Source organism: Polaribacter sp. Z022, assembly GCF_023555495.1.
In the GTDB taxonomy this organism is placed as follows: Bacteria; Bacteroidota; Bacteroidia; order Flavobacteriales; family Flavobacteriaceae; genus Polaribacter.
Window position 1 is genome coordinate 1 of the sequence record NZ_JALCZO010000008.1, and the last position, 57,671, is coordinate 57,671.

The 57,671-nt window shown below is 27.9% G+C and carries 52 protein-coding genes, 1 tRNA gene and 1 pseudogene (1 of these 54 running past the window's edge); 31 read left to right on the top strand and 23 right to left on the bottom strand.

Features of this window, described 5'->3' with window-relative positions; genetic code table 11:
- Nucleotides 1–73 precede the first annotated feature (73 nt).
- Nucleotides 74–214 (top strand): annotated as a pseudogene (locus MPF13_RS15720) (hypothetical protein); the annotation flags it as partial.
- Between the two features lie 565 nt (nt 215–779).
- On the opposite strand, the gene MPF13_RS14595 reads toward MPF13_RS15720, so the two are convergent.
- Nucleotides 780–1,514, bottom strand: coding sequence for a hypothetical protein (locus MPF13_RS14595; RefSeq protein WP_249983501.1), 735 nt, complete (start codon nt 1,512–1,514; stop codon nt 780–782).
- 403 nt (nt 1,515–1,917) lie between these two features.
- Here MPF13_RS14595 and MPF13_RS14600 point away from each other — a divergent pair, with 403 nt between their 5' ends.
- The 14 genes from MPF13_RS14600 (at nt 1,918) to MPF13_RS14665 (ending at nt 16,104) form a co-directional block, all read left to right on the top strand.
- A complete protein-coding gene (locus tag MPF13_RS14600) occupies nt 1,918–2,079 on the top strand; it encodes a hypothetical protein (RefSeq protein WP_249983502.1) in 162 nt (53 codons plus the stop codon).
- 38 nt (nt 2,080–2,117) lie between these two features.
- Nucleotides 2,118–3,794 (top strand): tetratricopeptide repeat-containing sensor histidine kinase, encoded by a 1,677-nt coding sequence (locus MPF13_RS14605; RefSeq protein WP_249983503.1) that lies wholly within the window; start codon nt 2,118–2,120, stop codon nt 3,792–3,794.
- Between the two features lie 3 nt (nt 3,795–3,797).
- Nucleotides 3,798–4,463, top strand: a complete 666-nt coding sequence (locus MPF13_RS14610) for a DNA-binding response regulator (protein WP_249983504.1) — start codon at nt 3,798–3,800, stop codon at nt 4,461–4,463.
- Nucleotides 4,464–5,025: 562 nt separating this feature from the next.
- The gene (locus tag MPF13_RS14615) at nt 5,026–5,823 is read left to right on the top strand and encodes a hypothetical protein (protein WP_249983505.1); all 798 of its coding nucleotides are present in this window, start codon (nt 5,026–5,028) and stop codon (nt 5,821–5,823) included.
- A 180-nt stretch (nt 5,824–6,003) separates the two neighbouring features.
- The gene (locus MPF13_RS14620; protein ID WP_249983506.1) at nt 6,004–6,309 is read left to right on the top strand and encodes a hypothetical protein; all 306 of its coding nucleotides are present in this window, start codon (nt 6,004–6,006) and stop codon (nt 6,307–6,309) included.
- Nucleotides 6,310–6,314: 5 nt separating this feature from the next.
- Nucleotides 6,315–8,234, top strand: a complete 1,920-nt coding sequence (locus MPF13_RS14625; protein ID WP_249983507.1) for a KAP family P-loop NTPase fold protein — start codon at nt 6,315–6,317, stop codon at nt 8,232–8,234.
- On the top strand, nt 8,231–8,731 hold the full coding sequence (locus MPF13_RS14630; RefSeq protein WP_249983508.1) for a 3'-5' exonuclease: 501 nt from the start codon (nt 8,231–8,233) through the stop codon (nt 8,729–8,731). Before MPF13_RS14625 ends, MPF13_RS14630 begins: the two co-directional genes overlap by 4 nt.
- A 3-nt stretch (nt 8,732–8,734) precedes the next feature.
- The gene (locus tag MPF13_RS14635) at nt 8,735–10,534 is read left to right on the top strand and encodes a DUF262 domain-containing protein (RefSeq protein ID WP_249983509.1); all 1,800 of its coding nucleotides are present in this window, start codon (nt 8,735–8,737) and stop codon (nt 10,532–10,534) included.
- Between the two features lie 158 nt (nt 10,535–10,692).
- A complete protein-coding gene (locus MPF13_RS14640; RefSeq protein ID WP_249983510.1) occupies nt 10,693–11,250 on the top strand; it encodes a TIR domain-containing protein in 558 nt (185 codons plus the stop codon).
- Nucleotides 11,251–11,254: 4 nt separating this feature from the next.
- On the top strand, nt 11,255–11,671 hold the full coding sequence (locus MPF13_RS14645) for a TIR domain-containing protein (protein ID WP_249983511.1): 417 nt from the start codon (nt 11,255–11,257) through the stop codon (nt 11,669–11,671).
- Between the two features lie 6 nt (nt 11,672–11,677).
- Nucleotides 11,678–12,172, top strand: a complete 495-nt coding sequence (locus MPF13_RS14650) for a RipA family octameric membrane protein (RefSeq protein WP_249983512.1) — start codon at nt 11,678–11,680, stop codon at nt 12,170–12,172.
- Nucleotides 12,173–12,363: 191 nt separating this feature from the next.
- Complete coding sequence (locus MPF13_RS14655; RefSeq protein WP_249983513.1) at nt 12,364–13,143, top strand: ion transporter; 780 nt, start codon at nt 12,364–12,366, stop codon at nt 13,141–13,143.
- Nucleotides 13,140–14,993, top strand: coding sequence for a hypothetical protein (locus tag MPF13_RS14660; protein ID WP_249983514.1), 1,854 nt, complete (start codon nt 13,140–13,142; stop codon nt 14,991–14,993). The genes MPF13_RS14655 and MPF13_RS14660 overlap by 4 nt, the downstream gene beginning before the upstream one ends.
- 136 nt (nt 14,994–15,129) lie before the next feature.
- Nucleotides 15,130–16,104 carry a hypothetical protein gene (locus MPF13_RS14665; RefSeq protein ID WP_249983515.1) on the top strand — a complete coding sequence of 325 codons (975 nt, stop codon included), beginning with the start codon at nt 15,130–15,132 and terminating at the stop codon, nt 16,102–16,104.
- A 24-nt stretch (nt 16,105–16,128) separates the two neighbouring features.
- On the opposite strand, the gene MPF13_RS14670 is transcribed toward MPF13_RS14665, so the two are convergent.
- The 14 genes from MPF13_RS14670 to MPF13_RS14735 form a co-directional block, all read right to left on the bottom strand.
- Nucleotides 16,129–17,061 carry an endonuclease/exonuclease/phosphatase family protein gene (locus MPF13_RS14670; protein ID WP_249983516.1) on the bottom strand — a complete coding sequence of 311 codons (933 nt, stop codon included), beginning with the start codon at nt 17,059–17,061 and terminating at the stop codon, nt 16,129–16,131.
- Nucleotides 17,062–17,193: 132 nt separating this feature from the next.
- A complete protein-coding gene (locus tag MPF13_RS14675) occupies nt 17,194–17,832 on the bottom strand; it encodes a transglutaminase-like domain-containing protein (protein WP_249983517.1) in 639 nt (212 codons plus the stop codon).
- A gap of 104 nt (nt 17,833–17,936) precedes the next feature.
- The gene (locus tag MPF13_RS14680; protein ID WP_249983518.1) at nt 17,937–18,644 is read right to left on the bottom strand and encodes a hypothetical protein; all 708 of its coding nucleotides are present in this window, start codon (nt 18,642–18,644) and stop codon (nt 17,937–17,939) included.
- Complete coding sequence (locus MPF13_RS14685) at nt 18,644–20,263, bottom strand: hypothetical protein (RefSeq protein WP_249983519.1); 1,620 nt, start codon at nt 20,261–20,263, stop codon at nt 18,644–18,646. Before MPF13_RS14685 ends, MPF13_RS14680 begins: the two co-directional genes overlap by 1 nt.
- A gap of 3 nt (nt 20,264–20,266) precedes the next feature.
- A complete protein-coding gene (locus MPF13_RS14690; protein WP_249983520.1) occupies nt 20,267–21,532 on the bottom strand; it encodes a hypothetical protein in 1,266 nt (421 codons plus the stop codon).
- 11 nt (nt 21,533–21,543) lie between these two features.
- Entirely contained in the window at nt 21,544–21,933 is a 390-nt protein-coding gene (locus MPF13_RS14695) for a hypothetical protein (RefSeq protein WP_249983521.1), read from the bottom strand.
- Nucleotides 21,934–22,001: 68 nt separating this feature from the next.
- Nucleotides 22,002–24,914, bottom strand: a complete 2,913-nt coding sequence (locus MPF13_RS14700; protein WP_249983522.1) for an acetate and sugar kinases/Hsc70/actin family protein — start codon at nt 24,912–24,914, stop codon at nt 22,002–22,004.
- Between the two features lie 6 nt (nt 24,915–24,920).
- Nucleotides 24,921–26,390, bottom strand: coding sequence for a hypothetical protein (locus tag MPF13_RS14705; protein WP_249983523.1), 1,470 nt, complete (start codon nt 26,388–26,390; stop codon nt 24,921–24,923).
- Between the two features lie 3 nt (nt 26,391–26,393).
- Nucleotides 26,394–26,822 carry a hypothetical protein gene (locus MPF13_RS14710; RefSeq protein ID WP_249983524.1) on the bottom strand — a complete coding sequence of 143 codons (429 nt, stop codon included), beginning with the start codon at nt 26,820–26,822 and terminating at the stop codon, nt 26,394–26,396.
- A 1-nt stretch (nt 26,823) separates the two neighbouring features.
- Nucleotides 26,824–27,954, bottom strand: coding sequence for a hypothetical protein (locus MPF13_RS14715; RefSeq protein ID WP_249983525.1), 1,131 nt, complete (start codon nt 27,952–27,954; stop codon nt 26,824–26,826).
- A 492-nt stretch (nt 27,955–28,446) separates the two neighbouring features.
- Nucleotides 28,447–28,707, bottom strand: coding sequence for a hypothetical protein (locus tag MPF13_RS14720; protein ID WP_249983526.1), 261 nt, complete (start codon nt 28,705–28,707; stop codon nt 28,447–28,449).
- Between the two features lie 262 nt (nt 28,708–28,969).
- The gene (locus tag MPF13_RS14725) at nt 28,970–29,638 is read right to left on the bottom strand and encodes a hypothetical protein (RefSeq protein WP_249983527.1); all 669 of its coding nucleotides are present in this window, start codon (nt 29,636–29,638) and stop codon (nt 28,970–28,972) included.
- Between the two features lie 3 nt (nt 29,639–29,641).
- Nucleotides 29,642–31,150, bottom strand: a complete 1,509-nt coding sequence (locus MPF13_RS14730) for a tyrosine-type recombinase/integrase (protein WP_249983528.1) — start codon at nt 31,148–31,150, stop codon at nt 29,642–29,644.
- A 51-nt stretch (nt 31,151–31,201) separates the two neighbouring features.
- A tRNA-Met gene (locus MPF13_RS14735) sits at nt 31,202–31,274 on the bottom strand.
- Between the two features lie 182 nt (nt 31,275–31,456).
- On the opposite strand from MPF13_RS14735, the gene era reads away from it, so the two are divergent.
- Nucleotides 31,457–32,341 carry a GTPase Era gene (gene era, locus MPF13_RS14740; RefSeq protein WP_249983529.1) on the top strand — a complete coding sequence of 295 codons (885 nt, stop codon included), beginning with the start codon at nt 31,457–31,459 and terminating at the stop codon, nt 32,339–32,341.
- Here the strand turns inward: era and MPF13_RS14745 are convergent.
- The gene (locus MPF13_RS14745; protein ID WP_249983530.1) at nt 32,338–32,847 is read right to left on the bottom strand and encodes a GTP-binding protein; all 510 of its coding nucleotides are present in this window, start codon (nt 32,845–32,847) and stop codon (nt 32,338–32,340) included. The genes era and MPF13_RS14745 overlap by 4 nt on opposite strands.
- 195 nt (nt 32,848–33,042) lie before the next feature.
- Here MPF13_RS14745 and der point away from each other — a divergent pair, with 195 nt between their 5' ends.
- Nucleotides 33,043–34,353, top strand: a complete 1,311-nt coding sequence (der, locus tag MPF13_RS14750; RefSeq protein ID WP_249983531.1) for a ribosome biogenesis GTPase Der — start codon at nt 33,043–33,045, stop codon at nt 34,351–34,353.
- A 79-nt stretch (nt 34,354–34,432) separates the two neighbouring features.
- Complete coding sequence (locus MPF13_RS14755) at nt 34,433–36,820, top strand: GAF domain-containing protein (protein WP_249983532.1); 2,388 nt, start codon at nt 34,433–34,435, stop codon at nt 36,818–36,820.
- Nucleotides 36,821–36,823: 3 nt separating this feature from the next.
- On the opposite strand, the gene MPF13_RS14760 is transcribed toward MPF13_RS14755, so the two are convergent.
- Complete coding sequence (locus tag MPF13_RS14760) at nt 36,824–38,032, bottom strand: Pycsar system effector family protein (RefSeq protein WP_249983533.1); 1,209 nt, start codon at nt 38,030–38,032, stop codon at nt 36,824–36,826.
- Between the two features lie 192 nt (nt 38,033–38,224).
- On the opposite strand from MPF13_RS14760, the gene msrB reads away from it, so the two are divergent.
- The 10 genes from msrB to MPF13_RS14810 all read left to right on the top strand — a co-directional run bounded on the left by msrB (nt 38,225) and on the right by MPF13_RS14810 (nt 48,600).
- Nucleotides 38,225–38,677 (top strand): peptide-methionine (R)-S-oxide reductase MsrB, encoded by a 453-nt coding sequence (msrB, locus tag MPF13_RS14765; protein ID WP_249983534.1) that lies wholly within the window; start codon nt 38,225–38,227, stop codon nt 38,675–38,677.
- Nucleotide 38,678: 1 nt separating this feature from the next.
- The gene (gene msrA, locus MPF13_RS14770) at nt 38,679–39,215 is read left to right on the top strand and encodes a peptide-methionine (S)-S-oxide reductase MsrA (protein WP_249983535.1); all 537 of its coding nucleotides are present in this window, start codon (nt 38,679–38,681) and stop codon (nt 39,213–39,215) included.
- A gap of 67 nt (nt 39,216–39,282) precedes the next feature.
- Nucleotides 39,283–39,531: a glutaredoxin family protein gene (locus MPF13_RS14775; RefSeq protein WP_249983536.1), complete on the top strand. Its 249-nt coding sequence runs from the start codon at nt 39,283–39,285 to the stop codon at nt 39,529–39,531.
- A complete protein-coding gene (locus tag MPF13_RS14780) occupies nt 39,528–41,084 on the top strand; it encodes a protein adenylyltransferase SelO (RefSeq protein WP_249983537.1) in 1,557 nt (518 codons plus the stop codon). Before MPF13_RS14775 ends, MPF13_RS14780 begins: the two co-directional genes overlap by 4 nt.
- Nucleotides 41,085–41,249: 165 nt before the next feature.
- Nucleotides 41,250–42,194, top strand: a complete 945-nt coding sequence (locus MPF13_RS14785; RefSeq protein ID WP_249983604.1) for an aldo/keto reductase — start codon at nt 41,250–41,252, stop codon at nt 42,192–42,194.
- Complete coding sequence (locus MPF13_RS14790; protein WP_249983538.1) at nt 42,185–42,685, top strand: peptide-methionine (S)-S-oxide reductase; 501 nt, start codon at nt 42,185–42,187, stop codon at nt 42,683–42,685. Before MPF13_RS14785 ends, MPF13_RS14790 begins: the two co-directional genes overlap by 10 nt.
- Before the next feature lie 50 nt (nt 42,686–42,735).
- Nucleotides 42,736–43,752: an XdhC family protein gene (locus MPF13_RS14795; protein ID WP_249983539.1), complete on the top strand. Its 1,017-nt coding sequence runs from the start codon at nt 42,736–42,738 to the stop codon at nt 43,750–43,752.
- Complete coding sequence (locus MPF13_RS14800) at nt 43,745–44,338, top strand: nucleotidyltransferase family protein (protein WP_249983540.1); 594 nt, start codon at nt 43,745–43,747, stop codon at nt 44,336–44,338. Before MPF13_RS14795 ends, MPF13_RS14800 begins: the two co-directional genes overlap by 8 nt.
- Nucleotides 44,339–44,534: 196 nt before the next feature.
- The gene (locus MPF13_RS14805; protein ID WP_249983541.1) at nt 44,535–48,221 is read left to right on the top strand and encodes a metallophosphoesterase; all 3,687 of its coding nucleotides are present in this window, start codon (nt 44,535–44,537) and stop codon (nt 48,219–48,221) included.
- Nucleotides 48,222–48,225: 4 nt separating this feature from the next.
- Entirely contained in the window at nt 48,226–48,600 is a 375-nt protein-coding gene (locus MPF13_RS14810; protein WP_249983542.1) for a DUF423 domain-containing protein, read from the top strand.
- Here the strand turns inward: MPF13_RS14810 and MPF13_RS14815 are convergent.
- The 6 genes from MPF13_RS14815 to MPF13_RS14840 form a co-directional block, all read right to left on the bottom strand.
- Complete coding sequence (locus MPF13_RS14815; RefSeq protein WP_249983543.1) at nt 48,597–49,442, bottom strand: hypothetical protein; 846 nt, start codon at nt 49,440–49,442, stop codon at nt 48,597–48,599. The two genes, MPF13_RS14810 and MPF13_RS14815, sit on opposite strands and share 4 nt — an antisense overlap.
- Before the next feature lie 10 nt (nt 49,443–49,452).
- Nucleotides 49,453–50,289: a TPM domain-containing protein gene (locus MPF13_RS14820; protein ID WP_249983544.1), complete on the bottom strand. Its 837-nt coding sequence runs from the start codon at nt 50,287–50,289 to the stop codon at nt 49,453–49,455.
- Nucleotides 50,286–50,723: a TPM domain-containing protein gene (locus MPF13_RS14825; RefSeq protein WP_249983545.1), complete on the bottom strand. Its 438-nt coding sequence runs from the start codon at nt 50,721–50,723 to the stop codon at nt 50,286–50,288. The genes MPF13_RS14820 and MPF13_RS14825 overlap by 4 nt, the downstream gene beginning before the upstream one ends.
- Before the next feature lies 1 nt (nt 50,724).
- Nucleotides 50,725–51,336, bottom strand: coding sequence for a LemA family protein (locus tag MPF13_RS14830; RefSeq protein WP_249983546.1), 612 nt, complete (start codon nt 51,334–51,336; stop codon nt 50,725–50,727).
- 115 nt (nt 51,337–51,451) lie between these two features.
- Complete coding sequence (locus MPF13_RS14835) at nt 51,452–51,781, bottom strand: MerR family transcriptional regulator (RefSeq protein WP_249983547.1); 330 nt, start codon at nt 51,779–51,781, stop codon at nt 51,452–51,454.
- A gap of 12 nt (nt 51,782–51,793) precedes the next feature.
- Nucleotides 51,794–52,762, bottom strand: a complete 969-nt coding sequence (locus tag MPF13_RS14840) for a M23 family metallopeptidase (RefSeq protein ID WP_249983548.1) — start codon at nt 52,760–52,762, stop codon at nt 51,794–51,796.
- 161 nt (nt 52,763–52,923) lie between these two features.
- On the opposite strand from MPF13_RS14840, the gene alaS reads away from it, so the two are divergent.
- The 3 genes from alaS to MPF13_RS14855 form a co-directional block, all read left to right on the top strand.
- On the top strand, nt 52,924–55,542 hold the full coding sequence (gene alaS / locus MPF13_RS14845) for an alanine--tRNA ligase (protein WP_249983549.1): 2,619 nt from the start codon (nt 52,924–52,926) through the stop codon (nt 55,540–55,542).
- A 105-nt stretch (nt 55,543–55,647) separates the two neighbouring features.
- Complete coding sequence (locus MPF13_RS14850) at nt 55,648–57,270, top strand: DUF1800 domain-containing protein (protein ID WP_249983550.1); 1,623 nt, start codon at nt 55,648–55,650, stop codon at nt 57,268–57,270.
- A gap of 2 nt (nt 57,271–57,272) precedes the next feature.
- On the top strand, nt 57,273–57,671 hold the 5' end (the start) of the coding sequence (locus MPF13_RS14855; RefSeq protein WP_249983551.1) for a T9SS type A sorting domain-containing protein. 1,179 nt of this gene lie beyond the right edge of the window; the window shows 399 of its 1,578 coding nt (coding positions 1–399); it begins with the start codon at nt 57,273–57,275; its stop codon lies off the right edge, out of view.

Genomic DNA, 57,671 nt, shown 5'->3' on the forward strand with positions numbered 1-57,671 from the left:
TTTTTCCTTCGGAAAAATACGCAGGTACAAAGTTGTTTAATAAATTGCTTACTTTTAGCATAACAAAACCGCAACAAACCATATACAAACACGTTCAGCAGGAATTTATTTTATAAAACTAACATATAAAAACAATAAAATTCAGAATTTCAAAATTATAAAAAAATGGGAAATAAAAATAAAAAGTCAATGCTCTCAAGCACAAACACGTTAACCCTTATTAAAAAAAGTCTATAAATGTAATATTCGTTCAGCTTCGCTGGATTTTTGTAGATGTTTAAAAAAATGATTTTGATAGTAGATACTTTAGTCAACTATCTATTCTGTAGGAAATTATTTTTATAATATTCATACTAATTTCTTATTCTCTAATACTTTTTTTTTAAAATAAACTTCACTTTATAAACATTGTGCAGTAATATCTTCTGTTAAACTTGTTCAAACTAATTCTGATAGAAAACGAAGTCTCATTCTATTTTTGCAATAAATCCGTGAATTGATTGCATAAAAAAACAGTTTAGAGACCTAAACTGTTTTAAAGTAGTAGCGGGAACTGGACTCGAACCAGTGACCTTCGGGTTATGAGTTCTTGTAAATTGTTAGTTTACAGAATTTTAACCTTTTTATTATTTAAATCGTGTTCTAAAACGTGTTCAATTTAGATCGGATTATTAATATAATTTTCTTATTGTAAGGTAGTGATTTCATTAATAAATTACAAATTTAAATTTCCAAGAAAATTCAAACAACAACAGAATTACTTTAATTAACTTCAATCCTTATTTTACACAGAAATATTTATCGATCATATATTTAGAAATGGGTTTTAATGTTTTACCAGTTTGAGGGTGCAATCCTAAAGATGTAAATATTTCAAATTTACCATTTGGATTTTTTCCGTACCAAAATCTCGCTTGACCATTTTCTTCAAAATATTTTACATCGCAATTAGGCTCAATTTTTTTAAAAAATTTGATCCTTTCTTCTTTATAAATTTTTAGCTGCCCTACCTTGTATTTCTCTGTATCAAATTTAACCTCAACATATTTATTATTTTCCCAAACCATCCATCTTTGTTTATTAAAAGAAAAGACAATTACAAGAGTAATAAGGGTAATTCCTAAAATAATTGCAATTTTATTGTTTTTTACAACGTTTAAAATTCCATTAAGCCACCCTAATTTTTTGTTTTTTTGTTTTTCCTGAGGTAGCACATTATTTTTTTTTAGATCTACATTATTTTCAACAAAATCTATATAATTATCATAACCTAAATATTTACATAAGGAGTTTATTACAATTTGCTGTTTAATTATAACCTTCTTTTCATTATTATCTCTTGCTTCATTAAATAAGATGCGCAAACTTTTATCTCCAAACGTACATTTATAATCATTGAATAAAATATCAGAAATTCGTTCTGATACTTTATGATTTGACACAGAGATTCCCGTCTCCATTTCTTCATCTTTTCTAGCTTTTTCAAAGGCTTCTAATATCAATTTCTGATGCATATCTATTACTTTTTTCTGAATGTTAAAATACTAAAACTTAATGGAAAATAAATAGAAATTCAATTCCAAAAAATTTCCAAACATCTTCCACCATCTTTCCATTAATTACACTCCTTTCTTTTTTCATTTGTACCAGAATTGATTATTGAATTACACGCAAAAAAGCTTGTACAAAAGCATCAATTAAAATTGGAGCAACGAAGTAGAGTTGTTTAGCTAAACTGGGAAGTATCTAAACTTCTTTACTTCTGCACTCCAAACTTCCCACAAAAAAAGAGACGTCTTTTTTTAACAATTAGCGTGTTGCTAGTTATCTAAAAAACTGAGTATACATACTCGGACTACAGCACTATTGTCCAATTTTAAATATAACAAAATGAAAAAAATAATTTTAATTACACTTATGGTTTTCCTTAATCTATCTTTATTATCATGTTCTGAAAGTGATGATTTTGACATTGAAAATAATGCAGGTACAGAAGTTTTAAATAGTTCTGCAGAATGCTGTGATGGAAACGGAGAAATATTACCACCTCCTCCTCCACCTGAGGAAGATGGCAATTAAAAATATTATAATTAGATTATAGTTAGTATTTTTGAGGAATGAAAAAGATCAAACTTTCATTCCTCTTTTTTTGCATACTATTCTGTTTTTTATACTCTAAACAAGTTAGAGCGCAACAAGCAACAGATAGTTTACGATATTATTACCACTTATATACAAAAGCTAAAGGAGGAAGTGATATCTATAAAATTTATAATTTCTACCATAAACACAAAGAAAAGAGTCTTCAAAAAAAAGACACCTTTGCCGCAGTTTATGATTTACGATTTATAGCAAGTATTCAATATCGATTAGGAAGACATCATGAGAGTGATGCCACAGCCGTAACAGCTTTAAAGTTATTACAGCCTATGAAAACTACCCCACAAATATTAGAAGCAAAAATTGGATTATTAAATCACTTAGGAATTGTTTCTTATGAATTAAAAAATTATGACAGAGCTTTAGAACTTTATGACAGAGTCTTAAAAATTACTACCTCAACTCAACACATACTTACAGTTTATAATAACAAAGCCAATGTGTACAAAAAGAAAAATGATTATGCTTTGGCTTACTCAGAATTTAACAAAGTACATCAAAATCAATTAAAATCTGGAAATCATATTGAGATAGCTAGATCTCTAGACAATTTGGGATTGGTAAAATCTAAATTGAATTATGACGATGCCTTGACTAATATGTTAGATGCCTTAAAAATTCGACAACAAGAAAATAATACCGATGAAATATTTGTTAGCTATAAACATTTGGCAGAATATTACATGGATAGAAATCAGGTTCAAAAAGTAAAATACTACGCAAATAAAGCCTATAATTTGGCTGAAAAGGTAAAAAACACCTCTTATAAATTAGAAGCATTATCACTTTTACTCAAAGTAAATAAAAATGCAAAAGTAATCGCATACAAAAAACTAAGTGATAGCGTTGCATTGGCGAAACAGCTTACTAAAAACAAGTTTGCTTCTATGAAATACGACTTCTCAAAAGAGAAGAAAAAAGCAGATGACGCGAAACTTCGATTAGTTGAAAGTGAACTGCAAGAAGAAAAAGAAAAAAAGTCAAAAATAATATATCAAGCCATTGCTGGTTTTATTTTACTCATACTGCTCTCTTCTTATTTTATCTTTCGGGTAAAATATAAAAAAGGAAAATTAGAAGAAGTATACAAAACAGAAACTCGTATTTCTAGAAAAGTACATGATGAAGTTGCCAATGATGTTTACCATGTAATTACTCAATTACAAAGTGATACACATGTTAATGAAGATGTTTTAGATGAGTTAGAAGGGATTTATAATAAAACTAGGGATATTTCTAAGGAGCATAGCGACATTAATATGGATAGCCATTTTAATGAGCTCTTAACCGATTTACTGATAAGTTATAAAAACAATTCTACCAATGTAATTACCAAAAACATTTCTAAGATGAACTGGAACAAGGTTTCAAAAGAGAAAAAAACGGCTATTTACAGAACCTTGCAAGAATTGATGACCAACATGAAAAAACATAGTAAAGCAACGCTTGTTGTTTTAGTTTTTAACCAACATCGCAATAAAATTATTATAGATTTTAAAGATAATGGTATCGGATGTGATCTAAAAAAACATACTGGATTGCAGAATGTGGAAAACCGTATTCAAACTGCCAATGGAACTATTATTTTTGACACAGAGATTGATAAAGGTTTCAAAGCAAAAATTACCATTTAACGTATGTTTAAAAAAGTTTTAATTTCAGACGACTTAGGGAGTATTAATAAAGGAATTTTAACCGTACTTAAAGGATTAGAAATAAATAATGTACAACAAGTACAATATTGTGACGATGCCTATCTTAAAATTAAAAAAGCAGTTTTAGACGATGCGCCATATGATTTATTAATTACAGACCTATCTTTTATAAAAGACCATAGAGCACAAACATATGCATCGGGAGAAGCTTTAATTATTGCTTTGAAAAAAGAATACCCTGGGCTTCCTATTATTGTGTATTCGGTGGAAGATCGTTTGCAAAAAGTACGCTTTTTAATGAACACGCATCAAACAAATGGATATGTCTGTAAAGGTAGAAGAGGCTTATTTGAATTAGAAAAAGCAATACATGCTATATATCATAATCAGACATACCTATCTCCACATGTTCAGCAAGCCCTTAATCCTAAATCGGACCTTGAAATAGATGATTATGATATTGAATTGGTACATCTATTATCTCAAGGTTTATCTCAAGAAGACATTAGTAATTCTCTTAAAAAAAGGAACATTACACCGAGTAGTTTGAGTTCTATTGAAAAAAAATTGAATAAACTAAGAATTCAATTTAAAGCCAACAATGCCATTCACTTAGTGGCTATTGTTAAAGATTTAGGTCTTATTTAATTTTATTTTACAAACTGCGGGTTCCCGTAAAAACATTTTTTAGAAGCACATTACCTTTGAGGTATAATTTCTTTTTTAGGAGGTTTTAGGGGAACTAAAATAAAACGGAAATTGTTATGAAAAGTAAAACCTTACGGATACCCGTAAGGTTTTGTTGTTTATAGGAGGTACATTTGAATGAACAAACCTCTAAACAAAGAAATCATTGGGGCTAGTTCAAAAAGGAAACAATAATAAGGTTTGCAGTAATAGAATTTACTGTTAATTAATATGAATCATTTGGAGAGCATTAAAAAACAATACCACCCTTTGCGTTTTTTATCATTATAACTGGCTTTTGTTATAGATAGCTTATTACATCTATAAAGCATTATAAAAGTGCTAAACAGCTGACATAAATCATATTATAAATTTGTATTATTTTTTATTTTTGAATATAAAAAATTGCAAATCGTAACCGTTTATATGAACTATAACAACTTCTCTCATCAGGGAATTTAACCCATAAAAAGGAGTATTGAGTACCATATAACTATTTGTAAACTTTTAAAAAAAAGATTCTATGAAAAATTACAAACCAATTTTACTAATTTTATTTTCATTGTTTATTAGTTGTTCTGATAAAAATCAAGAACATCTTGAAAAAGTGAAACAGAGAGTAAAAGAAGATGCTCTTGGAGTTGATATGAAATATAAAAATATTGAATTTCAATGGATAGATACATTATTTGTAAAAGAGAAATTAACTAGTTTAAAGAAAATAAATAATACGGAGATTCAAAGTATTTTAGATACTGAATATTTTGTTAAAGATAATTTCAAAACAGGTAAATTATTTACAAAAGAATATTTAACGAAAGAAAGAATAATAGAATTACGAAACTGGGAAACTAAAGTTGCTCATTCTGATAATTCCGGATATTATAAGAAACAAGGTTACAAAGATTATCTTGATTTTGCATTTAAAAATAGAAATGCATCTAAATCGATTTCAGAATTATGTAACCAAATCGAAAAAACTGACAAATTATTAGAGAAATACAATAAAATTGAAAACGGAGATTTAGAATTAATTGAAAATTCTCTGTGGTACTATAAAAGAATTGATGATTTTGAGAGCAATAATAAACCTGAAAAATTATGGAGTAATTTATATTCAAAATTAGAAACTATAAAATCCAATCAGATATTAATTGACAGTTTATCAAAGTTAAATCCTGATCAAATTATTCAATATAAAAGTTTAAATAAATTCACTATTAATAATCCAATTTTAAACGGAGCTGAACAAGAATTGAAAGAATATTTCATATTTGATAAAGATTTTAATATTACCGAAAGAATAGATTTCAAAAAATAACAGTTTACAACAATGTATAAAATTTATGCTTGCATATAAACTAAATATTAACGACAAACATTCTAACAATCCGATTTGCTACAACCGAAAAATCTCCGATTTTCCAGTCGCACAAATCTTATACTAGCCCGTTGGCAACAATTAACCACGCAACGAACACACGAACTAAAAAATAAAAATATGGCAATATCAGACGTACAAGAAAAAGGAAGTTGGATTTACATTTATGATGGAAACGGAACAAAATCAGCAACACTTTCGGATTCAATTGGAGATTTAATGGGAATCGGAAGTGACTTTATAGTTTTACTAAAAGGAAGTTGGTACTATGTTTATGATGAAGATGGAAAAAAGATAGCAACTCTATCAAAATCAAGTGGTGATTTTAAAAATGCAGTTGGTAATTCGTTCAACTTAATAAAAGGAAGTTGGGTTTATACATACGACAGAAAAGGGAAAAAAATCAATACTACATCTGCACGTTAATATCTATGATAAAATCAAGCATAACCGATAGTCCAAGAAATGTATCAAAAGGAGAAAAAGACAATTTCGGAATTGGACCATTTGAAAACGGTTTAACAAAATTCATAAACAATAGTAATACACCAATTACTATTGCTCTTCAAGGAGAATGGGGAAGCGGAAAAACTTCTTTAATGAATAGTCTGAAAAAGAATTTAAGCGATTCGGATAATTCAAAATATCACTCTATTTGGCTAAACACTTGGGAATATGCTTTAATGAAAGATGCACAATCTACATTAATGGATATTATAACAGGTTTAATTCAAGAAACTTCAAAAATCGCAAAAGTTGATGAAACCAAAACAAACAAATTATTAAACACACTTTGGTCTGGAATTAAAGACACATCAAAAGTAATAACTAAAAACGCTTTAAACAAAGGGCTTGATGGTGCTGGAGAAATTGTTAATGCTTTTTCTTCACAAGGAAAATCAACAATTGGAGAAGTAAGAAACGAATTAGAAGTCATCATTAAAGACTGTATAAAAAAAGATAACAAACAAGGTTTTATCTTTTTTATTGACGATTTAGATAGGATTGACCCACCAGTTGCCGTTCAACTATTAGAATTACTTAAAAACATATTTACATTAGACAATTGCGTTTTTATATTAGCAATAGATTATGATGTTGTTATTAAAGGTCTTGAACCAAAATTTGGAAAACTATCTGAATTGAATGAAAGAGAATTTAGGTCGTTTTTTGATAAAATTATTCAAGTTCCTTTTTCAATGCCAGTTTCGAGATACGAAACTGATGAATTTCTAAAAGAAAGTCTATTATCCACCAACTATATTAATGAAGACAACTCTAAAAATATTGAGTTAATTTCTAAATTTTCAGAAATTTCAAACTTATCTGTTGGCAAAAACCCAAGAGCATTAAAAAGACTAATGAACTCACTTTCTCTTATTAGTTGTATTAACTCTACTAAAGTACAAACAGAAGAAAATGACCAATTAAATAGTGAATTAGAATTATTAGTAAACTTTGCAATGGTAAGTATTCAAATTGCTTATCCGCAAGTTTATAGACTTTTAACGCTACATTCTGGTTTTGATAAGTGGAACGAAAATGTTGCTCTTCAAATGAATTTAAAAACTCTTGACCAACAAAGTATTGATAAATTAAATCAATCGGAAGAGTTTGACGAAGAATGGGAGAAAATTCTATTTCGTCTTTGCGAGAATGACCATTATCTTAAAAAACGTGCTTTAAACATTTCAAGACTTTTAAACAGTCTAAAAACAACAATTACTGAAAATGAAGAAGAAATTGAAGATGTTATTGGTGCAGTAATTTCACTATCGTCTGTTACAAACCTTGAAGCGTTTGATAAACCAGTAGTTGATTATCATAAAGGAACATTATTAAAAAGAGTAAGAAATAAACTGTTTCCAGTTTTAAGAAATAAATCACCAAATAACAGTAATGAAATAAAACAAATTGGTAGTAAAATTGTAACAAATTTCAAATTTTATCTATCAAAAGGTGTAGAATTCAAAATGAGTTCATATCCAAAAGATGGAAAAATAAATTTGTATATAAATACAAATGTTTGGTATGGTAATGACATTGGAGAATTTCAAAAGGATTTAGAAAACCATAACTTATTTAATGAGTTTGACAATATTGTAAACGAATATAATAATCACTTTAAATCAAACGGTAGTTTTATAACACACAATTTATATGATGTTGGAATATGGAAACATCACAAAATAAATCATTATTATGTCAATTTTCATAGTGACTTAATATTATCAAACCCTGAAGATTTTAGTACAGATGAATCAATCGAAAAAATTAGTGAACATATTATTAAATTAAAGGAGTTTAGAAGTAAAGTACTTGCAATATCAAATAAAAGAAATAACAAATGATAAACTCTTTTACTGCAATAGATTTTGAAACAGCAACAAGACATCATATTTGTTCTGTTGGTATTGTAACTGTTGAAAATGGAGAAATTATTGATGAATTTCACGCATTAATAAAACCACCAAATAACGAATACAATTGGCACAATATTCAAATTCACGGAATTACAGAAAAAGACACTTTAAATGTTCCTCTTTTTAGCGAAATATTTCCTGAAATTAAAAAACGAATTTATGGTAAAACTGTTGTGGCTCATAACGAAAGTTTTGACAGAAGTGTTTTATCTAAAACAATGCAAGATTACAATATTGCATATTCAGAATTGAATATTTCAACAAAATGGGAATGTACTTTAAAAATTTATAGAGCAAAAGGCTATAATCCTGCAAGATTAAATTCTTGCTGTGAAATTCACAATATTGAATTAAAGCATCACGAAGCATTATCAGACGCTCGTGCTTGTGCAAAATTATTTTTAATAGCACAAGAAAACAAATAACTTATGAGTACTTCATTTTCAATAAACGCCGGAACTTTTACACTAAAGTATAACAAGCAAACTACAAAAAATGTAATTTTAAATGACAATACAAACTACTTAATCCCAATTTATCAACGTCCATATTCTTGGACAGAGACTCAAATCAGAAAATTCATAAATGATATTTTTGTATCATTTTGGGGCTATGAACAAGAAAAAGATACTGAACCTATGTTTATTGGTACAATGCAATTATCTGAACTCAAGAAAGATAATTCACAGCATATAATTGACGGTCAACAAAGAATAACAACTTTTTTGATATTAATTAAAGTTTTGAAAACACGGTTTCCAAATTCACAAGAATTAAAAAACATTTCATTCAATTGGTTAAGTACAGAGGTTAATAATGGAGAGCAACAGTTGAACTTACAAGAATTAATATCTCAAACTGATTTTGGTATTATTGATGATAATTCACTAAATAAATATATATTAAACGGACAACTAATTAGCAATTTAGTAGAAAATCATATTGAAAAAGATATTTTCAATATTGACAAGTTTGTCAATCATCTTTTTTCAAATGTATATTTTGTTGTTATTGAAACAAAAGCAAGTTTATCAAAAACATTACAGATTTTTGATGCTATCAATACAACGGGATTAGATTTAAACGCAGGTGATATATTCAAAATTCGTATGTATGAATATTTGAATAAAAACGGAGAAAATAAACAAGCATTTAATGACATTAGTGCCTTATACGAAAAAATAGATTTTAAAAATAAATCTTTCAAAAGTGAAATTGCTAATATTCAAAGTATTTTAAATATCTATCAATTTTATTTAATCGGGAAATATAATTTACCGAATGTTTTATATTCATACGGAACAACTACTTTTTTCGATAGGCTTTTTGAAACCATTTTTAATATTAACAAATGGGAGCATTTTAGCAACGCATTAAAACATAACAATCTTGAATTAAATTTAAGTGAAATTGATACAATTATTGATTTAAGATATGAATGGGAAGAAAAATGGAGAAATAATTCATATTCAAATGTAGAAAATGGCGGTTTACTTCATCTTTGGTGGTGGTCAAGATATGGTCGTTATTGGGTTTTGTCATTCTTATTATTAAACAATCTAAAAGATGATACTGATAAATATAAAAAGTTAGCAGTTTTCACTAAACAACTAACTAAACTTTATTTAATATTCAGTATTCTATATCAAAAGTCAATTAACGAAATAAAGGGTTCTTTTAATAACCATCTTATTAAATTAATTGTCAATAATTCTTATGAAGAAGTATTAAAACATATCAACGACAAAATTCAGCAACATTACGATTGGAAAAAAGAAAAATTAACACATATTATCTCTGGAAATATTCTGTACAGTGCAAAAGTTAAAAATATTCTTTGCAGACTTTCGGCATTATTAGAAGAAAATATCAATTCAACAATTCCTACAGACATTAAGTCTTTGAAAGAAAACTTATTTTGGAAACCTCTCGACATTGAACATATTCAGTCATTTAATGATGAAGATTTAAGCAAACGTGATATTATAAAAGAAAAATGGGGAGAAAATCTAAATTCATTAGGGAATTTAGTTGCATTGGAACAAGGAATTAATCGTTCAATAAATAATAATGAGAGTAAAAAAATGAATGGTTACGAGAATAGCAAACTGAAAATTGTTAATTCAAAACTGACTGAACAATATGTAGATTGGGATTTTGATAAATGTGTAGAACGAAAAAAATATGAAGTTGAAAAACTGATTAATTATTTGATGGAGAAACAATAATTGTTGCCAACAATGTATATAAAAAATAGCGGTTTTATCGCTTAAGGAAAAGTAAGTAAATAATAATAAAGGTCAGTGATAAATCGAAATTTAGTGCTTAAAAATCCGCTACTTCCCATATACTAGACCATAGTATGTAATGCTTAAAGAAAAAGATAATGTCTGATAATAATAATAATAATAATAATAATAATAATAATAATAATAATAATAAACTTAAAAATATTCTAATTCCAGTTGCAGTCGGAATTGGTGTTATCGCTTTAATTGCAAAGCTATTTTCTAAATCAAAATCAAGAGACTCATACAATGAAAAACTTGAAATTGAGAATTTAACTGATAAGAGAATATTCATCAGTTTTTCTAAAAAAGATGAAAAATATAGAGACTACCTAGTCGAACAAGCAAAAAGAGAAAATTCTCCTTTTGATTTCATTGATATGTCTGTAAAAAGACCTTGGAAAGAAAACGAATGGAAAGAAAAATGTAGAAAAAAAATAAAAAAGTGTGATGGAATGATTGTCTTATTGAGTAAAAATACTTGGCATTCAAAAGGAGCTCGTTGGGAAATAAAATGTGCAAAAGAAGAGAATATTGATGTTGTTGGAATGCATATTCAAAAACATAATAAAGGAGCAATCCCAAAAGAATTATACGGAATACGTATTATCGAATGGAGTTGGAAAAATCTAGAAAAAACAATAAAAAACATATAAAGCTATGAGTAAAACATATAATATTTTTATTAGTCATTCTTGGGAATATTCAGATGCATATGATCTATTATGCAAAATGTTAAATGAAAAAAGTTATTTTTTTTACAATAACCATTCTGTTCCAAAAGATGATCCAATTCATACAAACGGTACAGACAAACAACTTAATATTGCAATTACAAACAAAATGTCAAACTGCCATATTGTTTTAATAATGGCGGGAAAATATTCTACTTATAGTAAATGGATTAATAAGGAAATTGACATTGCAAAAAATGACTTTTTAAGAGCTAAACCAATTGTTGGGATAAAGCCTTGGGCTAACAAACAAATTTCTTCTGTAGTAAAAGATAACGCCGATGTTATTATCGGTTGGAATACAAATTCAATTGTACAAGCAATTAAAGATTACTCATTATAAAAAAATATGGGACTTAAGAATTTTAATGATACAACTTATCCTGACGATAAAAAGTGTGAACATACATTAGAACAGTATAAAATGTATGTAGATTCTGCTGAAAAAGTTTCTGACAGAAGAAGTAATTTAAACACATTTTATCTTTCGTTGACTACAACTATTGCTGGAGTTATAGGATACTTAAAAACTAATACGATTGATAATAGTGAATATTTAGTTATTGGACTTTCAATAAGTGGAATATTAATTTGTGTTTATTGGGTCAATCTACTTGAAAATTACAGAAAATTAAATTCTGGAAAATTTAAAGTAATTCACGAAATTGAAAAAGAACTACCATTGAACTTGTATGAATATGAATGGGAAAAATTAGGCAGAGGAAATGATCCGAAATTATATAAAAAATTGAGTAATGTTGAAAAAGTTATTCCATCTATTTTTGGAGTATTATTTCTATTTGTAATAGTAATTAAGATTATTTTAATGATATCTAGTAAATGATAAAAAACACACTACATACAATAACGTGCAAAATTAATTGCCTGGGAAGATCGTACTTACGAAAGCCCTCACGGACTTTCTTGGGCGGTAATTATTTACTAAATTAATAACTTTAAACACACAACAAACCATATACAACAACGTCGAGTACAATTATTCCAACGAACATATGAAAAAGAAGATAATATTCAATGATTAAAAAACTATTTCTAAACGATAAATTCATACTTCTATTAATTCTAATAAATGCAATAACAATATTTGCAAGTGGATTTGGAATGTCTTCAGATAATAGATTTATTCTCACGATAACCGATAATCTAATAACTGTTCTTTTCACTACCGAATTAATAATAAAATTTAAAGAATTTGGAGTAAAAGGTTATTTCAATTCAAATTGGAGAAGATTTGATTTTGTTTTAATAGTATTATCAATTCCCGCATTAATTGCGTTTGTCTGTAATTTTGAGATTACAAATTTAAGCTTCTTACTTGTATTTAGAGTTATGCGAGTTTTTAAATCATTTCGATTTTTAAAATTTATTCCAGGAATAGAACACTTAGTAAAAGGAATTAACAGAGCATTAAAAGCATCTATTTTCGTTTTTATTGGGTTTATAATTTACATATTCATAATAAGCATTCTATCCTTCTATCTTTTTAAAGGAGTTTCGGCAGAATATTTCGGAAATCCTCTAAATTCTCTTTATACTACATTTAAAATTTTCACCGTTGAGGGATGGTATGAAATTCCAGACTTAATAACGAAAAACTTATCTTCTACAACAGCATTTTTCACATATTTGTATTTTATTTTTGTTGTAATCTCTGGAGGAATCTTTGGATTATCTCTTGTTAATTCAATTTTCGTTGATGCTATGGTTAGTGATAATAACGATGCACTTGAAACTAAAATTGATTCATTAGAAAAAAAAATTGATAAATTACTTTATAAAAACAAAGAACTATGAAATTAGAAAAAATATTAGACAATGTAAATTCACTTGAAAAGAACTCATTTCTAAAAATAATTGATAATATAATTTCAAATCATCCAAGCAATTATAGAGAAATAGATAAAATTTTATCAGATAACAATAATAACTTAAAAGCTATTGACAATATTAATATTGCAAAAGTATTTAATCTTATAACGGATGAATTTACAGAGGTTATAAAACAAGAATTTGTTAATACAACTTCTCAACTTGATATTTTAATTGATATTATTATACGAGATGGACATAATCTTATTAAAGAAGATTGGTTTGTAAATCTTTACGAAAAAGAAATTAAAAGCATTAAAAAGAAAACAAGTGAATTAATTAAAAAGCTTGATAGTGATAAATCAGATATTAATATTCAAAGAAAACGTGATTATTTAGTTTATAAAGCTTGTGTAAATACAGCTTATTTTAACGATAATGTTAGTAATAGAGATACAAAAATAACAAATGATGAATTATCTATTTTGTTAACTTTATCAAATGAACTTGAATTATCACAAGAAGAAATTAAATTAATAAATTACATTGTAATTCCTCCCGTTAAGTTACAGATTGAGCAAGTTATCAACGACTTGAAAGCTGTGGGTTTAATTTTCTATTCAAAAAAGAATAGACAAGTCTATATTGCAGACGAGATTGTAAGGGTTCTAAGAAAAATTCGTAAAAAACAAGTAGCAGATAAATTTTATCGTAGATTTTTAAAACTATTAAGAGAACCGCAAATTAATATTGTTTGTAGAAATCATAATATCGACATTAAACAGTCACTCGACGAGAAAATAAAGAATATTATTAACGAAGGTATTTCATTCTCAAAATTATTATCTAATGAACTTCATAAAGATGGAACATCATTAACTGAAAAGAAAAAATTTGTAAATGAAGTATGGAGTAAAGGTTTTGAAATGTCAGGTAACCTAAAAGGTACAACATTAGAAGAAAAAATAGGTAATTTAATTGCATATTTCGATGAAATTGAAAAAGATGAAAAAGTTGGAATTTCAATAGATGGCTATGGTCAATTACTAACTGATTTAAATGAAACTTTTCCTAAACTAAATAAAACTATTCGTGCTGAATTTGAAATGCAAGATGAGTTTGTTTTAAAAAGCGAATATTTATTAGATTTTAATATTAAGCCTAGAGATATACTCGATATCATAGAGAAAAAAGAACTTCTTGTCTTTTGTGAAAAATATAACCTAAAAAAACGAGGGAATTCTATCTTAAATATTCTTGATGGCTATAAAGACGCAGACAACTTATTTATTGAAAACTATGAAAATATAGGATTTAGAAACCTAAATGCATTAAAAGAAAATGGAATAAGCTTAAAAGAAGCTGAATTAGGTTTAAAATTTGAGGAAATCACAAAAGATGTATTCGAGAAACTTGGTTTTAATGTAGATGAAGATTTAAAAAAGAAACTTAATACAAAAAAGAATAAAATAGATCTTGTTTTAAATTTAGATGATAATGGATTAATAATTATTGAGTGTAAAACTGTAAAAGAAAGTGGTTACAATAAATTTAGTTCTGTAACACGACAAATGAAATCGTACATCGATTTAGCAACAGGAAATGGACACAATGTTGTGAAATCATTGTTAGTTGCTCCAGATTTTAGTGATGAATTTGTAAATGATTGTGATGTTGATTTTGAGTTAAATTTATCATTGATTACGGCTTCTTCACTTTTAAGAATACTTGAAGCTTTTAAAAATTCAAAACATAAACAATTTCCATATCAACTTTTAATGAAAGATGTATTAATAAAAGAAGATAGAATAATTAAAGCTATCAACAAGAAATAAAAGCAGCCAAAAATTGGTGTGAAAAAATGCCAATTAAATATAGAATAAAGTTATTATTTTATTATTCGGGAAATACCGTTATTAAAAATAACAACTTACCACATCCTACCCCTTAAGCTGCAACAAGCCAAAAAATATGAAAAAGAACATTACAATTTTACTGTTTCTAACAATAATATTTTCTTGCTCAAAAAAGGAAGACAATTTTTCAAAGTATGAATGGATTTTACATTATGAAGAATACAACAAAGATTATACAAGTTCAACACCTCAACAGAAAGTATTATTCAAGAATGATTCAATAGTCTGTGTTTCGGAATTAAATGGAAAAACAACAAAGTTTCCCTTAATAAAAAAAGATAGTCTAATTATCTTTAAAGAATTATATACAATAACAAAAAACGATCGAAAAAAGAAAGATACAATTGTAACCGACACATTGTTATTTGAATTTAAAACATTATTTAAAAAACCCTTATTAATTATAAAACCATTAAATTCAGAACATTATAACATTCTTACAACTTCCAATGCAGTAAATTCAATTGAAGAAACAAATAACTTTTTATCAATTGTTAATTTCAAAATTGGTGGTTTTGAAATTGGAGATTCCATATCACTTAATAATTTTGAAAATATCAAAGATGCAAATAATTTTGAAAATATAAATTTATTAGTGGCGTATCCAAAAAATGATAAAAATATTGAATTAGAAATTATAGATAAAAAATATATATTTAGTATTAAACAAAAAAATATTGAAAAAAGTCAAATTGAAAATATAGTTAAAGTTATAAATGAAAAAATCAAAATGAATCCTGACACTATCAAGGAAGGTAAACCCTTTTACACAAAAGGATATACTTGGGATCTCAATGGTGTACAAATTATATTAAAAAACGAGGACATGTATAAATATTACATAGATTTAGCAAATAACACAAAAGAGAATGACTTAATGGGTGGCATATATAAATCTGCATCGTTAAAACAAGCATACAAAAATTCTGAAAAAAGTAAATATTATGAATTAGAGTACAAGAATAAAATTCTTCAAGAAATATTAAAAACAATAAGTAACGAAAAACCACAATCTTCAATAATTGAATAAATTACAACTTTCGTCTGTCTATAATTAGAAAGAAACAGCACTTAAAACTAAATAAACAGGTAAATGATCTGACAATTTCCTAGCAGATTCTAAACTTTCACAAGTATTAACAAAGTCTATACTTCCTGATTTCAATATTTTAAAATTGCTCTTATAATAAAAATTATCTATAGAATGGTTTAAGTATTTACCAAATTTACATTTCATTTTTAACGTAGTTGGAGTCTTAGAAAGTGCGTTTTTATAACCTTTTTGATAAAACATATCCCATACAACATGTCTTTCATCAACATTAAAATCTCCTGCTATAATTATATTTTTTGTCTTTAATCTTTCTTCATAATCAGAAAGGTATTTAATTTCATCTTCAGGATTGTCATCATGTTTTCTTGAATGATAATTTATAACAGACATTATTGTATTGCTCCCCTTAAATATAAAATTACCTATGAATGGTTCTCTATAACAAAGATTTCTAAGATCTGAATCTAAATAAGCTTTACCTTTCAAAGAAACCCTGGATGTTTTCCATAAAAACCCATAGCGCTCACTCATATTAGAAGATGGACTACTCGTTGGGCTACTGACTCTATAATCCCATTTAGAACCCATTCGATTTAATTCATCAACTATTTTAGCAACTGCTTGTATACCTGCTGGATCTTTCCCTACTACTTCTTGAATAAGAATTAAATCATAGTTTCTAATAATTTTAGCTATTGAATTAATTTCCTTTAAACTTTTACTTCTTCCAAGGTCTTGAATATTCCAACTTACTACCGTAAAGGTTTCTTTATTTGAATTATCTTCGACCCGATTATTTTTATTCTTTGAATCACCTGATTGACTAATTTTACTCTTACTTATTTCTTCAAAATGCTTTGAAGATTTAGATTGACACGCAAATAAAAAGAGCAACGTAAATAGAAAAGTTTTCTTTAAAATTTTATAAATCATATATGATTTCTTTACTATTTATTAATCTAATAAGTTTCATTTTCAGCAATCTAACCAATATTTAACCTATAATTCATTTTATTTTTACGAATACATTTATTATCTAGTTTTATAGGGTTACCTCCTATCAAATTAAATATCTTCATAAATTATAATATTATTCGTGTATTTGTCATGACTTTTCCCTTTGAACCAATCTAAACTCACCCATTTACCCGAATTGTCAGTTCTATAATCAGTACCAAACAACCATTTATTTGAAGATAGGTTAACCGGTACTAAAAACTCAGCAAAAGCGTGTCCACTTTCACCATCAAATCCTCCAACCATTCTAGATCTTAAACCTATCTGTCTTGCAATAGAAGCCATTAAGATTGCAAAATCATCACAATCACCTGAATATTGACCTTTGTATTTTAATGATAGTGTTGCTTCCGCTGACCTCCATGTATCTTTGCCAGTAACGGGATCAAAGATATAATGCCAATTTTTAAATATATGTTCTTGTATTGCTATAATTTGCTCTATTTGTGAACCACTTGTATTTAACTTAATATTTAATTCAGATACTTCTTTTAAAACTAATCCTTCTACCTGAATTAAGTTACCAATTGCTGGAGGAATTTTATTTTTGACCAACTCATTTCTTATAATAACCTTTTCTTTTGGAGTTACTATGTCCTCAATATTAATAACCTGAGGTTCCAAATCCTTAATAATTGTATTTGGTTCTGGAATTGTATTTTTTTTATTCGCTTCTTTTTTTGCCATTGCAATAATTTTTGCTCGACCAGACCTGGAACAACTATTACATGAATTTAATAAGAGTGCCAATAAGACTACAGGTAGTATTATAATTAATTTATAACTCATATTTAATTAAACATATTTTCAAAAAAGGAACGTTCTTTTTCATCTATTGCCATTTCTATAGGTTTTTCAATTTTTTGTAAAAACTTCCCAACTTTGGACGTCACTTGTATTGTAAAACGCCTGTTATTATTTTCATTTTCATCATCCCTAGAATGACTAAAATAACCACTTCCTGCTATGATAACTTCACACTGGCTTCCTAAACTGTTGAAATCGGCTCCCATTTGTTTCCAATAATTAAATAAAGACAAAGCTCTTTTATAACTTAAGTTATATCCCATATTAGGATTGCTAACCCAATTTTTATTAGATCTTTGAGCGTTACCTTCAATAATGAGCAAGTAGTCTATTGTTTTACTAGTATCTATAATACTTTTAACTTTATTATATAAATTTTCACCAGCATTCCCTAGCCCTATCCTTGTCTTTTGAGGAATATCATTAATATTTGAACTGTTTGGTTTGAATCGAACATCAATATTTAACTTATATCTTTTATTTACTTTATCAAAATGATAGTAAGTTGTATCTAAGTTTTCAATCGCTTTTTGGACATTTTTTATTTCTTTGAGTTGATTCGCTTGCGCCTCTAATATACCTTGTTTTGATTGTAGGATGGCAAATGAAATTACATATAAGACAAGCATTATAAAAAACAAACTTGTCATTAAATCTGCGAAACTCACCCAGAAAAACCCTGATTTCTTCATTAATTTAATACCTTAAAATATTGTAACAACGAATGAATACCATAACTAAGAATCGTTAAATAAGCACCAATTTTTAAGATATTAGATGTTTTATCAAAAACAGTTTGCTTTACAGGTTGACTAATATTGGAAGGTATATTTGAAGAAGCCTCAGTAGCTGGCAATTCTCTGTTATTACTTATTTTTCCAATAGCAGTAATAATCTCTCGACTACTATTGTTAAATCCCTGTGAAATGCTTTTCTCTAGACTTCCTATTCGTTTATCAATGCTACCTAACTGAATTAATTGATCCAATTGATTAAGTTTTTCAAACTTTGGTCTGCTATTTTCAAAAGCTTGCTCGGTTCTTAAAACCTGTGCATCCATGGCTGCTGTAAACTTTTCAATAGACTGTTTAAAAGCTGTTGAAAGTTTGGAATCAAAACCTGCTACTGCTTCGTTAAATGAATTAAATTGTTCTAAAGATAATTTCCCCAACTCATTTATTGCCTTAGCCATTTTTGATTCACTAGAAATAACAGCCTCGTTTACAGCATCACCATATCTAGAAAAAGATTGAATATGGTTATTAAAAAAAGTAGTTGCGGAATTACTTTCTTCTATATTATTTCTAATACCATCTAAAACAATGTTTATATTTTCTGTAGTTCCAACGAATTGCTGTAGTTTTTTAACCAGTTCAGTTGTACCACTCATTGAATTATTTAACTGGTTGTAATAATTTGCAAAGTTGTTAAAAGAATCCATCATAACATCTAGTTGATTAAAAACCTCAACATTAGATGTTGTAATTTTTGCAACGTCTAGCTTTCTTATATCTTTAATAAGCTGTTGTTCTCTTTCTACTGTATTTGATGTTGTACTTACAATTTTATCAAGTTGAGATATTGAACCCGTTGTATTTCTTGCAAAAACATCTAATTTATCTGATAGAATAGCAACCTCAGGCATCTTTCCTGTTGCCATTTTTGGCATTAATTCAGACTGCAATTTTGATAAGAATTCACTCTTCTCTTCATCCGCCTCAGTTTGTGCATCCTTATATACTTTTATAGAAAAAAAGGTTGTTATAATTAACCCTATAACACTCGCAGACATTGCCCATTTTACACCATTAATTAAAGGTTGAATTGAATCTAAGGCATTGCTTCCCCCTTCAAAAGAAACGGAAAACAATCCTATTATAATTCCAATCATAGTAGCAGCCAACCCCAAGTATAAAGGAGCCGGGATTCTATTTTCAATTTGGTTTTCAATTGTTGAAGTGTGTTTATCTACAATATCCTTAATAAGATGAAAATCAATAGACGCCCCTTTGTTCTTTATTAAATAAACATTTATGTATTTTACAATAGTACTAAGGACTTTACTTTTCTGTGAATACTCAAGATATGTTATATTTATATCCCCTTTTATACCATCTTCAGCAAACAATATTTCACCTACATCTCCTGTTTTAAAAACACTTTTTGAAACCAGTTTTTGAGAAATTACAGGCAAAGTTTCAAAGTCAAAAATTGCTTTATACTGTACAATTTTATACCATAATTTCCTTGCTATATTTATCTGAAGTGCAATTATTGCTACAATAATAATAATTTCTATAATTCCGTACATCTTCTAGATAAATTTGATTTTTATTTTACTTTTCACTACCCAATCTTCTCCATCTAAAACAACCTCACCGACTTCTACCACTTTTATACCTTTTGCATCTGAATTATATGCATTTTCGTATTCACAAACTGTTTCTAAGTATATATTAGGAGAATTTAAAGCTCTTGATAAATCAGCTGTTTCAATTAAAGAAATATCCCCCTTATTAGTATTCTCATTTACATTTGCAACATATAATGAGGTTGGTTTTTCTACTGGGCTAGCATCTTCAATTGCAAATCTTCTCTCCTCAAAAGGTGATGGGAAGTAAATAAAATTCTTTTTTATTTCAGGAACTTTAAATTCGACTTTAATTGGTTTAGAATCTTCAATAGATCTATCATTTCCAGTAGACGATGTTATTCTATTACCTGTCGGATGATCTCCTTCTTTAACTTGAATATTATTGCTTGAGATTACTTTTGATAACCTTTTATTTTCCTTGTTAAGCTCCTTTATTATATTTTTTTGCTCATTAATTGTGTTTATCTGCCCCTCCCTTTCAATATCATTCCATCCACCTGAGTTTCTCCCCACCTCAGATTTAGAGCTTACGTAAGTCTTTTGTGGTTTAACTTTTAACAAAGTTCTTAGTCTTCTCAAGAAAAGAATATTTAATAATATCGAAAAAAATAACAGAGCATATAAAATCATTTGCCCCCAATCTATTCCTTTTCTACCTTGAATTACATCTAATTTTCCATTCTGTGAACTAACTTCTATACTTCGAGCATTAGAAAGTTCTTTTCTCTTTTCAGTCATTAACTTATCATAATGACTATTAATGACTTCTAATGCTTTTGTTCTATTAGAATTATTAGTCATAGTTTTCTCTGGTGTAAAACCTACAGTCTTAAAATGTTTTATTTTTACACTATCAATTAATTCCAACCTATAAGTCTGAAATATTTTAGCTCTTGTTTCCTCCCAACCTTTTGATAATATTTTAGCCACACTATCTAAATTTAGATCGTTTGTAAATTTAGAATACCCATCGTTTAGCTTTTTATAAGTTTCCCACTCTTGTTTTTGATCTTTACTAATTTTTTTTTTATCAAAATTAGATGACCAATCCCTTAAATCTTCCATATATGCAATGGTTAATTTAACCACTGCCCATTTATTTACTTTCTTGAATGCTGCTATACTATCATTTTTGTTAGTTTCTTGACCGTAACTACTATTTATGAGTAACAAACTAGTTATAAAACCTATTAAGATATTTCTCATTTTTATCTAGATTATTGGTTTACAATTTCACCAGCTAATTCATTTAGCTTACCTATCAATGGGAAAAAGAATAAAGTTTCTCCTAAAGGGTCTTCATCCACAGTATCAGACTTTAAATTATCTATACCTTGTAATTCATAGTCTAATAAGTCATCAGATTTTATTTGATTGAAAACTTTAGCCGATTTATTTGAGACATCAAAACTATCTTTAAAGTTTTGCTCTATCATTAATTTATTAAATAAACCATAAAAGTCTTCTACATTTTTAATTACTCCGCCAACATAAGACTTTGTTAGATCTTTATATTTAATAGTACTATCTGTAACCTTACTAATATTCTGTACAGCTAATTTATCAGAATTTCCAACACATATTTCTACTAGTTTAGTGTGATTCAAATCCTCTAAATCTTTACCTATATAGAAACCTCCCTTGCATGTAACCTCCTTAGGGTTTTCACTTGCACTTACAGAAATATTTGCGTCATTTTCATTAAAAACATTATTAAAAATGGCTTCAAAAAGTTTTTTAAAGAGGAGTATTTACTAGTGTCTTGATCAATAATTTGTAATGTCTTAGAACCGGTACCGCTAAACACAATGTTTCTAGGAGATTCTAATCCTTTTATTTTCATTAATTCGGCAATGTGATATACAATTGAACAATAAAATAATAAAAAGATAATTTTAAAATCGCTGTCATTTGCTAATTTCTCAGAAAAATCAAGATTTTTTAATTGCTTATCCTTTATATTTTTGTTATCATGTAAGGAAAAAAAATAATTTATAATATCTTGAGAGGTTTGGTTGTCGTTGTATAACTTTTCTAAAATTTCTAATTCTGCTTTTAAATCATTCTGAAGTAGAATTTCTTTGAATTCGGGATAATACTTTTGAACAAACCCATTGTTGTTTATATTGCCATTAAATCCATCTCCAAAAATAGCGTTACCTGCAAATTTAAATGATGAAATTAGTTTTGGCTCACCATCTGCATAAATCATTATATCTGTAGTACCTCCACCTATATCAACAGAAACAGAAGGCTTTGCCATTGCTCTAATACCTTCTTTTGCTTTATAATAATAAAAAGGCGCAATACTTTCTGGAAAATTTATTAGATTTTCTAAATTAACATCTGAACCAAAAACAGATTTAAAGTTGTCTTTCCATATTTTTCTCAATCGACTTAAATGAGCAGAAGACATACTAACTGGATAAAACCACGTCACCTTTGTATTGGCTAAATTGCCATCATTTATTAATACTTTGTTTTTACACAACATTAATAGTTCTTCAATGTAAAGAGATAAACGTCTATTACTATCCGTTTCATTATTCGCCCACTTTAAATCTGTAAACGCTTTTAAGTACTTTCTAATAGCTACTTTTTCATAATCAAAACCTGCATTTGCATCTGCAAAAACAAAAGTGGGTTTATCATAGTTAACATCTTTATTTTGAACCAAACAAGTTCTAAAAGGTGCGTTTCTCAATTCATCTTTACCAAAACTTTTACTAACCACCTCTTGTTTTAAATGTGATTCTCCATCTAATACAACTCTTATTGCTTCACTTCTTCTAGGTGTGTTATCTGGCATTAAAAAAGCTATTTGACCATCATTTTTAGAGATATCAAATGCTTTTTCACTACCCTGGCCTTCAATTTTATACTCAATATGAGAATTTGTTGTACCAAAATCAATGGCAAACTCATAATTATCACCTCCTGCTCCTTTATATTTTGGCCAATTAGGAATTAGGTAATTTACTGAATCATTATATTTAAGAGCTACAGCATCAAAACTATTTTGAATAATTGTTTGAGATGTTATATACGGACTTTCAGAACGTTGTTTTTGAACTTTATTGACATTATGGTTACTATCTTTTGTATTAACAACCTCTACATCTAGTTTACTCCCGTTTTGAGGCGAAACATCTGCCAATCCCAAAGAGTAAGTAGTATCCGTTTGATCGCTATATACAAATGGAAAAATAGAAAAAGCAAAAGATTTTTCTATAATAGTTCCCTTTTTAGGATCTGTATTACTATTTGGATAATAGATTTTTGTATACTGAATCGTTCCTCTTTTAATAGGAATATTTAAAACTACTTCCAGGCAATCTCCCGCCCTAGCATTAAACTGTATAAATTGCCCATCTTTAAGGTCATCTACATTAAAATAATCAAAAAATCGCTTAGTTAATGGTAGTAAATATTTGTTTTCACCCACCGTAAAGAATTTATCTTTATCAATATCATACGGTAATTTAATAATTGTATCCGTTAGAAAATCATTCATCGTCAAGTACGGATATTTATCCTCTTGTTCTGGTAACCTCCTATCTTTCAATTTACGTTTGTCTTCAACTGGAACTTCCGTAGCTGGATTCCAAAGATCAAACGTATACGTATATCTCAAGTTTAAAGGCTCAACTGGTAACACCAAAGGTTTTAATCCTTCTATGTTGTTATGTGTAGCAATTACTAAATCGCTACTTTCTTGAATTTTAACAGGATCTAAAACATACTGTTTTAAAGAAAAACCTGAAATAGCTTCTAGAGGTTGTCCTGCATTTCCATTAAACACAACATTTTGTAATGAATTTAAATATTGATTTGGATTTAAAGTCATTAATTCATTATAAAAACCTGAATCTATTTGAGCTATTTTAGCTAAACTACTTATCAAATAGATGTTAAACTCAGGAAAATATGAGTTAAAATTTGCTGTTTTAGATATTGCATATAAATATTTAACATATTCTCTATCTCTTTTATATAAAGGATGTAAACCATCATCTAGCATTATATCGCTTCCAAACTTTATATCAATTTCTTTAACGCCTGGAGCTGCAAAAAATAAAGTTCTTGGTGATGTCCCTCCTATAATTTTATGTTTGTATTTTAAGATGTAAATTTTATCTAATTTGTCAAAATTATACTGAGAACTATCTTGCTTTAAAAATAAATCTAACGTTTTTCCTAAATGTTTTTGCTCATTATTTCCGTTCAATAATTTATTTAAACTCGTAGTTTTATCCCAAGCTACTAATTCTAAATCTTTAAATTTATCATAATTAAATAAAATTTGCCCTATATCTAAGGCATCAGAAATTAATTTATGATTATCAGAACCTGTTGCTTTCCCATTCTTTTCAATACCATCTAATTGACCAGAGCTTCCTACAACATTAAATGCAGTTCTCACCAAATCTATTCTTGCGAATGGACTTGGAATTGATGTTGGTAACTTCTTACCGTTCCCTCCATCCGTATTAATACTACTAATTAAAGTACTGTTTATGGGTGTAGATGAAAACCAATCGTTTGTTAATGCTCCTTGACTATGTATTCTAAAAACTTTTTTTGCCATTATATCTTAATTTAGAATGTTATTAACCTGTTCCTCTAAAATTTCATCAAAAACCTTTATAAATCTTGATTCTTCTTCTTCTTTATCTAATTCACCACTTTTAATTAATTTATGTGCTGATTTAATTAAAATATCTCCAGTAGCTTTGTTTCTTGATAATAACCCACCTTTAGAAATTTGATTCCCAATAATGAAATCAAATAAAGAATCGTGTTGCTGATTATCATGAAATGGCATAAAAGAAACATCATTTGTTTTCATTTCATCAACCCACTCTTTATAGTAATTTAGAAAAGGAATAAACTCAGATTTGTAAAAATCTGTATTATAGAATTCTTTTTTTATACCATTTTCGCCATTAAAATGCCCTGGAGATTTCAGTAATTCTGTCATCGACTTTTCAACAAACTTATCTAGTAAATATAGTTTTGATAACGGCAGTTTTAATTTATCTTTTGCATCCTGTCCTAAACTATCAAATTTCAATTTCCCATTATCGTCTTCAATCCCAAATTCTTTTATTGCTGTTATATTACTCTGAGTAGAAGAAGGAATGTTTTTTACAAAATCTAGAATTGCTAATGCACCCGCTAATTCTACAAAATGAGCATCATTTTTCTGAGCTCCTTTTCCTTCAGCATATTTCATGTTATTATTTGCTTTATCACCTATATGATAAAATACATCTAACGAATTGTTGTTAAATATTGCATGTTCATAATAACTAAGTGCCGCTTTTGCTTTCCCAAAAAATGTTGTAGAATCAATTTCTTTTTCATTGTTATTATTATCAGACACTTTAAAATATGGTAAATAAGAAATAGCACCAATTGCAGCTCTACTTATTTTATCTGAATTAAGTCTACTAGAATCATTTGTTCTTAGATTCTTTAATAATAACGGAAAACCTGAAGCTCCAGTTCCTCCAAAAATTGAACTTATTATAAAAATTGCATCGCCTTCATTAAACGAATTTGAAAATTCGTGGTATTCTTGTGAGTCAACAATTTTATTTAAAACGACGCTCCCTATATTTGGATTTCCTTTGAAACCAACCGTCATATCTGCTTCAATATTTTCCTTGCTAAATAACAAATTTATTAAAGCTTTATTTTCATCATCTAACCCATTATAATCAATAGATTCTCCGAATTTTTGTCCACTTCCGTCAATGCTGAACTTAAAATTATTACTTAAGTTTGGGAGGTTTTCATTCGTTAATTGCGTTAATGTTTTAATTTTAGTTCCAAATAAAGAATTATCTTCCCCTGATTTATTAACGATATTTTGGTATTTCATTAAAATATCTGCAGTTCTATTTAAATCACCATTAGCTGTATCAGGGTCAATGATTATGGGAACTACCATATCAAAGTTATCATCTAATTTCACACCGGATGCTAAAAGCATAGTTAACGCTTTTATAACTCTAGAACCAGTTCCACCAATTCCAAAAACATATAATTTATTTGCCATAATTTAAAAAGGGTTATTTCTATTATTTGTACTTAAAAGCCTGAATGGGATAATCGATAAGATGATTGCTACAATTAAGCTACAACCTAGCGTAATCATACTCATTTGAAAGATAAAATAATGAGCATCTGGTTGTCCGTTCTCACCTGTATAATTCCCTAAATATTGAATAATTTCGGGATTATTATATAGTATTAAAGATGCACCTATATATGAAAAGATAGACACAATAAATATTGTAACCCACCATTTTAATTTAGATGAACTTACGGGATCCCAAAATTTATAGAAAGTGGTTAGTAAAAGTAATGGTGTAAAAATTAATAATAAACAGATCTTACTATAATCAACATTGTTATAGACAGCATTTAGTAATTCTTCGTATGTATCCCAATTTAAAAAAAACTCGAATAGTGGTGCAATTTCATTCATATTAATTTGCTTTAACTTTTATATTAATTTTAAAAAACTCTTTTTTATCACTTACCTTTTGATATGCTTTTGATACACCTGCCATCAATCTATCAAAAGCAAATGTAGTAGAGGTATCATTTTTTATGGAACAATCATAAACAGTACCTGTTTTAGTAATCCATTCAGGTGAATTAATATCAAGACTCAAGCTTAAATCTCCGTATAGTTTTGTTTTAGCTTTTACAACTACTATATGAGTGTAAGTAAATTTTCCTTTTTCATTTTGGGCATTAACCCATTTATATGATTTACTTCCTTTATCTAAATCACTTACTTTTTTTATTTCTTCTATTTTATAACCAGTATTATCTTCTATGGAATAATTTGAAGTATTTAATAAATACGATTCAGGAATTGAGCTTTTAGAATAGTCCACCCCTATACCAAACTGAAGATATCTATCTTTAAGTAAAACTCCTTTTTTAGATGATTTTTCTGCGTCACCAATTTCTTTTACAACTGATTTACGACCTGATTGTTTAAAATTCCCTTTTTTTTCTTCTCCTTGGGTTAATACAGTATAATTAACATTTAGATCCTTAGTAATAATAAACCTAGACTCCTCTTCTAACCCTTTTAAATCATCTTTAATCACTATGTTTTCGAACGTTTTATTTATAACGTCTTTATTACCAAATAAAAAGAGATAATAAGGTCTAGTCTGATTAATTTTAATTGCTTTATGTCCTGGTTTACATGTTTCAGAATAATAGGTTCCCTTAAAGTTCGATGTCATTTTTAGAACCACCGTTTCTAGTTCATTGTACATAAGTGCTTTTTTAAAAGCATCTTCTATATCAATCTCAACTAAAGCAATATTTCCACCTTTCATAGAATAAATTCCATCAGTAATAACAATACTTAGATTATTCCCTTTGGCATTTTTAATTGCATTGGTAAAAATAAATTTATGATCAGAATTCCCTATTCCTGTTGTTGCAATCTTTTTATTAGCAATTTTATCTTTAAGATTGGTTTGCGAATATTCTTTTGTATTTACAAAATATGTAGAAAGACTATCCTCCTCAGCATTAAGTAATATTCTTCTAACAGTTTGCTGAAAACTTTCTCCATTTAAATACCCATTCATGCTCAATGAATTCTCAAAATAAAAGTTAATTTCGTTGATATCAACCTTCTCTTCAGCCTTTATATTTATTTTTTTAAGAGGTTCTTCTTTTTTTGTAGTTCTTTTTTTGGGGTTATCTCTTTGGCAACTAATAGTGGTTATTACACACAAAATTGTAAAAAATATAATGTTGAAAGTTTTTTTCTTCATAGAATAAATATGTGTTTATTATTAGACAGTTTTAATTATATCATAAGAAAAACATCTAACTCTATGAATAGAAAACACATTAGTATTAAAAATCTTTAAATCTTTAGACGTCTAAAATGAGAAACTCTATTACTAACTGAAGTTCATTGTTAAATTATAGTATGAATTTCGTTCGTAAACATCAATTTCTTATGAATGACAAACAAAACTAAATGAATAGAAAGTAGTTTTATTACGGGTTTCCGTAATAAAAAACTAAAAGCTAATCTAGTAAAGAGAAACAATATAAATAAACCAATATTTTTATCTTAAAAGCGGAAAAACATCATAAATATATACAACCTCACTTTTCTCTATATCAAAATGAGGAACCTGTCGTTGTAAGTTTGGTGGTAAGTTTTTAATTTTATGATAACGTTTTAAACTAGCAGCTAATTTCATAATATCTCCCTTTGTTGCTGGTTTATTTTCTCCAGGTGTAAATATATTTTTGGCAAGTTCAACTAAAGTTGTGCCAAATGCTGCATTTGCAACTCCAGCTGTACTTACTTTGTCAACTTTCACACTACCCTGTGCATCTAAACTTTTTTCTTTTAGTTAAACGACAGATATATTCGCGTTTTTTAAACGATGATTTGAAACCCTGCAAGAATCATTACAGAACTTTTGAACACCCCTCCGTTTTGGAACATATTCTTTCTTACAATATTGACATAAATAGCTTCAATTTTTCATAATTAAAGAAGATAATCAACAGTTCAAATTCAATTTAGTTTTGCCTTTTAATTGTATACAATGACATAAAACAATTCTTAATTAGTAAAGATTACTTTTGAATTTTAATTTTAAAAACACTTTCCAATAAAAAATTTTGCGATTCTAAATCTGTAATTATCTTCTCTTTTTTTCGCTTTGACTTTTGTTTTGGTGTAACAACTTCTTCCTGCTCTACTATCGGAATTTTAAAGTTATCGATAACATTTTCTCTCATATAGTCTTCTTCCTCTTGCGTTTTTCTAAAACTAGGAAAAGCATTATCGATATTTGTTTTATGGATAGCTAGAGCACTTTCTTGTAATATAAAAAGGCCTAAATACTTTTTAAAAATTTCATTATTTCCTGAATTAACATCGTTCATCATTAACTCAGTGACATATTGCATTACAAATACATGGTCCTTATACTTATTTATTAGAAATGAAAATTGTGTTGGGTTTAAAGCTATTTGATAGTCTATTAAATCAAATAAATTTTCACCTAAAATACTTTGCTTTTTTAAAACTTCTTGAGATTCATCTTTATCATCAATAAAAACAATATCCATCTCCTTTTTTGCTAGTATCAATACATCAAAAAGCCAATCAATTTTAAGAAGTTCTTCTTCTTCAAGAAGATGTTTATAATATGCTTTAGGAATATAAAGTAATAGAGGATAAGTTGCCCTATCTCTTAACTCCTCATATATCACATTAACTTTTCTAGTTTCTTTACTCATATTCTAACTAAATAATTTTGAGTAATCTTCTGGTAGTTCAGCATCTATTTTTCTCAAGTACTTTTCTAATGCACTCATTGTACTATGACCCGTAATCAACATTAATTTACTTTTTGCTTCAAAAGGAGCTGATTTTTCTCTTAATTTCCTATAAAGTTTAGTTATAAAAGTGTGTCTGAAACTGTAAATTCCGTAATCTTCATTTAATTTAAAATGTTCTTTTACTACTTTTCTAAATCTTTTTGAAAAATGATCTCTTCTATTGGTTTCATTAGCGTTCCAAAAAGCGCCTATTTTATCTGGCGTAAACAAAAACGATTCTTTATCTAGTTTTGACAAGTCTGGTAATTCATCAAACAGAATACTTGGAATAATTTTCGTTTTTAAATGACTATTTTTTGCTTTGAATTGAACTGTCTTATCTTCAATATTTATATCTTTAATTTTTAAACGACATACCTCAATTGGGCGAATAAAATTATAAGAAACAAATTTTATAAAAAGCAATAAAAGTGGATCTTGTTTTTCTAAAAACTTAAATATAGCTTCTTGTTGTTTTAAAGTATACGTTTTATTTCTTTCTGGTTTAGATTTTAAAACAGGAATGGTTTTTATATAATTTTCATTAACTATATCATTGTTTTTTAATACTTGAAAAATACTTCCTAATTCTGTTCTAAAATTATTACGATTTCTTGTACTTGTTTTTAAAACAATTCCATTTAAATAATCCATTAAATTTTTTCTAGAAATCTCATTTATATTTTTTTTATCAGCATGTTTTTCTTCTAACCAATTGATAAATAATTTAATTTTTCTTCTATAATCTCTAATTGTACGATCGCTTACTTCCTTTTCTTTTAATTGCAGTGCAAATTCAAATGCTTTTTTTATTGAAAGCACTGCACCTTTTTCATTCTTTTCTACTTCTTTTTCTTCATTTGCACTGCATTTCACTGTATTTTCATCGATTTGCACTGCACTTGCACTGCAATCTTCTTTTTTTGCACTGCATTTTACATCATTTTGCACTGCTGCAGTGGCTTCTTTTTTATTTAATGAAACAAGTGCACTATTAGCTTCTAAAGCGTTCTTAACAGCTTCTTTTATAGCATCATTTATTAATAAAGGAAGTGTATCTTCTTTAACTACTTTTATAGGAGTAGTTTCTTTAATTGGTTTTCTTAAATTCTGATACAGTTCTGTATTATCTTCAAAAGGATTAAATCCTTGTTTTAATAAAAAAAGTAGATTTTTTCTGTAAGAAGACAAGACACTCATTCTTGCTTCTTTTGTTTTATAATGATTTACCTTACCATATACATTTGCCATTCTTTCCAATTTACCACTTTGTGGATTTCTAAATGAAAAATAGACATACCAACGTTTAGTTAAATCTCCTTTTGCAGTGTAAATTTTTGGTAATGAAAACAATGACAAAACTTTTGAATCGTGTTCCAAATCGTGTTCAATTTTTGTAGTAAAGGTAAGAAATTCGTGAATTGATTGCATAAAAAAACAGTTTAGAGACCTAAACTGTTATTTTACACTGATTTAAAGTAGTAGCGGGAACTGGACTCGAACCAGTGACCTTCGGGTTATGAGCCCGACGAGCTACCTACTGCTCTATCCCGCGATATTATTTCAGAAAAAACAACTTAGCTATTAACTTTCGATTCATAAATTCGACATGTTATTTCCGGACTGCAAATATACATCTTATTGAAACAATTGACCAAACTTTTTTTTACTTATTTTTTAATTAATTTTTAATCCTCTAAATTCTAATCAAATATAAAAACTAATTACCTTTGCAATATGACACATAAATCTGGTTTTGTAAATATTATTGGAAATCCTAATGTAGGTAAATCAACTTTAATGAATGCATTGGTTGGAGAAAAACTATCTATAATCACTTCTAAAGCTCAAACTACAAGACATAGAATTCTTGGAATTGTTAACGAAGATGATTATCAAATTGTATTTTCTGATACTCCTGGTATTTTAAAACCTGCTTACGAGTTACAATCTTCTATGATGGATTTTGTAAAATCTGCATTTGAAGACGCTGATATTCTTATTTACATGGTAGAAATTGGTGAAAAAGAATTAAAAAACGAAGCTTTCTTTAAAAGAATTATCCATAGTGAAATTCCAATTATTTTATTACTTAACAAAATTGACAAATCTTCTCAGGAAGAAGTTGAAGAAAAGATAGAATACTGGAAAAATAAAGTACCAAATGCAGATGTCTTTGTAATATCTGCACTAGAAAATTTTAATGTTCCTGCAGTTTATGATAAAATTAAAGAATTATTACCTGAAGGTCCAGCTTTTTATCCAAAAGATCAATTAACAGACAAACCAGAACGCTTTTTTGTAAATGAAAAAATAAGAGAAAAAATTCTATTACACTACAAAAAAGAAATTCCATATTCTGTAGAAGTGGAAACAGAAGAATTTATAGAACAAGAAAATATTGTAAAAATTCGTTCTGTAATTATGGTAGAAAGAGACACTCAAAAAGGTATAATTATTGGTCATAAAGGTTCTGCCATAAAAAGAGTTGGTGCTGAAGCTAGAAAAGATTTGGAAAAATTCTTTGAGAAAAAAGTATTTATAGAATTATATGTAAAAGTCAATAAAAATTGGAGGAGTGATAAAATTCAGCTAAAACGTTTTGGCTATAACCAAAACTAATCTATTACTTGAATCATAAAATCATGTAAACCTTCCATTTGTTGTTTTCCTGTAGATTTCCCAATTTTACCTAAAAAATATAAAAGCGTCCAAAATAGTGGTAAAAAAACCATCATAATTACTGGTAAAACTATAGGTTCATTTAAAGATAGTTTACTGTAAAGCATCACCCCAAAACCTAAAAATGAGATTCCAATAACAAAATGGACAAACATAAAAAGTGTCCAAACTTGTGGTTTAGGCCCAAATAAACCTTTTAAAAGAGATGATTTATTTGTTTTTTCTATTATTTCTAGGTGCAACTGAGGAGACCAAAAATGTTCCTCTTTTTTTGAAACTCTTATAAAAATATGCCCATCAACAATACTTCCTTTATAGGTAGTTTGCTCTTTTTTAAACTCATCAGAAAAACGTTTTAAAACCAACTCTTTACTATTTTCTAAATCAATTGTAAACCTTGGACGTAAAAAAACTTCGCTATTTCTTTTTTCAACTATCAGACTCATTTTATTAATATTTAGAATCTAACTTCATTGTAATGGATACCATTTTTACTCTTAAAGATGTTTTAAATATACCTTCCAAAGAAAATACTATTGCTGTAAAATTATTTTTCATATTAAAATCAATTTAGAACCCCTCTAAAGTTATAACAAATAATCGTATGTTAAATTGTATCTTTGCAAAAAATTTCAATTAGTATGAATAGCATTGTTGCCATTGTAGGAAGACCAAATGTAGGAAAGTCAACACTTTTTAATAGATTGGTTCAAAGAAGAGAAGCTATTGTAGACTCTGTTAGCGGAGTTACAAGAGACAGACATTATGGAAAATCTGACTGGAATGGTAAAGAGTTTTCTGTAATAGATACTGGTGGTTATGCTGTTGGTTCTGATGATATTTTTGAAGAAGAAATTAGAAAACAAGTATATCTTGCAATTGATGAAGCAGATATTATAATTTTTGTAGTTGATGTTGAAGAAGGAATTACACCTATGGATTCTGAGGTTGCAAAACTTTTAAGAAAGGTAAAAAAACCTATCTTTTTAGCTGTAAATAAAGTTGATAATGCAATGCGTGATACAGATGCTGTTGAATTTTACAATTTAGGTTTAGGTGGTTACCATACTATTTCTTCTATAAATGGTAGTGGAACAGGAGATATTTTAGATGCAATTACAGAAAAAATGCCAGAGGCAGAAGAAATTGACCTAGAAAAAGAAGAACTTCCTAGGTTTGCTGTAGTTGGTAGACCAAATGCAGGAAAATCATCTTTTATAAATTCTTTAATTGGCGAAGACAGGAATATAGTAACCAATCTTGCAGGTACTACAAGAGATTCTATTGATACTAAATATAATAGATTTGGTTTTGATTTTAATTTAGTTGATACTGCAGGAATTCGTAAAAAATCTAAAGTAAAAGAAGATTTAGAGTTTTATTCGGTTATGCGTGCTGTACGTTCTATTGAATATTCTGATGTAATAATTTTGGTTGTAGATGCAACTCGTGGATTTGAAGGTCAAGATCAAAATATATTTTGGCTTGCAGAAAAAAACAGAAAAGGTGTTGTAATCTTAATTAACAAGTGGGATTTAATTGAAAAAGAAACTAACACAATGCGTGATTTTGAAGCAATGGTTAGAAAACAAATTGAACCTTTTACAGATGTACCAATTGTATTTATTTCTGCATTAACAAAACAACGTTTATTTAAAGCAATAGAAACTGCTGTAGAAGTTTTTGAAAAAAGAAAAAAGAAAATACCAACAAGTAAACTTAATGATGTAATGTTAGACATTGTTAAAAGTTACCCACCACCAGCTACAAAAGGTAAATTTGTAAAAATAAAATATTGTATGCAGTTGCCAACTCCAACTCCACAATTTGCTTTTTTCTGTAACTTACCTCAGTATGTTAGAGACCCTTATAAACGATTCTTAGAAAATAAATTAAGAGAGATTTACGATTTTAGAGGAACACCAATTACAATATATTTTAGACAGAAATAAGGATTATTCTGTAACTTTTGTTACCTTAACACGTCTAACTGATTAGTACTATTGTATAACTTTTACTTTTTAATAGGACATGAAAATTATTGAATCGGAATTTGTAACAGAAACCGAATTACCTTTACAACTAAAGATCTCTTTTAGTAAAGTTTTCGATTTTTTTGAAAAATACACAAAAAAGGAATTTATAAACCATCCTTTTCATAGTGCAGCTCTCAATATGGTTGAGCTTATAAAAAAACACCCAGAATTAATTGATGGTTTTTCTGATTATTCTTTGTTGCATAAATACCAAGAACAAATAGATTTATTATTAAATCCTTTATTTCCAGAAGCCCTATTATTAAATGAAATAAAAGCAGCTAGTATCCCCTTTTCTTTTACCTCATTTAAGTTTACAGACAGATTTGAGAACATTATTAAAAATGCAGGAGAAAATTACAAATTAAACGTTCGTAATTTTGAAGAAGACTCTATGTACATTATGTCTTGTACATTTATTTTAGGATTTGTTTATGGATACCAAATAGATGTAAAAAGACCATTTTATTTTGATATTCCAGACAAAACAACTGGAACAATGAAATATTATAGAGCAACATTTAATGCAGATTTTTCAGACATTACTCCTACTGAAAGCGCTCCTTCAATAACCGAAAATGATGTAAAGCAATTATTAAATAACTTTAATAACATAGACCTTTGGAAAGAAAAGTTTCCTCCAAATAGTTATATTTTTAAAGGATTTGGTTTAATAAACTTATTCGATGTAACTTCAGAAGAAATGTTGTCTTCAATTAAAGCAAACTTATTAGAAGGTGGCGATTTTTTAATTGAAAAACTTCAACAAAATCTAAGAGATTTTTATAGTATAAAAGATTTAAAATTAGGATTTTCATTTTTTGATAACATCAACACTAAAATTTGTGATAGCAAAGCTGAAAAAACAAACAGTTTAATTTTAAATAAAAATGCTGAAATAAAATGCGATTCAGGTTACTTTTGTGATGGTATTTTAGAAAAAGTATTTAAAGAACAACAAGTTTTTACCATTTCTGATGTTGAAGAATATGGTAAACATTCTAATAAAAATGGTTTTTACAAAAATCTTATAGATTCTAATATTCAGAGTATTATTTTAATTCCAATAAAAGCTTCAGAAACTGGAGATTTAGCTTTATTAGAAATAGCTTCACCTAGAGCTTACGAATTAAATTCTATAACTATAAACAAGTTAAAAGACATTGTTCCTGTTTTTAGAGCTGCTGTTAAAAGGTTTTCTGAAGAACACCAAAATGCTCTAGAAGCTACAATTCAAGAAAATTACACATCTATACATAATTCTGTAAAATGGCGATTTTATGAAGCTGCAGAAAAATATTATGATGCAAATCTTACCAATGAAAATGCTAAATTAGACGAAATTGTTTTTAATGATGTGTATCCTTTATTTGGTCAAAGTGATATAAAAGGATCTTCAAATGCTAGAAATTTAGCTATAAAACAAGATTTAATTACTCAGTTAACATTAGCTATTTCTGTACTTAAAGATGCTTGTAAATCTGAAAAACTACCTATTTATAACGAATTAATGTTTAGAGTTTCTACATATTTAAATGATGTAGAAAATGGTTTAAGTGCAGGTGATGAAGTAAATATTTTAGAGTTTTTAAACAGAGAAATTTACCCTGTTTTTAATCATGTAAAAGACATAAACTCAAGACTTTTTAACAAGGTAAGTGTTTACATGAATCGTTTAGATGACAAATTAAATGTTGTTTACGAAAAAAGAAAAGAATATGAAGACAGTGTTACACTTCTTAATGACAAACTAGCTAAGTTTTTAGACAATAAACAAAAGGAAGCTCAAGATATGTTTCCTCATTATTTTGAGCGTTATAAAACTGATGGTGTTGAGTACAATATGTACATTGGGCAGTCAATAACAAATGAAAAAACATTTGATAGTTTGTATTTGTATAACCTTCGTTTATGGCAATTACAAACAACTTGCGAAATGGAAAATTTGGCATTTTATGAACGTAAAAACATGCAACATGATTTAAGAGTTGCATCATTAATTTTAGTTCATAGCAATGCAATGGCTATTAAATTTAGGATGGATGAAAAGCAATTTGATGTTGATGGAGCTTATAATATTAGATACGAAATCATAAAAAAACGAATTGACAAAGCACATATTAAAGGCACACAAGAACGTTTAACTGTTCCTGGTAAAATAGCAATTGTTTATTCTCAAGACAAAGATGCTTTAGAATATATTAAATACATTAACTACCTTCAATCTAAAAATCAAATTGGTAAAATTGAGTTCTTAGAATTAGAAGATTTACAAGGTGTTACAGGTTTAAAAGCATTAAGAGTTGAAGTAATTTATCAAAAAGATTTTGATGAAAATAAAACCATTTCTTTTAATGATTTAATTAAAGAAATAGAGGCTTAATATTTAAAAAAAGCTACCAGTTTCTAATATTTTAAACGAAATTGCAAAAGCTAAAACACTTACAATTATACCAATCATAAATACAGTATAAGTAATTCTTAGTATTTTATATTTTCTATCTAAAACTAAACCTAAAAAATATAAATCTTTAGTTAAAGAACCGTACAAATACTCTTTGTCTTGCATCATTTCTGTTATACCCCATTCAAATTCATCTAATTTCATTTGATGAAAATTACCAAAGAACAATAAATTAACTTTTTTATTAGCCACATCTTCTTTTGTAAATTTTCCTTGAGTTACATTTGGTCTGGTTGCCAAAATTGATAAAATAATAGAAGCTACAGTAAATATTATAAAAATTACTGTTGGTAAAATTAAATAACTGTTAGATGGGTTATCTAATTTTGGCATTAAATTAGAAAGCGCTAAAGAAACAATAATTGCATTTACAGACAGTAAAATATTTGCCTTAGTATCTGCAATATTACTAAGTGTCATATGATTTTTTAAAGCTACCCTAAACATTGTTTCTACACCACGTTCTGGCACTTTTTCTTTATTTTTCTTTAAATTTAAAGCATCTTGTTTTTGCTTAAACTTTTTACGTTCATCTTTTAATTCTTTCTGACTTTTAAAAAGTTTAGATAAGTTTTTTTCTTTTGCTTTAGTCCAATTTTTTAATGCAAATTCTGTATTAAAACGATGGTATTCTGTAAAAAATTCAATATTTCCAGATATCCATTCTGAATCAGTAACTTTTTTAGCTCCTGTTAATTCCCACTCTTTTCTTAGTAATGAAGTATAGTCTAAAAACTTTTTTGATGCTAAATGTGCACAATCTGCATCAGCAATTATTTTTTCTAAATCATCTTTAGGTTGATGATTCATTTTTGTAGCAAGTATAATTCTACAAACCTCATCAACTCTATCTTGCTTAATAGATGATTTTTTTAAAAATTCTGAAGCAATTCTAACACTTTCTTCTTCATGATTTTCTGCACCAGAAACAAACCCTGTATCATGAAACCAAGCTGCAATTTCTAAATTTTCTGTTGATAATTCATCAAGTCCAAGATTTTTAGATAATTCTTTAGTTTTAGAAACAACCCTTTGAGTATGTCCTAAATTATGATATACATATTTTCTTTCTAAATCAGAATTTAATATTTTAGAAACATGTTTTTCAACCTCAGTAATTAATGTACTCATGTAAAATTATTTTATAAATGAATTGATATTATTGATAAAACAACTATCAACAATATCAATATTCGTCGTAAATTTATGAATTGCTTTCAAAGCATACAAATTAAGAATTATTTGTAAGGTAACAAGTGTTTTAACGTCTAAAAAAACAGAAAGCATAACAATAATAATTTAGAAAAGAAAGGAAACCACAATATGCTTACTTGGAAAGAAATTATCAATTTTACTTTAAAAGGAAACCCAACTCCAGACAAAAGAGTTGAAAAATCTGAAAAAGAATGGAAAGCTCTATTAACTGAAGAGCAATTTAGAATTACAAGATTAAAAGGAACAGAAAGACCTCACACAGGTGCTTTATGTAGTATTTATGAAGAAGGTAAGTACAACTGTATTTGTTGTAACACTCCTTTGTTTGATTCTACTATAAAGTTTGACTCTAGTTCTGGATGGCCAAGTTTTACACAACCCATTAAAGAAAATGCTATAAAATATCATAAAGATATTTCTTTTGGTATGGTTAGAGTAGAAGTTATGTGTAATACTTGTGATGGTCATTTAGGACACGTTTTTCCTGATGGTCCAGAACCAAGTGGATTACGTTATTGTATAAATTCTGAATCTATGATTTTAGAGAAAGAGAATTCTTAAAATGAAAAATAATTTACAAATTGCCACTTTAGGAGGTGGATGTTTTTGGTGTACAGAAGCTGTATTTCAAGAAGTAAAAGGTGTAGAAAAAGTTGTATCTGGTTATGCTGGGGGTCATGCTCCAGGAAAACCAACTTATAGAGAAATTTGCTCTGGTTTAACTGGTCATGCAGAAGTAATTCAAATTACATTTAATGCAGATTTAATTTCATATGAAGACATTTTAGTCATTTTTATGACAACACATGATCCTACAACTTTAAACCTACAAGGTGCAGATAAAGGAACACAATATCGATCTGTAATATATTATCACAATGACCATCAGAAACTGATTTCTAAAGAGGTTTTAAAACAGATTCAAAATTATTATGATGATAAAATTGTGACAGAAATTAGCCCTTTACCTGTTTTTTATGAAGCAGAAAAAGAACATCAAAATTATTATAGAGAAAACTCTCAACAAGGATATTGCAGCTATGTTATTGCTCCAAAATTATCAAAATTGAGAAAATTACATGCAGACAAATTAAAGTAAAAATGTCTGTTCGAGCGCAGTCGAGAACTAATAAAACTTTTCGACTTCGTTCAAGGAAACAGTTAAAATGAAAAAAATCATTAAATTATTTGGTACAGAAAGGTGCCATAAATCTCAATATTATAAAACATTTTTAGAAACGCGTAATTTAGATTACGCGTTTTTAGATGTAGAACAAAATGAAAACTTTGCAGAAGAATTACGTAACTTGTATGAAAATAGAAAACTAAATTTCCCTACAATTACCATAAATGATAAAAAACTAAGAAATCCTTCTAACAAAGAGCTTCAAAAATGGATTGACAATTTATTATGAAACTAAACATAAAAAACATATTTACATCAGAATTACCAGCAGATACTATTTTAGAAAACTCTAGAAGACAAGTTTCTGAAGCTGTTTATTCTTTTGTAAAACCTAAGAAAACCAAAAAACCAAAAGTTATACATGTTTCGCAAGAAATGACTCAAGAATTAGGTATTTCTGAAGATGAAACAAAATCAGAATTCTTTAAAAACATTGTAACTGGAAATGAAATTTATCCAAATACAAAACCATATGCAATGTGTTATGGTGGACATCAATTTGGAAATTGGTCAGGTCAATTAGGAGATGGAAGAGCTATTAATTTATTTGAAATTGAACACAACAGCAAAAACTGGAAAGTCCAATTAAAAGGCGCTGGTGAAACCCCATATTCTAGAACTGCAGATGGTTTAGCAGTTTTACGTTCTTCTATTAGAGAATATTTATGTAGTGAAGCCATGTTTCATTTAGGCATTCCAACAACACGTGCATTGTCTTTAAGTTTATCTGGTGATGATGTTTTACGTGATGTTTTATACAATGGAAATCCTGCTTATGAAAAAGGTGCTATTGTTTCTAGAATTTCTCCTTCTTTTTTACGCTTTGGCAATTTTGAAATTTTTGCAGCAAGAAAAGATTTAAAGAATTTAAAAAAATTAGTTGATTATACTATCAATCATCATTTTTCGCATTTAGGAAACCCTTCAAAAGAAAATTATATCAACTTTTTTAAAGAAGTTTCAGAACGTACTTTAAAAATGATAATTGATTGGCAAAGAGTTGGTTTTGTTCATGGAGTAATGAATACTGATAATATGTCTATCTTAGGTTTAACTATAGATTATGGACCTTATGGTTGGTTAGAAGGTTTCGATTTTGGTTGGACACCAAATACAACAGATAGACAAAACAAACGATATAGATATGCAAATCAACCCAATATTGGTTTGTGGAATTTATATCAACTAGCAAATGCTTTGTACCCAATAATTGAAGAAGTAGAACCTTTAGAAGCTATTTTAAATCAATATAAAATAGATTTTGAAAAGCAATCTTTACAAATGATGAAAACTAAATTAGGTTTATTTGTAGCTGATGAAGATGATATAAAATTGATTCAAGAATTAGAAGACAACCTACAATTAGCAGAAACAGATATGACTCTGTTTTTTAGATATTTAAGTAATTTTTCAGAAGCTTCTACGGCTTTTAAACTCATTGAAAATGCTTTTTATGATTTAGAAAACATCTCTAAAGATGTAAAAAAAAGATGGGATATTTGGTTTCATAAATATGAAAACAGACTTAGCATAGAAAGGGTTTCATTTGAAGAAAAAAAACAAAAAATGAATGACGTAAATCCTAAATATGTGTTACGCAATTATATGTCTCAAATGGCAATTGATGAAGCAGATAAAGGAAATTACGATTTAATTGATGAATTATATCAACTCTTAAAAAAACCATATTCTGAACAACCAGAAAATGAAAAATGGTTTGCAAAAAGACCAGAATGGGCAAGAAACAAAGTAGGTTGTTCTATGTTATCTTGTAGCTCATAAAAAAATAAATTAATTTGTCCTTTCGACCTTGTGGAGAAATCTATACAATTTCAAAATCAATAAAAAGATTTTTCGACTTTATTATTTTGCTCTGCAATGCTATCTTCAAACAAAATATATTTTGTTTTCAATAATGCTCAAAATGACAATTCTAAAAAAAATAAAATTATGATTGGTTTAGGAACTGCTGCCTTAGGAAGACCTCAATATATAAATGTACGTCAAGAAGATTGTGATAACTCAAATTTAACTGAATTTAGAAAACAAAGTTTTTCGGTTATAGAAGATGCTTATAATGCTGGAATTCGATATTTTGATACTGCTCCTGGTTATGGATTAGCAGAAGAATTAGTTTTAGAATGGTTGCAAACTAAAAACGACAAAACAATTGAAATTGGAACAAAATGGGGATATACATACACAGCAAATTTTGATGTAAATGCAGCAGTTCATGAAGTAAAAGAACATAGTTTAGCTAAACTGAATGAACAATGGAAATTCTCTAAACAATTACTACCTTACTTAAAAGTGTATCAAATTCATTCTGCAACTTTAGAAACTGGAGTTTTAGAAAATGAGGATGTTTTAAATGAATTGGCGCATTTAAAAAAAGAGCACAATCTTAAAATCGGAATTACAACTACAGGGACTAATCAAATTGAAGTAATTAAGAAAGCTTTAAAAGTTGAAATTGATGGAGAACAATTTTTTGATTTATTTCAAGTAACGTATAATTTTTTAGACCAAAGTTTACAAGAAATTTCAGAAGAATTACTTAGCCAAAATAAATCTATAGTAATTAAAGAAGCTTTGGCAAATGGTCGTGTTTTTAGAAATGAAAACTATCCTCATTATCAAAAAATGTATGCTACTTTAGAAGATTTAGCATCAAAATATAATGTTGGTATAGATGCAATTGCACTAAAATATGGTTTACAAACTATTCCAAATGCTACAGTTTTAAGTGGTGCAAGTAATACCAATCAATTTTCAGAAAATCTAAAAGCGAATGCTTTTATGCTTTCTGATGATGATATTGAGTTACTCAGTTCTTTTAAAGTTTCTCCTGATTTTTATTGGACTGAAAGAAAACAATTGCAATGGAATTAAACAAAATTGCTTTTGGAGGTAGTTGTCATTGGTGTACAGAAGCTGTTTTTCAATCTTTACTTGGAGTTGAAAAAGTGGAACAAGGTTGGGTAGCTTCTACCCAGAAAAACAATACTTTTTCTGAAGCCGTAATTGTTCATTTTGATAGCTCAAAAATCAACCTAAAAACCCTAATTGAAATTCATTTATTAACACATAAAAGTACAAGTAATCATTCTATGCGTTCTAAATATCGCTCTGCGATTTATTATTTTACTTCTAATCAAAAATTGGAAAGCTTAAAAATAATTGATAAATTACAACGTCAATTTAACAACAAGATTATAACTCAGATTTTAGAATTTCAACAATTTAAACCTTCAACAAAAGAATTTCAAAATTATTATCAATCTAACCCTGAAAAACCTTTTTGTAAAAGATATATAAATCCTAAACTAGCTCTTTTACAAAAAGAATATAAAAACGAATTCAAGGGTAAAATCATTTCATAAAGAAAAGCTTAAAAGTTACTATATTAGTAATCTAATAATAGAAACTATTAATGATTCACGAACTCAAAGAAATTATAAATCAAGCATACATCAACCAAAAAAAGGGATTGAAAAACGTATTAGCATCTGTGGTTCATTTAGAAGGTTCATCTTACAGAAAACCAGGAGTTAGAATGTTAATTTCTGAAAATCTAAGTTCTGTTGGTGCTGTTTCTGGAGGTTGTGTTGAGAAGGAAATTATTCAAAGATCAAAGTCTGTTTTTAAAGATAATAAACCTAAAATAATTACTTACGATGGTAGATATAGGTTGGGTTGTGAAGGAGTATTATATATTTTATTAGAGCCATTTTCTATTTCAGACGAACTGCTTAATGCATTTTCAAATGCAAATAAAAATAGAGAAACAATAAAAATTGAAAGCAATTTTAAAACTGAAGATGAAGTTTTTGGCAATTTTGGATCTTGTATAACTTTCAAAAACAAAACAAATTATTCCTTTTCTAACACTTTTAATTACACTTCTAAAAAAGGAAATATTTTTACTCAAATATTACAACCAAGTTTTAGATTAATTATTATTGGAGGAGAACATGATGCCGTAAAACTTTGTAAAATAGCGGCTAATTTAGGTTGGGAAATAAATGTTATTACTTCTGCAAAAGACAGCAAACAAATCTCTGATTTTCCTGGAGCAAATTCTGTAGTTGGTGACTCTCCTGAAACAATTCAATTTTCTAATATTGAAGAGAATACTGCTATCGTAATTATGAATCATAGTTACGTTCAAGATTTAAAATATGTAGTAAAACTATCTGAATACAACCCAAAATATATAGGTATTTTAGGTGCTCCAAATAGAAGAGAACGTTTATTTAATGAACTTTTTGAGTTTGTACCTGATATTTCTGATGAATTTTTAGAAAATATATACACTCCTGCAGGACTACATATTGGCGCACAAACTCCCGAAGAAATTGCAATTTCTATTATTGCAGAAATTTTATCAATTTCAAGAAAAAAAGAACCTTTTTCTTTGAGAAAATTAAATGGTAAAATTCATGGATAATATGAATTCTATAGCTGTTTTAGTTTTAGCTGCAGGTAAATCTTCTAGAATGAAAGACATAAAACAGCTTCTAAAAATAAATAACAAAACATTATTAGAAACTGCTTTAGAAAACGGTAAAAAAATAAATCCAGATAATGTAATTTGTGTTTTAGGTGCTCATGCAGAAAAAATTAAAAAAGAAACTTCAACAAAAAATATCACATACATCTTTAATAATAATTTTGAAAAAGGTTTAAGCTCTAGTATTGTTTGTGGTGTTAATTATATTGCTAAAGAACATTCAAATTTAACCTCAATACTAATATTACTTGCAGATCAACCCAAAATAGATTTTCAATTTTTAAATGAATTGGTAAGTATTTATCAAAAAAACACGACTAAAATAGTTGCTTCTAGTTATGGAGATAAAAAGGGTGTGCCTGCAATTTTTCCTAAAATTTATTTTGAGAAATTAAAGTTATTAAAAGGAGATAAAGGCGCTAAAGAATTTTTAAATTCTAATAATATAGATATTGCTTCAATTAATTCTTTAAAATTAATAGATATAGACACTAAAGAAGATTATATAAACTTTTTAAAATAATGTATCCATATCACATTAAAACAAAGAATTAAAAAAAGCTGAGTTTATACAGTTTGGACATAAAAAAGCATAAATAAAAATCTCCTTATTTAGTGTTCTATTTTAAAACAGAACCTCAGAAAAGACCAATAAGAGAACATAGATTTGAAAAATATAAGGTACTCTTAATACAAATATAAATTTATACTTTTGCTTCATGGATACATATAAGTCGTTTTTATATTTTATAACAATAGTATTATTTACAAGTTGTGCAACATACAAAGCTCAATATTCTGGTGATAAAACTTTAAAAACGACTCCTGATTCTTCTAAAATAGAGCATACATTTTATTTAATTGGTGATGCTGGCAACTCTACAATTAATGAAAACTCTCCTGCTTTAAATTTCCTTGAAAAGAACATTAAAAGTGCTTCAAAAGATGCCACTTTACTATTTTTAGGAGATAATGTTTATGAAACAGGAATTCCTAAGAAAAAATCTAAAAAATATCCGTTAGCAAAAAGAAGAATTGAAGCACAAACAGATGTTGCTAAAAAATTTAAAGGAAATTCAATATTTATACCTGGAAATCATGATTGGTATAATGGCTTAGATGGATTAAAAAGAGAAGAAAAATTAGTAGAAAAGGCTTTAGGTAAAAATTCGTTTTTCCCACAAAATGGTTGTCCACTAAAAAAAATAGACATCTCTAAAAACATCGTTTTAATTGTAGTAGATACTCACTGGTATTTAACAGACTGGAACAAACACCCAACTATAAATGACAATTGCGAAATAAAAACCAGAGTTAAGTTTTTAGATGAATTTGAGGGGTTAATTAAAAAATCTAGAGGTAAAACAACAATAATTGCTCTACATCACCCAATGTTTACTAATGGTTCACATGGTGGTCAATACTCACTAAAAAGCCATTTAAATCCTTTACCAATTTTAGGGTCAGTAAAAAATTTAATCAGAAAAACATCTGGATTAACTAATACAGATATTCAAAACAAAAAGTACAATCAACTAAAAAAACATTTAGTTACAATTTCTCAAGAAAACAATAAAACAATTTTTGTTTCTGGTCATGATCATAATTTACAATATTTAGTAAAAGATAATCTGCCTCAAATAATTAGTGGTTCTGGCTCTAAAACAACTCCCACAAAATTAACTGAAGGAGCAAAATTTACTTATGGAGAACAAGGGTTTGCAAAACTAAAAATTTATAAAGATGGTTCTTCAAATGTTAGTTTTTACGCTGTAAAAGACAATAAAATAGTTTATGAATCAGAAGTTTTACCCGCAAACAAAAAGAAACTATTTACAACTTTTCCACAAAGATCAATAACAGAGAAGAAAGCTTCTATTTACACTAAAACAGAAATTTCTAAAAGTAAATTTTATAAATTTTTATGGGGAGAACGTTATCGTAAATATTTTGGAACAGAAGTTATTGCTCCCACTGTAAACTTAGACACACTTTTTGGAGGATTAAAACCGGTAAGAAAAGGTGGTGGACATCAATCTAAATCTTTAAGGTTAGAAGATAAAAAAGGAAGAGAATATGTTATGCGTGCAATTCGTAAAAATGCAGTGCAATATTTACAAGCAGTTGCTTTTAAAGATCAATATATAGAAGGACAATTTAATGATACAGAAACAGAAGATTTATTAAATGATGTTTTTACTGGCTCACATCCTTATGCGCCTTTTACAATTGGAACATTAGCTGATGCTATTGGTGTTTTTCATACAAATCCTGTTTTGTATTACATTCCTAAACAAAATAGTTTAGGCCATTTTAATAACGAATTTGGTGATGAATTGTACATGATAGAAGAAAGAGCAGCTTCTGGTCATGGGGATAAATCTAGTTTTGGTTTTGCTAATAAAGTAATTAGTACAGACGATTTGTTAAAGAATTTAAATAAAAACGAAAAACATATTTTAGATGAAAAAGCATATATAAAAGCTCGTTTATTTGATATGTTAATTGGAGATTGGGATAGACATGAAGACCAATGGAGATGGGCTGTTTTTAAAGAAGGAAAACAAACTATTTACAGACCAATTCCTAGAGATAGAGATCAAGCTTTTTCTATTATGGGAGATGGATTATTACTAAATTTTGCCACAAAAATAGTTCCTGCTTTAAAATTAATGCGTCCTTATAATGAAGAATTAAAAAGCCCAAAATCTTTTAATTTAGAACCTTATCCTTTAGATATGGTTTTAATTACAAAATCTTCAAAATCTGATTGGGATGCTCAAGTGAAACACATTGTAACAAATCTTACAGATAGTGTAATAGAAAAAGCATTTACAAATTTTCCAAAAGAAGTAAATGATAAAACAGTTTTAGAAATAAAAAGAAAACTACAAGGAAGAAGAAAAAACCTTCAAAAAATATCAGATTCTTACTTTAAGGATGTAAATAAATTTCAAGTAATAAGAGGTACAGATAAAGATGATTGGTTTGACATTGAAAGATTAGAAAATGGCGAAACTAAAATTACAGGATATAGACTAAAGAAAGGTAAGAAAAACACCATTTTACATCAAAAAACATATAAAAAAGAACACACCAAAGAAATCTGGATTTATGGTTTAGATGACAAAGATACTTTTGTTGTTAAAGGGAAAGGAAAGTGTGAAATAATGATTAGGATTATTGGCGGCCAAAACAACGATAACTACAATATTTTAAATGGTAAAAAAGTAAAAATTTACGATTACAAGTCTAAGAAAAACACTTTTACAACCAAAAAAGGTAAAATTAAATTAACAGATGATTATCAAACTAATGTATATGATTACAAAAAGTTAAAAAAGAATCAATACATGATTTCTCCAACTATTGGTTTTAATCCAGATGATGGAATTAAAATTGGTGTTTCTAATGTTTATACGGTTTTTGGTTTTGAAAGAAACCCTTTTTCATCACAACATATGCTTTATGGTGCCTTTTATTTTGCTACAAATGGTTTTGAAGTTGAATATTCAAGTGAATTTGCTAACATTTTTTCTAAATGGAATTTAGGCTTTGATGCACGTATAACAAGTCCTAATTTTGCAATAAATTATTTTGGCTTAGGAAATAATTCTTTAAACCCCGAAGCCAAAGATCTTGTAGAAGAAGACTTTAATAGAGTTAGAATTAAAGAATTAACTGCGGGTTCTTTTATCCATTGGAAAGGAGATTTAGGTGCAAAAATTAAACTAGGTGCAAACTTTCAAAGTTTTAAAGTAGAAAATACTCCTGGAAGATTTATAAACTCACAACTAAACCCGAATTCTTTTAAAAACCAACAGTTTATTAACACTGAAGCCAGTTATGAATTTGAAAATAAAGACAATCCTACCTTTACAACTAATGGAATGAAAACCGAATTAAAATTAGGCTATACTTCTAATTTAAATAACAGTAATAGTTTTGGTTATTTTATTCCTTCAATTTCTTTTGATCAAAAATTAAGTTCTAGTGGAAAATTAGTTTTTGCTACCAAATTAAAATCTCATTTTACTTTTGGAGATAATTTAGAATTTTATCAAAAAGCAAGTATTGGAGGTAATAATAATGGTTTAAGAGGATATAGAAACCAACGTTTTACTGGTAAAAATTCTTTTTATCATTCTTCTGATGTAAGATTACTTTTAAGCAAAGTTAAAACAAGTCTTGTACCTTTAAATATTGGAGTATATGGAGGTTTTGATTATGGAAAAGTTTGGGGAGAACAAACATTAACAATGAATCCTGGAAAAATAAAAAACTGGAATACTTCTTATGGTGGAGGTTTTTTTATTGATGCTGCTAGTATGTTAGGTGCAAATGTTGCTGCTTTTAATAGTGATGATGGGCTAAGAATTGCAATTGGATTAGGTTTTAAATTTTAATATAATGAATGAAATAGCGTTAATATTTGGAGCAGTTTTTGGTCTACTTTCTGTAATTTTTGGAGCATTTGGAGCTCATTTACTAAAGAAAAAACTAACAACAGAACAATTACAAAGTTTTGAAACTGGTGTAAAATATCAAATGTATCATGCAATTGTATTACTTGTTTTGGGGTTTCAACTAAATAATGAAAGTGCCAATAATTATATTATTAATGCTTTTATTATAGGAATAATTCTTTTTTCTTTTTCTATTTACGGATTGGTAATTTCATCTGCAAATAATAAAAAAATAAAAATATTAGGACCAATTACACCTTTGGGAGGTTTATTTTTAATTATTGGATGGGTCTTATTAATCTATAAATTTATAAACTAGTTTATAGATAATTCATAAAAATTACCACCAACTCCATGAGCTTTTTCATCGGTAATTAAAAGTGTGTTTTTGTTTTTAAACGCAACTCCTTCCTTTTGAGATATTTTTTTTAAAACTATTTTTTTAACATCTCCAGATAAAAAATTATCGCTTTTAAAATTCGTAAATATTAAAACAGAAGCAGGAGTTAACAAGGCTACTTTGTTACCATCTTTAGAAATATCTGCAGAAGTTATCCAAGAATCCATTGTTTTTCCATTATCAAATTCAGATATAAATTCTGCTTCATGGTTTCCTTTTTTTGCAGGAACTTTATATAATGAAGTTTTACCAAACTTATCTTTTACCCTGCTTTTAGTAAAAATATAAAATGCATTTTTATAATAGAAAAAAGCTTCAGAATCAAAATATAACTTTTTCTTTTTTGGTGGAAACTTAGATTGATTTGGATAATAAAACTTAATTTTTTCTACGGGTACTTTTTTAGAACTCGATAAATCTTTGTGCTTTATTTTTAAAATTGCTAAATTTTTACGTTTACTATAATTGTTTCCAAAATCACCTATATAAAGATTTCCATTTTCATCAGAAGTTAAATCTTCCCAATCGTTATTTTTAGCCTTTATAGAAATATCTCTAATGATCTTTCCTTTTTTAGAAACGCCATAAATTTTAGATTTATTACCTCCATCATTTAACATCCAAATTAATTTAGACTTTTCTACGATTTCTGTACCAGAAACCTCTTCTAAATTTTTTGAAAGATTAGAAATTAACTTTAAGCTTCCAAAATCATTACAACTTAAGCATATAAATAAAAATAATAAGAAACACTTTTTCATAGTAAACATATTACCAACCTCCAGAGGCACCTCCACCTCCAAAGCTTCCACCTCCAAAGCCTCCACCAAAACCACCTGAAGAACCTCCAAAGCCTCCACCAGAAGAACCTCCAAAACCACCAAAGCTTCCTCCACCTCTACCAGCGTTACTTAAGATTATGGTGTCTAAAATACTACCTGCAACATCTCTTTTTCTAATTCTTCTTCCTCCTCCTCTATTATTTTTATTTCCTCTAGAAATTAATAGAAAAATTACAAAAATTATTAAAATAAAGGGTAAAATACTGAAGTCAGAATCAGATTCTTCTTGTCTTGAACCTTTAAACTCGCCATTTAATGTCATGAAAATATAATCTGAACCTTGATTTAAACCAGCATAATAATCTCCTTTTTTAAATTCAGGAATTATAACTCTTTCAATAATTCTTTTAGATTGAAAATCGGTAAGTAAATGCTCTACACCTTTACCTGCCTGAATTGTTATTTTTCTGTCATCTTTTGCCAACAACATTAAAACTCCATTATCTTCTTTAGCTTGACCAATACCCCATTTTTCACCCCAATTTGCTGCTAAATAAGCAATATTTTCACCTTCGGTTGATGAAATTATAGCAACTACAATTTGAGTGGATGTAGTATCTGAATAACGAACTAACTTATTTTCTAAATTTGTTTTTTGAGTTGGTGTTAACAAGTTTGTATAATCGTAAACACTTGTTTGAAACTTAGGTTTTTCTGGTATTATGTATCCTTGAGAAAAAAGACTTAAAGAAAACAGAAAACTAAGTACTACTAACCATTTTTTACTAAAAACCAAAAACTGAGAACTAACAACTATCTTTTTCATCCTTTAGAAATTTCGTTAGACAGTTCATTTTCATCATCAATTTGCCAAGGAAAATGGGCTTTTAATTCTTCACCAGCTTTTAAAATTCCTTCAACCAAACCTTGTTTAAAGTTACCTTGTTTAAAATGAGATTGCATAACATCTTTGGTTGAGTTCCAAAAATCATCAGGAACAACATTGTTAATTCCTTTATCACCATAAATAACAAACTTTTTATCATTTACAGCTACATAAATTAATACCGCATTTTCATCTTTGGTATTATTCATTTTTAACAGATGGAATACTTCTAATGAACGCTCATCATGATTTTTCTCTGAAGACGCTTCAATATGAACACGAATTTCACCAGAAGTATTTTTCTCTGCAATTCTAATAGCAGAAATAATTTCTTGTTCTTCTTCTGGAGTAAGAAATGCTTCTACTTTAGACATATTATTGTTTTTTCTTATTAAAATCGAAATTAATATCTGGCGCGTTTTCTGATCCTGGATTTGATTTATAACGATCCATTTCATCAAAATTAAAAATACCTGCTAATACAGAATTAGGGAATATTTTAATATGTTTATTGTAAATATTTACACCTTCATTAAAACGATCTCTAGCAATATTAATTCTGTTTTCTGTTCCTTCTAATTGACTTTGTAACTCTAAGAAATTTTGATTTGCTTTTAAATCTGGATATCTTTCAACAACTAATAAAAGTTTTGATAATGCACCACTTAAACCACTTTGTGCTTGTTGAAATTGTGCCATATTATCTGCAGTTAAGTTATTAGCATCTATAGTTGTAGAAGTTGCTTTAGATCTTGCTTCTATAACTTGTGTTAATGTTTCTTTTTCAAAATCTGCAGCACCTTGTACAGTTTTTACTAAATTACCAATTAAGTCGTTTCTACGTTGGTAAGCACTCTCTACATTAGACCAAGTTGTTTTTGCATCTTCTTGTAAAACAACAGCTTCGTTGTTAAACCCTTTTGCCCAATTATAGATTCCAAATACAATAACAGCAATAACTATTACAGGAATTAACCATTTTTTCATAATTTTTAAATTTTAATTTGTTGATTTTCTGTCTTACAATATTACCTAATATTCTTGAGATTATAAAGAATATTGAAGTCTATCACATAGGTTAGACACATAAAAAAGTGAAATGTTACAATTGATTTTTTATTTTAACCAATTCTGCTTTTACAGCTTCTAGTCTTGTAATAATCTCATGTTTGTCAAAAGTAGAATCTGGATTTTTCTTTAACTTTTGTTTTGCTCCATCTAAAGTAAAACCTCTTTCTTTTACAAGATTAAATATTAACTTAAAGTTTTTAATATCTTCTTGTGTAAACAAACGATTTCCTTTAGCATTTTTTTTAGGCTTAATAATATCAAACTCTTTTTCCCAAAAACGAATTAAAGAGGCATTTACATTAAAAGCTTTGGCAACTTCGCCTATTTTGTAGTAACGTTTTTCTGGTAAATCTACATGCATAAAGCTATTTGTTTAATCATAAGATTGACCTTCTTCTTCTGCAGCTTTTTGCATTGCAGCAAATTCTTCTGGAGTTAAATCTCCATAATAAAAGTTAATAGGATTTAAAGCTCTATCATTTTTATGAACTTCGTAATGTAAGTGAGATGATACTGAACGACCTGTGTTACCTACATAACCAATTAAGTCTCCACGTTTTACTTTTTGTCCTTTTCTGGCTTTCATTTTACTCATGTGCGCATAAATGGTTTTATACCCATAACCATGATCTATATAAATTACTTTACCAAAAGTTGCACTTCTCTGAGCTCTAATTACAGTTCCATTACCAGATGCATAAATTGGTGTACCTGTTGGTGCAGTAAAATCCATACCTTTATGAAACTTTCTAATTTTTAAAATAGGATGCATTCTCCATTTATAACCAGATGCCATTCTTGTTAAATGTTCTAATTTTACTGGTAAAATTGCTGGTATAGAAGCCAACATTTTTTCTTTTTCTTTAGCTAAAACTACAATTTCATCTAAAGATTTAGACTGCACAACTAATTGTTTAGATAATACATCTACATCTTTAGTAAGTTTTGTAATCATTGTAGAATTATCAAAACCATCTAAGTATTTATATCTATTTACACCACCAAAACCTGCTTTTCTTTGTTCGTCTGGTATTGGATTTGCTTCAAAATAAGTACGGTAAATATTATTATCTCTTTCTTGTAGTTGAGCTAAAATAGAAGATCCTTCTTCCATTCTTTTTGAAAGCAGTTCATAATGTAATTTTAAATTTTCTAGTTCTCTTTTTTGTGCCCTTTCATTAGGCGACATTATAAATTGACTAAAAACTATAAAACCTATAAAAGCTGTAAGAAATAAAGCTAAAACTCCAAAAATAGTTTTCTTATAGTAATCGCCTTTCTTTACAGTTATTTTCCTGTAAGAAAGTGTGTCTGCATCGTAATAATATTTTACTTTTGCCATAAGAGGATTTATACTATTTTTGTACTGTTAAAATGAATTTTAAATTAAAACTCATTTATAATAACACACAAATTTACAAAATGTTTTACAATTGCTTTTTTAAAGCGATTTTTTTTAAAATTAAATTAACATAATCCAACTTGTTGGAAACTTCTTTTCTTATGAAATCACAAGATATTCGCGCTACTTTTTTAAACTTTTTCAAAGAAAAAGAACATTTAATTGTTCCTTCTGCACCAATGGTTACTAAGGATGACCCAACATTAATGTTCGTAAACTCTGGAATGGCCCCATTTAAAGAATATTTCTTAGGAAATGGAAAACCAAAAAAGAACAGAATTTCAGATTCTCAAAAATGTTTGCGTGTTTCTGGTAAACATAATGATTTAGAAGAAGTTGGTTATGACACGTATCATCATACTTTATTTGAGATGTTAGGTAACTGGTCTTTTGGAGATTATTTTAAGAAAGAAGCAATTGCTTGGGCTTGGGAATTATTAACCGAAGTTTATAAAATTGATAAAGACATTTTATACGTAACTGTTTTTGAAGGTTCTGATGATGCAGACAACCTTAAAATGGATACAGAAGCTTATGACATTTGGAAACAATATATTTCTGAAGACCGTATTTTAAAAGGAAATAAAAAAGATAACTTTTGGGAAATGGGCGAGCAAGGACCTTGTGGACCTTGTTCTGAAATTCATGTTGATATTCGTTCTGCTGAAGAAAAAGCCAAAGTAGATGGTAAAACTTTAGTAAACGAAGATCATCCTCAAGTAGTAGAAATTTGGAATTTAGTTTTTATGCAATTCAATAGAAAAGCAAATGGAACTTTAGAAGAATTACCAAATAAACATATTGATACAGGTATGGGATTTGAGCGTTTATGTATGGTTTTACAAAACGTAAAATCTAATTATGACACTGATGTTTTTACACCAATTATTAGAGAAATTGAAACGATTACTGATGTAAAATATGGTGTAAATGAAAAACAAGATATTGCAATTCGTGTAATTTCTGACCATGTTAGAGCAGTTGCCTTTTCTATAGCAGATGGTCAGTTACCAAGTAATACTGGTGCAGGTTATGTAATTAGAAGAATTTTAAGAAGAGCAGTTCGTTACGGATTTACATTTTTAGACAAAAAAGAACCTTTTATTTATAGATTGGTAGACGTTTTAAGCAACAAAATGGGTACTGCTTTTCCAGAATTAAAAGGACAAAAACATTTAATAGAAAATGTAATTAAAGAAGAAGAAACTTCTTTTTTAAGAACTTTAGATCAAGGTTTATTATTGTTAGATAGAATTATAGAAAACACACCTAACAAAGAAGTTTCTGGTGATAAGGCTTTTGAATTGTATGACACCTATGGTTTTCCAATAGATTTAACATCTTTAATTCTTTCTGAAAAAGGATTAACATTAGATGAAAAAGGTTTTGAAGCTGAATTGCAAAAACAAAAAAATAGATCTAGAGCTGCAAGTGAAATGTCTACAGATGATTGGACAGTTTTAGCAGAAGATGCTCAAGAAGAATTTATTGGTTACGATGCTCTAGAAGCAAATGTAAAAATTACACGATACAGAAAAGTTACTTCTAAGAAAGATGGAGAAATGTATCAAATTGTTTTTAACTTAACTCCTTTTTACCCAGAAGGTGGAGGTCAAGTTGGAGACAAAGGATATTTAGAAGATGCAAGAGGAGATGTAATTTATATAGTTGATACAAAAAAAGAAAACAATGTAATTATTCATTCAACTAAAAATTTACCTAAAAGTTTAGAGGGTATTTTTAAAGCTGTTGTAGATAAAAAACAACGTAACAGAACAGAATGTAACCATACAGCAACTCACCTTTTACATCAAGCATTAAGAGAGGTTTTAGGAACACATGTAGAGCAAAAAGGTTCTGCAGTACATTCTAAATATTTACGTTTCGATTTTTCTCATTTTTCTAAATTAACCGTTGATGAATTACGCGAAGTAGAAAACTTTGTAAACAGAAGAATTGAAGGTAAATTACCATTAGAAGAAAGCAGAAATGTAACTATGGAGCAAGCACTTGCTGATGGTGCAATGGCTTTATTTGGCGAAAAATATGGAGACACTGTTAGAGCTATAAAATTTGGTCAATCTATTGAGTTATGTGGTGGAACTCACGTAAAAAACACAGGAGATATTTGGCATTTTAAAATTAAATCTGAAGGTGCTGTTGCATCAGGAATTAGAAGAATTGAAGCTATTACAAACGATGCTGTAAAAGATTTTTACTTTGAAAACAATAGAGCATTATTTGAAATTAAAGATTTACTAAACAATACTAAAGAGCCTGTAAAAGCTGTACAAAAACTACAAGAAGAAAACGTAGCTTTACAAAAACAAATTGAGCAACTCTTAAAAGACAAAGCTCAAAATTTATCGGGTGAAATTAAAAACCAATTACAAGAAATAAATGGTGTACAATTTTTAGCTACTAAAGTAGATTTAGATGCTAATGGAATTAAAAACTTAGCATTTTCTATAGGTAAAGAACATCAAAATTTATTTTTACTATTTGCTTCTGCTCCTAAAAAAGACAAAGCAATGTTAACTTGTTATATTTCTAAAGAATTAGCAAATGAACGTGGTTATGATGCAGGTAAAGTAGTTAGAGAATTAGGTAAATTAATTCACGGAGGTGGAGGTGGTCAAAATTTCTTTGCTACTGCTGGAGGTAAAAATCCTGGAGGAATACCTAAAGTATTAGAAAAAGCCAAAGACTATTTAGTATAAGTTTTAAATTTTAATCTTAGTATAATAGCATTTACATAAAAGCTATAGTTTCAAATAAAAAAATAGTAAATTTGAAACTAATGGATATTCATTTTATACTAACTCATGCCCTATTTAGATTCATATTCTGGTAATTGGACTTCAAAAGAAGCAAGACACTTATTAAAAAGAACTTCTTTTGGTATTACAAATGTTTTAGTTTCTGAAGCTACCACTTTAGGATTAGAAACTACTATAAACAAATTATTTGAAATAAATGATTTACCAGAACCCCCATTAAAATCTATATTTGATGGTACAGGTAATGATGAAATAAATGATCCTGGTGCTAATTATGGAGAAACTTGGGTTAATGCTCCTGCTTACCCAACAATTTCAGAAGGAGAAAATAGAGCAAAAATATATAGATCTAGAAATAGATCTTTATATGCTTGGTCATTCTTACAGATGCAAAATGCTGGAATTTCTATTAGAGAAAAACTAACACTTTTTTGGCACAATCATTTTGTTTCTGAAAATATAAATCCTCATAGAGAGTATTATTACATGAATGTTTTACGAAACAACGCTTTGGGTAACTTTAAAGAGTTGGTAAAACAAGTTACTGTAGATACAAATATGTTATTGTATTTAAGTGGATCTAAAAATACAGATGCTGCACCAAATGAAAATTATGCAAGAGAATTATTAGAACTTTTTACCATAGGTAAAGGTGAAGCTGTAGGTAATGGAGATTATACAAATTACACAGAAGATGATGTTGTACAAATTGCTAAAATTTTAACTGGTTGGAGAGTTAATGGATTAAAAAATGAAAATGCATTAAATTCTTTCTTTTCAAACTGGAAGCATACAAAAGGAGACAAAACCTTATCTCACAGATTTAATAATGCTATAATTTCTGAAAATGGCGAAAATGAATACAAAGATTTAATTGATACAATTTTTGAGCAAGAAGAATGCTCAAGATTCATCACCAGAAAATTATACAGGTGGTTTGTAAATTCTGATGTTACATCAGAAATTGAAACCAATATAATAGAACCACTAGCAGAAATAATTAGAAACAATAATTATGATATTTCTCCTGCTTTAAAAGTTTTACTTTCATCAGAGCATTTTTTTGAAAGTACCTTTTGCATGATTAAAAGTCCTATTGACTTTATGCTATCTGTAACAAACTCACTATTGGTTTCAGCACCTACAACTTCTATAAAAGAAGAATATGATTTTGCTTTTGTGTTATATTTAGCAACTACAGATTTAAATCAATCTATATTTCATCATCCAGATGTTGCAGGTTGGAAAGCTTATTATCAAGAACCTTTATTTTACAAAATTTGGGTAAATAGCTATTTGCTTCCTAAAAGATTAGATTATGCTAGAATAATAGTAACTGGAGGTGATTTAATTATTGATGAAAAAAAATACAATGTTCCTCCTTTGGTACCTGTATTATATATAGCAAGTCAAATACCAAATGCACAAGACCCAAATGTTTTAATAACAGAATTATCAAACCAATTATTTAATTATCCTATAATTCAATCTCAAATAGATGCTTTAAAAGACATTTTAATACCTGGATTGCCAGATTTTGAATGGACTGTAGAATATTCTAATTTCTTAAATAATCCAGCTGATGAAGCTTTAAAAATATCTGTAGACAATAAACTTAGAAGTTTAATTGCTGTAATGGTACAAATGTCAGAATTTCAAATAATGTAATTATGAAGAAATTAAATAGAAGAGATTTTATAAAATTAAGTACTTACGCTTCTGCTTCATTGCCTATTGCATTAAGTGGATTTCCTTTATATGCAAACAAAAAACCATCAGAATATAATTTTTCTGAAGACAATGAGAACATCTTGGTTTTAATACAATTACAAGGTGGTAATGATGGATTAAATACCGTTTTTAATTTAAGTCAGTATGATAATTTACAAAGTGTAAGATCTAATATTATTATTCCAGATACTCGTTTATTAACTCTTAATGATGAAACAAAGTTGCATCCTTCTTTATCTGGATTGAAAGGAATTTGGGACAAAGAAAAACTATCTATAATTCAAAATGTAGGGTATCCAAATCAAAACAGGTCTCACTTTAGATCTACTGATATCTGG

Coding starts and splice junctions, on each gene's coding strand:
- MPF13_RS14825 (WP_249983545.1), bottom strand. CDS start 50,723: ATGTCTAAAGTAGAAGCATTTCTTACTCCAGAAGAAGAACAAGAAATT.
- MPF13_RS14595 (WP_249983501.1), bottom strand. CDS start 1,514: ATGCATCAGAAATTGATATTAGAAGCCTTTGAAAAAGCTAGAAAAGAT.
- MPF13_RS14670 (WP_249983516.1), bottom strand. CDS start 17,061: ATGATTTATAAAATTTTAAAGAAAACTTTTCTATTTACGTTGCTCTTT.
- MPF13_RS14650 (WP_249983512.1), top strand. CDS start 11,678: ATGGGACTTAAGAATTTTAATGATACAACTTATCCTGACGATAAAAAG.
- MPF13_RS14835 (WP_249983547.1), bottom strand. CDS start 51,781: ATGCATGTAGATTTACCAGAAAAACGTTACTACAAAATAGGCGAAGTT.
- msrA (WP_249983535.1), top strand. CDS start 38,679: ATGAAAAATAATTTACAAATTGCCACTTTAGGAGGTGGATGTTTTTGG.
- MPF13_RS14700 (WP_249983522.1), bottom strand. CDS start 24,914: ATGGCAAAAAAAGTTTTTAGAATACATAGTCAAGGAGCATTAACAAAC.
- MPF13_RS14725 (WP_249983527.1), bottom strand. CDS start 29,638: ATGAGTAAAGAAACTAGAAAAGTTAATGTGATATATGAGGAGTTAAGA.
- MPF13_RS14850 (WP_249983550.1), top strand. CDS start 55,648: ATGCCCTATTTAGATTCATATTCTGGTAATTGGACTTCAAAAGAAGCA.
- alaS (WP_249983549.1), top strand. CDS start 52,924: ATGAAATCACAAGATATTCGCGCTACTTTTTTAAACTTTTTCAAAGAA.
- MPF13_RS14685 (WP_249983519.1), bottom strand. CDS start 20,263: ATGTACGGAATTATAGAAATTATTATTATTGTAGCAATAATTGCACTT.
- MPF13_RS14630 (WP_249983508.1), top strand. CDS start 8,231: ATGATAAACTCTTTTACTGCAATAGATTTTGAAACAGCAACAAGACAT.
- MPF13_RS14640 (WP_249983510.1), top strand. CDS start 10,693: ATGTCTGATAATAATAATAATAATAATAATAATAATAATAATAATAAT.
- MPF13_RS14805 (WP_249983541.1), top strand. CDS start 44,535: ATGGATACATATAAGTCGTTTTTATATTTTATAACAATAGTATTATTT.
- MPF13_RS14820 (WP_249983544.1), bottom strand. CDS start 50,289: ATGAAAAAGATAGTTGTTAGTTCTCAGTTTTTGGTTTTTAGTAAAAAA.
- MPF13_RS14790 (WP_249983538.1), top strand. CDS start 42,185: ATGGAATTAAACAAAATTGCTTTTGGAGGTAGTTGTCATTGGTGTACA.
- MPF13_RS14775 (WP_249983536.1), top strand. CDS start 39,283: ATGAAAAAAATCATTAAATTATTTGGTACAGAAAGGTGCCATAAATCT.
- MPF13_RS14800 (WP_249983540.1), top strand. CDS start 43,745: ATGGATAATATGAATTCTATAGCTGTTTTAGTTTTAGCTGCAGGTAAA.
- MPF13_RS14615 (WP_249983505.1), top strand. CDS start 5,026: ATGAAAAATTACAAACCAATTTTACTAATTTTATTTTCATTGTTTATT.
- MPF13_RS14690 (WP_249983520.1), bottom strand. CDS start 21,532: ATGAGAAATATCTTAATAGGTTTTATAACTAGTTTGTTACTCATAAAT.
- MPF13_RS14780 (WP_249983537.1), top strand. CDS start 39,528: ATGAAACTAAACATAAAAAACATATTTACATCAGAATTACCAGCAGAT.
- MPF13_RS14665 (WP_249983515.1), top strand. CDS start 15,130: ATGAAAAAGAACATTACAATTTTACTGTTTCTAACAATAATATTTTCT.
- MPF13_RS14625 (WP_249983507.1), top strand. CDS start 6,315: ATGATAAAATCAAGCATAACCGATAGTCCAAGAAATGTATCAAAAGGA.
- MPF13_RS14815 (WP_249983543.1), bottom strand. CDS start 49,442: ATGAAAAAGTGTTTCTTATTATTTTTATTTATATGCTTAAGTTGTAAT.
- MPF13_RS14830 (WP_249983546.1), bottom strand. CDS start 51,336: ATGAAAAAATGGTTAATTCCTGTAATAGTTATTGCTGTTATTGTATTT.
- MPF13_RS14755 (WP_249983532.1), top strand. CDS start 34,433: ATGAAAATTATTGAATCGGAATTTGTAACAGAAACCGAATTACCTTTA.
- MPF13_RS14760 (WP_249983533.1), bottom strand. CDS start 38,032: ATGAGTACATTAATTACTGAGGTTGAAAAACATGTTTCTAAAATATTA.
- MPF13_RS14645 (WP_249983511.1), top strand. CDS start 11,255: ATGAGTAAAACATATAATATTTTTATTAGTCATTCTTGGGAATATTCA.
- MPF13_RS14840 (WP_249983548.1), bottom strand. CDS start 52,762: ATGGCAAAAGTAAAATATTATTACGATGCAGACACACTTTCTTACAGG.
- MPF13_RS14680 (WP_249983518.1), bottom strand. CDS start 18,644: ATGAAGAAATCAGGGTTTTTCTGGGTGAGTTTCGCAGATTTAATGACA.
- MPF13_RS14600 (WP_249983502.1), top strand. CDS start 1,918: ATGGTTTTCCTTAATCTATCTTTATTATCATGTTCTGAAAGTGATGAT.
- MPF13_RS14635 (WP_249983509.1), top strand. CDS start 8,735: ATGAGTACTTCATTTTCAATAAACGCCGGAACTTTTACACTAAAGTAT.
- MPF13_RS14705 (WP_249983523.1), bottom strand. CDS start 26,390: ATGGCAAATAAATTATATGTTTTTGGAATTGGTGGAACTGGTTCTAGA.
- MPF13_RS14730 (WP_249983528.1), bottom strand. CDS start 31,150: ATGCAATCAATTCACGAATTTCTTACCTTTACTACAAAAATTGAACAC.
- MPF13_RS14810 (WP_249983542.1), top strand. CDS start 48,226: ATGAATGAAATAGCGTTAATATTTGGAGCAGTTTTTGGTCTACTTTCT.
- MPF13_RS14620 (WP_249983506.1), top strand. CDS start 6,004: ATGGCAATATCAGACGTACAAGAAAAAGGAAGTTGGATTTACATTTAT.
- MPF13_RS14795 (WP_249983539.1), top strand. CDS start 42,736: ATGATTCACGAACTCAAAGAAATTATAAATCAAGCATACATCAACCAA.
- MPF13_RS14710 (WP_249983524.1), bottom strand. CDS start 26,822: ATGAATGAAATTGCACCACTATTCGAGTTTTTTTTAAATTGGGATACA.
- der (WP_249983531.1), top strand. CDS start 33,043: ATGAATAGCATTGTTGCCATTGTAGGAAGACCAAATGTAGGAAAGTCA.
- MPF13_RS14605 (WP_249983503.1), top strand. CDS start 2,118: ATGAAAAAGATCAAACTTTCATTCCTCTTTTTTTGCATACTATTCTGT.
- era (WP_249983529.1), top strand. CDS start 31,457: ATGACACATAAATCTGGTTTTGTAAATATTATTGGAAATCCTAATGTA.
- MPF13_RS14610 (WP_249983504.1), top strand. CDS start 3,798: ATGTTTAAAAAAGTTTTAATTTCAGACGACTTAGGGAGTATTAATAAA.
- MPF13_RS14675 (WP_249983517.1), bottom strand. CDS start 17,832: ATGGCAAAAAAAGAAGCGAATAAAAAAAATACAATTCCAGAACCAAAT.
- MPF13_RS14655 (WP_249983513.1), top strand. CDS start 12,364: ATGATTAAAAAACTATTTCTAAACGATAAATTCATACTTCTATTAATT.
- MPF13_RS14745 (WP_249983530.1), bottom strand. CDS start 32,847: ATGAGTCTGATAGTTGAAAAAAGAAATAGCGAAGTTTTTTTACGTCCA.
- MPF13_RS14715 (WP_249983525.1), bottom strand. CDS start 27,954: ATGAATGGGTATTTAAATGGAGAAAGTTTTCAGCAAACTGTTAGAAGA.
- MPF13_RS14660 (WP_249983514.1), top strand. CDS start 13,140: ATGAAATTAGAAAAAATATTAGACAATGTAAATTCACTTGAAAAGAAC.
- msrB (WP_249983534.1), top strand. CDS start 38,225: ATGCTTACTTGGAAAGAAATTATCAATTTTACTTTAAAAGGAAACCCA.